General features: G+C 46.0%; 51 protein-coding genes (1 of these 51 only partly in view). 46 read left to right on the top strand and 5 right to left on the bottom strand.

The genetic code is table 11. The annotated features are described in order from the left end of the window. The first annotated feature begins 73 nt into the window (after positions 1-73). From ACIFSR_RS28640 to ACIFSR_RS28545, 20 genes are all read left to right on the top strand, one after another. Positions 74-1,033 carry an ABC transporter permease gene (locus ACIFSR_RS28640; protein ID WP_430061755.1) on the top strand — a complete coding sequence of 320 codons (960 nt, stop codon included), beginning with the start codon at positions 74-76 and terminating at the stop codon, positions 1,031-1,033. A gap of 12 nt (positions 1,034-1,045) precedes the next feature. Next, a complete protein-coding gene (locus ACIFSR_RS28635; RefSeq protein WP_430061753.1) occupies positions 1,046-1,939 on the top strand; it encodes a carbohydrate ABC transporter permease in 894 nt (297 codons plus the stop codon). 70 nt (positions 1,940-2,009) lie between these two features. Continuing rightward, the gene (locus ACIFSR_RS28630; RefSeq protein WP_430061751.1) at positions 2,010-3,734 is read left to right on the top strand and encodes an ABC transporter substrate-binding protein; all 1,725 of its coding nucleotides are present in this window, start codon (positions 2,010-2,012) and stop codon (positions 3,732-3,734) included. 92 nt (positions 3,735-3,826) lie between these two features. After that, complete coding sequence (locus tag ACIFSR_RS28625) at positions 3,827-5,851, top strand: beta-galactosidase (RefSeq protein WP_430061749.1); 2,025 nt, start codon at positions 3,827-3,829, stop codon at positions 5,849-5,851. A 67-nt stretch (positions 5,852-5,918) separates the two neighbouring features. Beyond that, positions 5,919-6,266, top strand: a complete 348-nt coding sequence (locus tag ACIFSR_RS28620) for a hypothetical protein (protein ID WP_339208539.1) — start codon at positions 5,919-5,921, stop codon at positions 6,264-6,266. 45 nt (positions 6,267-6,311) lie between these two features. Further along, on the top strand, positions 6,312-6,797 hold the full coding sequence (spoVAC, locus tag ACIFSR_RS28615; RefSeq protein WP_076270077.1) for a stage V sporulation protein AC: 486 nt from the start codon (positions 6,312-6,314) through the stop codon (positions 6,795-6,797). A 1-nt stretch (position 6,798) separates the two neighbouring features. After that, positions 6,799-7,821 carry a stage V sporulation protein AD gene (gene spoVAD, locus ACIFSR_RS28610; protein WP_076270076.1) on the top strand — a complete coding sequence of 341 codons (1,023 nt, stop codon included), beginning with the start codon at positions 6,799-6,801 and terminating at the stop codon, positions 7,819-7,821. Next, a complete protein-coding gene (gene spoVAE, locus ACIFSR_RS28605; RefSeq protein ID WP_076270075.1) occupies positions 7,818-8,168 on the top strand; it encodes a stage V sporulation protein AE in 351 nt (116 codons plus the stop codon). Before spoVAD ends, spoVAE begins: the two co-directional genes overlap by 4 nt. A gap of 140 nt (positions 8,169-8,308) precedes the next feature. Beyond that, a complete protein-coding gene (locus ACIFSR_RS28600) occupies positions 8,309-9,265 on the top strand; it encodes an AAA family ATPase (protein WP_076270074.1) in 957 nt (318 codons plus the stop codon). A 4-nt stretch (positions 9,266-9,269) separates the two neighbouring features. Further along, complete coding sequence (locus tag ACIFSR_RS28595; RefSeq protein ID WP_430061746.1) at positions 9,270-10,517, top strand: DUF58 domain-containing protein; 1,248 nt, start codon at positions 9,270-9,272, stop codon at positions 10,515-10,517. After that, positions 10,514-12,769: a DUF4129 domain-containing transglutaminase family protein gene (locus tag ACIFSR_RS28590; RefSeq protein WP_430061744.1), complete on the top strand. Its 2,256-nt coding sequence runs from the start codon at positions 10,514-10,516 to the stop codon at positions 12,767-12,769. The genes ACIFSR_RS28595 and ACIFSR_RS28590 overlap by 4 nt, the downstream gene beginning before the upstream one ends. Positions 12,770-12,885: 116 nt before the next feature. After that, a complete protein-coding gene (locus tag ACIFSR_RS28585; RefSeq protein ID WP_076270071.1) occupies positions 12,886-13,410 on the top strand; it encodes a YqeG family HAD IIIA-type phosphatase in 525 nt (174 codons plus the stop codon). Continuing rightward, positions 13,410-14,534: a ribosome biogenesis GTPase YqeH gene (gene yqeH / locus ACIFSR_RS28580; RefSeq protein ID WP_076270070.1), complete on the top strand. Its 1,125-nt coding sequence runs from the start codon at positions 13,410-13,412 to the stop codon at positions 14,532-14,534. The genes ACIFSR_RS28585 and yqeH overlap by 1 nt, the downstream gene beginning before the upstream one ends. Positions 14,535-14,572: 38 nt before the next feature. Further along, complete coding sequence (gene aroE, locus ACIFSR_RS28575) at positions 14,573-15,433, top strand: shikimate dehydrogenase (RefSeq protein ID WP_339209577.1); 861 nt, start codon at positions 14,573-14,575, stop codon at positions 15,431-15,433. A gap of 63 nt (positions 15,434-15,496) precedes the next feature. Next, a complete protein-coding gene (yhbY, locus tag ACIFSR_RS28570; protein WP_076270069.1) occupies positions 15,497-15,802 on the top strand; it encodes a ribosome assembly RNA-binding protein YhbY in 306 nt (101 codons plus the stop codon). A 110-nt stretch (positions 15,803-15,912) separates the two neighbouring features. After that, positions 15,913-16,503: a nicotinate-nucleotide adenylyltransferase gene (nadD, locus tag ACIFSR_RS28565; protein WP_430061741.1), complete on the top strand. Its 591-nt coding sequence runs from the start codon at positions 15,913-15,915 to the stop codon at positions 16,501-16,503. Then, complete coding sequence (gene yqeK, locus ACIFSR_RS28560; RefSeq protein ID WP_430061739.1) at positions 16,493-17,047, top strand: bis(5'-nucleosyl)-tetraphosphatase (symmetrical) YqeK; 555 nt, start codon at positions 16,493-16,495, stop codon at positions 17,045-17,047. Before nadD ends, yqeK begins: the two co-directional genes overlap by 11 nt. Positions 17,048-17,068: 21 nt before the next feature. Continuing rightward, positions 17,069-17,416 carry a ribosome silencing factor gene (gene rsfS / locus ACIFSR_RS28555; RefSeq protein WP_054027809.1) on the top strand — a complete coding sequence of 116 codons (348 nt, stop codon included), beginning with the start codon at positions 17,069-17,071 and terminating at the stop codon, positions 17,414-17,416. Beyond that, positions 17,413-18,369 (top strand): CvfB family protein, encoded by a 957-nt coding sequence (locus ACIFSR_RS28550; protein ID WP_339208547.1) that lies wholly within the window; start codon positions 17,413-17,415, stop codon positions 18,367-18,369. The genes rsfS and ACIFSR_RS28550 overlap by 4 nt, the downstream gene beginning before the upstream one ends. Continuing rightward, positions 18,366-19,133: a class I SAM-dependent DNA methyltransferase gene (locus ACIFSR_RS28545; protein ID WP_076270065.1), complete on the top strand. Its 768-nt coding sequence runs from the start codon at positions 18,366-18,368 to the stop codon at positions 19,131-19,133. The genes ACIFSR_RS28550 and ACIFSR_RS28545 overlap by 4 nt, the downstream gene beginning before the upstream one ends. A 1,269-nt stretch (positions 19,134-20,402) precedes the next feature. Here the strand turns inward: ACIFSR_RS28545 and ACIFSR_RS28540 are convergent. Then, complete coding sequence (locus tag ACIFSR_RS28540) at positions 20,403-20,588, bottom strand: hypothetical protein (RefSeq protein WP_430061736.1); 186 nt, start codon at positions 20,586-20,588, stop codon at positions 20,403-20,405. A 313-nt stretch (positions 20,589-20,901) separates the two neighbouring features. On the opposite strand from ACIFSR_RS28540, the gene nrdI reads away from it, so the two are divergent. The 11 genes from nrdI to ACIFSR_RS28485 all read left to right on the top strand — a co-directional run bounded on the left by nrdI (position 20,902) and on the right by ACIFSR_RS28485 (position 30,348). Continuing rightward, positions 20,902-21,261 carry a class Ib ribonucleoside-diphosphate reductase assembly flavoprotein NrdI gene (nrdI, locus tag ACIFSR_RS28535; RefSeq protein WP_076270063.1) on the top strand — a complete coding sequence of 120 codons (360 nt, stop codon included), beginning with the start codon at positions 20,902-20,904 and terminating at the stop codon, positions 21,259-21,261. After that, complete coding sequence (gene nrdE / locus ACIFSR_RS28530) at positions 21,248-23,332, top strand: class 1b ribonucleoside-diphosphate reductase subunit alpha (RefSeq protein ID WP_076270062.1); 2,085 nt, start codon at positions 21,248-21,250, stop codon at positions 23,330-23,332. The genes nrdI and nrdE overlap by 14 nt, the downstream gene beginning before the upstream one ends. Positions 23,333-23,471: 139 nt before the next feature. After that, positions 23,472-24,428 (top strand): class 1b ribonucleoside-diphosphate reductase subunit beta, encoded by a 957-nt coding sequence (nrdF, locus tag ACIFSR_RS28525; protein WP_076270061.1) that lies wholly within the window; start codon positions 23,472-23,474, stop codon positions 24,426-24,428. Between the two features lie 156 nt (positions 24,429-24,584). After that, positions 24,585-25,562, top strand: a complete 978-nt coding sequence (locus ACIFSR_RS28520) for an ABC transporter ATP-binding protein (protein ID WP_430061733.1) — start codon at positions 24,585-24,587, stop codon at positions 25,560-25,562. Continuing rightward, the gene (locus ACIFSR_RS28515) at positions 25,562-26,365 is read left to right on the top strand and encodes an ABC transporter permease (protein ID WP_339208552.1); all 804 of its coding nucleotides are present in this window, start codon (positions 25,562-25,564) and stop codon (positions 26,363-26,365) included. Before ACIFSR_RS28520 ends, ACIFSR_RS28515 begins: the two co-directional genes overlap by 1 nt. Positions 26,366-26,370: 5 nt before the next feature. Beyond that, a complete protein-coding gene (locus ACIFSR_RS28510; protein WP_076270058.1) occupies positions 26,371-27,153 on the top strand; it encodes an ABC transporter permease in 783 nt (260 codons plus the stop codon). A gap of 42 nt (positions 27,154-27,195) precedes the next feature. After that, positions 27,196-28,104, top strand: coding sequence for an HPr(Ser) kinase/phosphatase (gene hprK / locus ACIFSR_RS28505; RefSeq protein ID WP_076270057.1), 909 nt, complete (start codon positions 27,196-27,198; stop codon positions 28,102-28,104). Between the two features lie 134 nt (positions 28,105-28,238). Next, positions 28,239-28,691 carry a GyrI-like domain-containing protein gene (locus ACIFSR_RS28500; protein WP_076270056.1) on the top strand — a complete coding sequence of 151 codons (453 nt, stop codon included), beginning with the start codon at positions 28,239-28,241 and terminating at the stop codon, positions 28,689-28,691. A 127-nt stretch (positions 28,692-28,818) separates the two neighbouring features. Continuing rightward, positions 28,819-29,301, top strand: a complete 483-nt coding sequence (locus ACIFSR_RS28495) for a hypothetical protein (protein WP_430061730.1) — start codon at positions 28,819-28,821, stop codon at positions 29,299-29,301. Further along, positions 29,298-30,089, top strand: a complete 792-nt coding sequence (locus tag ACIFSR_RS28490) for a PhzF family phenazine biosynthesis protein (RefSeq protein ID WP_430061728.1) — start codon at positions 29,298-29,300, stop codon at positions 30,087-30,089. The genes ACIFSR_RS28495 and ACIFSR_RS28490 overlap by 4 nt, the downstream gene beginning before the upstream one ends. 4 nt (positions 30,090-30,093) lie before the next feature. Next, positions 30,094-30,348 carry a DUF2164 domain-containing protein gene (locus tag ACIFSR_RS28485; protein WP_339208559.1) on the top strand — a complete coding sequence of 85 codons (255 nt, stop codon included), beginning with the start codon at positions 30,094-30,096 and terminating at the stop codon, positions 30,346-30,348. A 164-nt stretch (positions 30,349-30,512) separates the two neighbouring features. Here the strand turns inward: ACIFSR_RS28485 and ACIFSR_RS28480 are convergent, their stop codons facing one another. Next, positions 30,513-31,685, bottom strand: coding sequence for a diguanylate cyclase (locus ACIFSR_RS28480; RefSeq protein WP_430061726.1), 1,173 nt, complete (start codon positions 31,683-31,685; stop codon positions 30,513-30,515). A gap of 123 nt (positions 31,686-31,808) precedes the next feature. Here ACIFSR_RS28480 and ACIFSR_RS28475 point away from each other — a divergent pair, with 123 nt between their 5' ends. Genes ACIFSR_RS28475 through ACIFSR_RS28465 form a run of 3 tightly spaced genes read left to right on the top strand, consistent with a single transcriptional unit; the run spans position 31,809 to position 37,631 of the window. Next, the gene (locus ACIFSR_RS28475) at positions 31,809-32,936 is read left to right on the top strand and encodes a glycosyltransferase family 4 protein (protein WP_339208561.1); all 1,128 of its coding nucleotides are present in this window, start codon (positions 31,809-31,811) and stop codon (positions 32,934-32,936) included. A 32-nt stretch (positions 32,937-32,968) separates the two neighbouring features. Beyond that, entirely contained in the window at positions 32,969-34,255 is a 1,287-nt protein-coding gene (locus ACIFSR_RS28470; protein ID WP_339208562.1) for a metallophosphoesterase family protein, read from the top strand. A gap of 55 nt (positions 34,256-34,310) precedes the next feature. Further along, the gene (locus tag ACIFSR_RS28465) at positions 34,311-37,631 is read left to right on the top strand and encodes an AAA family ATPase (protein WP_430061724.1); all 3,321 of its coding nucleotides are present in this window, start codon (positions 34,311-34,313) and stop codon (positions 37,629-37,631) included. Between the two features lie 24 nt (positions 37,632-37,655). On the opposite strand, the gene ACIFSR_RS28460 is transcribed toward ACIFSR_RS28465, so the two are convergent. Continuing rightward, positions 37,656-38,696 (bottom strand): YkvI family membrane protein, encoded by a 1,041-nt coding sequence (locus ACIFSR_RS28460; protein ID WP_339208565.1) that lies wholly within the window; start codon positions 38,694-38,696, stop codon positions 37,656-37,658. 213 nt (positions 38,697-38,909) lie between these two features. After that, on the bottom strand, positions 38,910-39,623 hold the full coding sequence (locus tag ACIFSR_RS28455; protein ID WP_430061722.1) for a hypothetical protein: 714 nt from the start codon (positions 39,621-39,623) through the stop codon (positions 38,910-38,912). A 266-nt stretch (positions 39,624-39,889) separates the two neighbouring features. Here ACIFSR_RS28455 and ACIFSR_RS28450 point away from each other — a divergent pair, with 266 nt between their 5' ends. The 3 genes from ACIFSR_RS28450 (at position 39,890) to ACIFSR_RS28440 (ending at position 41,223) form a co-directional block, all read left to right on the top strand. Continuing rightward, complete coding sequence (locus tag ACIFSR_RS28450) at positions 39,890-40,459, top strand: xanthine phosphoribosyltransferase (protein ID WP_076270047.1); 570 nt, start codon at positions 39,890-39,892, stop codon at positions 40,457-40,459. An 82-nt stretch (positions 40,460-40,541) separates the two neighbouring features. Next, positions 40,542-40,862, top strand: a complete 321-nt coding sequence (locus tag ACIFSR_RS28445) for a hypothetical protein (RefSeq protein WP_076270046.1) — start codon at positions 40,542-40,544, stop codon at positions 40,860-40,862. A gap of 136 nt (positions 40,863-40,998) precedes the next feature. After that, positions 40,999-41,223 (top strand): hypothetical protein, encoded by a 225-nt coding sequence (locus ACIFSR_RS28440; RefSeq protein WP_339208569.1) that lies wholly within the window; start codon positions 40,999-41,001, stop codon positions 41,221-41,223. On the opposite strand, the gene ACIFSR_RS28435 is transcribed toward ACIFSR_RS28440, so the two are convergent. Beyond that, positions 41,198-43,795 (bottom strand): transglutaminase domain-containing protein, encoded by a 2,598-nt coding sequence (locus tag ACIFSR_RS28435; RefSeq protein WP_430061720.1) that lies wholly within the window; start codon positions 43,793-43,795, stop codon positions 41,198-41,200. The genes ACIFSR_RS28440 and ACIFSR_RS28435 overlap by 26 nt on opposite strands. Positions 43,796-43,930: 135 nt before the next feature. On the opposite strand from ACIFSR_RS28435, the gene ACIFSR_RS28430 reads away from it, so the two are divergent. From ACIFSR_RS28430 to ACIFSR_RS28390, 9 genes are all read left to right on the top strand, one after another. Then, positions 43,931-45,073, top strand: a complete 1,143-nt coding sequence (locus ACIFSR_RS28430) for a GntR family transcriptional regulator (protein WP_430061718.1) — start codon at positions 43,931-43,933, stop codon at positions 45,071-45,073. A 407-nt stretch (positions 45,074-45,480) separates the two neighbouring features. Continuing rightward, a complete protein-coding gene (locus ACIFSR_RS28425; RefSeq protein ID WP_430061716.1) occupies positions 45,481-46,887 on the top strand; it encodes an ABC transporter substrate-binding protein in 1,407 nt (468 codons plus the stop codon). Positions 46,888-46,955: 68 nt separating this feature from the next. Beyond that, complete coding sequence (locus tag ACIFSR_RS28420; RefSeq protein WP_430061714.1) at positions 46,956-49,907, top strand: extracellular solute-binding protein; 2,952 nt, start codon at positions 46,956-46,958, stop codon at positions 49,905-49,907. Positions 49,908-50,018: 111 nt separating this feature from the next. Continuing rightward, entirely contained in the window at positions 50,019-50,903 is an 885-nt protein-coding gene (locus ACIFSR_RS28415) for a carbohydrate ABC transporter permease (RefSeq protein WP_256711010.1), read from the top strand. A 4-nt stretch (positions 50,904-50,907) separates the two neighbouring features. Beyond that, complete coding sequence (locus tag ACIFSR_RS28410) at positions 50,908-51,780, top strand: carbohydrate ABC transporter permease (RefSeq protein WP_076270040.1); 873 nt, start codon at positions 50,908-50,910, stop codon at positions 51,778-51,780. Positions 51,781-51,797: 17 nt separating this feature from the next. Continuing rightward, positions 51,798-53,855: a YIP1 family protein gene (locus ACIFSR_RS28405; protein ID WP_430061712.1), complete on the top strand. Its 2,058-nt coding sequence runs from the start codon at positions 51,798-51,800 to the stop codon at positions 53,853-53,855. Between the two features lie 22 nt (positions 53,856-53,877). Continuing rightward, complete coding sequence (locus ACIFSR_RS28400; protein ID WP_430061710.1) at positions 53,878-56,469, top strand: DUF5696 domain-containing protein; 2,592 nt, start codon at positions 53,878-53,880, stop codon at positions 56,467-56,469. Further along, positions 56,459-57,343 (top strand): carbohydrate ABC transporter permease, encoded by an 885-nt coding sequence (locus ACIFSR_RS28395; RefSeq protein WP_076270038.1) that lies wholly within the window; start codon positions 56,459-56,461, stop codon positions 57,341-57,343. The genes ACIFSR_RS28400 and ACIFSR_RS28395 overlap by 11 nt, the downstream gene beginning before the upstream one ends. 15 nt (positions 57,344-57,358) lie before the next feature. Further along, on the top strand, positions 57,359-57,671 hold the 5' portion of the coding sequence (locus ACIFSR_RS28390) for a carbohydrate ABC transporter permease (protein ID WP_076270037.1). The gene runs 641 nt beyond the window's last position; 313 of the gene's 954 nt are visible here — the first part of the coding sequence; it begins with the start codon at positions 57,359-57,361; its stop codon lies off the right edge, out of view.

Below are 57,671 nucleotides of genomic sequence, written 5' to 3'. Positions count from 1 at the left end.
GTAAGCTACTCACCACATAAGGTAGCTTGCGAAGACGTTTTTGCACGAAGCAGAAACAGTAGGAGGAGCAGCTATGAAACCGCTAACAGATAGTCCTAAGCAGTTAAGGGCGACAAACAAAAGGAATCGATTTTGGTTCAAAGCCATTCAGCAGCGTTACTTGTACATGATGTCGCTGCCGTTCGTCATCTGGATCTTCCTATTCAGCTATGTGCCGGTATGGGGCTGGTTGACCGCATTTCAGAATTATAAGCCGAAAAACGGGATATTGAATCAAAAATGGGTAGGCCTTGAAAATTTCGTAGAGCTGTTTCAAGACGAAAGATTTTATATCGTTTTACGAAACACGCTGGCAATGAGTACGATGGGGCTTATCGTAGGGTTTACGATTCCAGTTATTTTTGCTCTATTGCTTAATGAAATAAGAGGGCAGTTCTTTAAGCGCTCTGTACAAACCATTTCATATTTGCCGCACTTTGTATCTTGGGTAGTTGTTGCGGGGCTTGTAACGAAGATACTCTCAACAGACGGCGGTGCGATTAATCAATTATTGATGTACCTTAACATCATTGATACGCCGATTCAGTTTATGGCCAAGGGCGAATGGTTCTGGAGCGTCGTAACTTTATCGGATTTGTGGAAGGAAATGGGCTGGAATTCCATCATCTTTTTAGCTGCGATGGCGGGAATAGATCCTGAGCTTTATGAAGCATCGACTGTCGATGGGGCAGGCAGATTCCGCAAAATGTGGCATATTACATTACCGGGAATTAGAACAACCTTTATGGTGCTATTCATTTTATCGATCGGTCATTTAATCAGCATAGGCTTCGAGAAACAGTTTTTGTTAGGAAATCCTCTTGTATCCGATTTTTCAGAAGTGCTCGATCTGTATGCGCTGAAGTACGGTATTCAAATGAGCCGATATTCGTACGGTACGGCAATCGGTATCTTTAACTCCGTAGTCAGCATCCTATTAGTGTTTATCGCGAACGGAATTTACAAACGAGTCACCAAAGAATCAATCATATAGGAGGTGCGGTACATGCAAGGAGCTATGCGAAGAAGTACAGGCGATAAAGTTTTTGACACATGCATTTATGTTTTCATGATCATCGTTGCTATCGTAACGTTGTATCCGTTCCTGAATGTACTAGCGATATCATTTAATGATTCGGTAGATACGGTAAGAGGCGGTTTAACTATATACCCTCGCGAATTTACACTCAAAAATTACGAGACGATTTTCGGCTTTGAGGGATTGCTTGTAGGCTTCAAAAACTCGGTTATTCGTACCGTTTTGGGAACGCTCATTGGGGTGTTGTCGGCATCGATGATGGCTTACACCTTAAGCCGTCCAGACTTCCAAGCAAGAAGGTGGATGTCCGTCGTATTCGCACTCACGATGTATTTCTCAGGCGGTCTCATTCCAGGGTTTCTGCTTATGAAAAACTTAGGTTTGATTGGTACGTTTTCGGTTTACATCATTCCAGCTATTTTGAGCGTTTGGAACGTGTTCATCGTCCGCTCTTATATTGACGGGCTTCCGTATGCACTCCAAGAATCAGCCAAAATTGATGGGGCAAATGATTGGACTATATTTTGGAAGGTTATCCTTCCGCTTTGTCAGCCTGTACTCGCTACAATTGCTTTGTATATTGCTGTTGGACACTGGAACGCTTGGTTTGATACTTACTTGTTCAATAATAGGAGTCCAGAGAATACGACACTGCAGTATGAGCTGATGAAGGTGCTGCTATCCACGCAAACGGGCAGTAATTATCGTGATCCTAATGCGCAGCAAACGCTGGCGTCGGTTTCACCGGAGTCTATCAAGATGGCGATTACGATCGTCGTTACGGTACCGATTTTGCTAGTTTATCCTTTCCTTCAGAAGTATTTTGTCAAAGGCATGACGCTTGGCGCAGTAAAAAGTTAATATTGGTAATAGCAGGTTTCCTGTTATATACACGAGCATGATGAACGAGAAAAAGGGAGGCTTTCAAGCAATGAAAAGAAAAATGCAAATGGCTTTAAGCTTGGTATTGGCACTAATATTCGTATTTGTCACGGCATGCGGCAATTCGAATAATGAAGGCGGCAAAAATAAAGAAACGAACGCGCCAGGCAATTCCACGAATTCACCTACAAATGCAGCAGAGCCTGAGAAGGGTGATCCGATTACGATTCGTATCGCTTCTGGCGACGCTAACCCGAGCTGGGATGATATGAAGTCAGATGTAGGGCAATTTATTGTAGATAAAACAGGCATTACGATTAAACAAGAATTCCCTGTCGGCGGCAGCGACACAGATATGTTTGCCCTTATGGTAGCAAGCGACGAGTTTCCCGATATGGTTATGCCAAAAGGCAGTGCAGGCAAATTGGTTGATGCTGGCGCACTGATCGATCTTCGTCCTTTGATTGAGGAGCACGCACCGAACTTGAAAAAGATTTACGGCGAATACTTTAATCGTCTTCGTTGGAGCAAAGATGACGACGCGATTTATGTGCTCCCCCAAGACGGCGTAGGACAAACCTACTTCGAAGCTGGCGGCGGTTTCCAATTGCAGCATCAAGTGCTTGAAGCGGCAGGTTATCCAGAAATCAAAACGGTACAAGATTATGAAGCTGCAATCAAAGCTTATATTGAGAAGAACTCTAAAACAGCTGATGGCCAGCCGACAATCGGCATGTCGCTTAACGGCGGTGAATGGCAAATTCTAATTTCAGTTACAAACCCGGCTTTCTATGCAACAGGTGCTCCAGATGATGGCGAGTTTTTCGTTAATCAAGACACACATGAAGCGATCATGCATTACCAGCGCCCTGAGGAAAGAGAGTATTTCCGTTGGTTGAACCATATGAACGATATCGGGCTGCTAGATAAAGAAAGCTTCGTTCAAAAATATGATCAATATAAATCAAAAATTGCTTCTGGCCGTGTGCTTGGACTGATTGACCAAAACTGGGATTATGGCGAAGCAGAAAACGCTTTGAAAGCAGCCGGCAATTTTAAATCAACTTACGCTCGTTTTCCTGTAACGTTGAATGATACATTCCAAGATCACTCCTTCCAAGGCACAGGCTATCTATCTGGTTATGGAATTGGGATAACAAAGGATGCCAAAGATCCAGTACGCTTAATCAAATTCCTTGATTACCTTGCATCTGATGAAGGTCAGGTATTAGTTAACTGGGGTATTGAAGGCAAGCATTACAATGTGGAAGGCGGGAAACGCGTTATTCCTGCAGATGTTCAAGCTCAAAAATCAAATGACGGCAATACATTCAAGAAAACAACAGGTATTGGCAACTACTTGATTTCTGCTCGCTATGGCGATGGCGTGAAGGATCCTTCTGGAAACTACTATACGACGACATTCCCTGAGCAAATTCAAACGGCTTATTCCGAAGAAGACAAGAAGACGCTTGCGAAATACAATGCAAAAACGTACAGAGACCTATGGCCTGCTGACGATGCATTCCCTGTTCGCAAATATGGCGCAGCATGGACACTTCCGTTCGAGACGGGCTCGCAAGCAAACGTTATTTTCCAAAAAACACAAGATATTATGAAAAAACGTATCCCTGAAGCGATTCTTGCTAAACCAGCAGACTTCGATAAAATCTATGATGCATTTCTAAAAGATCTTGATGATGCGGGTGTAGCAAAATTGAATGCTGAATTTACAAAAATGGTGCAGGATCGTGTGGAACTTTGGTCGAAATAAGACTCAAAGTGAACTGGTAGGGAGAGGGCTCATCTAATGAGCTCTCTCCCTTGCTGTTAATTAACATAAACTGAAGGGAGATTGAAATAAAAATGATAAACGAGAAACTTCCGAAAATATGGTACGGCGGAGACTACAACCCTGAGCAGTGGGATGATGAGACGATGACGGAGGATCTTCGCATGTTCAAGCTTGCGAACATTGATGTTGCTACGGTTAACGTTTTTTCTTGGGCGCGCATTCAACCAAGTGAAGAAACCTATGATTTCACTGAGCTGGATAACATAATTGACAGACTTCATGGCGATCAAATCGCCATTTGCCTTGCTACAAGTACGGGTGCTCATCCGGCATGGATGGCCAAGAGATACCCGGATGTCACTCGTGTCGATTATGAGGGCCGCAAACGTAAATTTGGAGGACGCCACAATTCCTGTCCGAGCAGCCAAACCTACCGGCAGCATTCGGGACGCATCGCTGGGAAGCTGGCTGAGCGTTATAAGGATCACCCTGCGATTGTCGCTTGGCATATTTCGAATGAATATGGCGGCTACTGTTATTGCGACAACTGTGCCGACGCTTTCCGAGTATGGCTGCAAAAGCGTTATCACACGATTGAACAATTGAATAAGGTTTGGTATACAAATTTCTGGGGCCATACCTTTTATGACTGGGATGAAATTGAACCGCCTAATGCGCTTAGCGAGGAATGGGGCGGCAATCGAACCAACTTCCAAAGCATATCGCTTGATTATCGCAGATTTCAATCGGATGCTCTGCTTGATTGTTATTTAATTGAACACGAAGAAATTCGCAAGCACTCGCCCAACATTCAAATTACGACAAATATGATGGGTACTTACCCTGAGCTTGATTATTTCAAGTGGGCAAAACATTTGGATGTCATCTCGTGGGACAATTACCCGTCGATCGACACTCCTGTAAGCTATACAGCAATGACGCACTCGCTTATGCGCGGTTTGAAAAGTGGACAGCCCTTTATGCTGATGGAGCAAACGCCGAGCCAGCAGAACTGGCAAGCCTACAACGCTTTGAAGCGCCCTGGCGTCATGCGGCTTTGGAGCTATCAGGCAGTAGCGCATGGCGCGGATACCGTCATGTTCTTCCAGCTGCGCCGCTCGATCGGAGCATGCGAGAAATATCATGGCGCTGTCATTGAGCATGTGGGCCATGAGCATACGCGCGTGTTTCGTGAGTGCGCGGAGCTTGGCCATGAACTGACGAAGCTTTCAGATAAGCTGCTTGATTCGCGAATTGATGCAAAGGCAGCCATCGTATTTGACTGGGAAAACCGCTGGGCAGTCGAGCTGTCCAGCGGACCGAGCGTTGCTTTAAAATACGTGGACGAGGTTCATAAGTATTACGATGCTTTGTTTGAATTGAATGTTCAAACCGATATGATCAGCATTGAAGAAAACTTCGAGCAATATGATCTCGTTATTGCACCGGTCATGTATATGATTAAACCGGGTTTTGCGGAGAAGGTTGAAGCGTTCGTGGAACGCGGCGGCACCTTCATTACGACTTTTTTCAGCGGTATCGTTAATGAGAATGATCTCGTAACTACGGGCGGCTATCCAGGCAAGCTGCGCAAGGTTCTCGGCATTTGGGCGGAGGAGATCGACGCGCTGCTGCCAGGACAACACAACCAAATGGTGATGAAAAAAGTTGATGGGGCTCTCAGCGGCACTTATACATGCAGTCTGCTATGTGATTTGATCCATTCTGAAGGCGCTGAGGTTGTTGCTGAGTACGGCTCGGATTTCTACAAAGGCATGCCAGCGGTTACCGTCAATAAATTTGGCAGCGGGGAAGCTTGGTATATAGCTTCCAGTCCTGATAAAGAGTTTCTGCAGGCGCTGCTCACGAACTTATGCAAGGACAAAAGGATTGAGCCAATCTTGTCCGTGCCTACAGGGGTCGAAGTAACACGCAGAAATAAAGATGGGAAATCCTTTACTTTTATTTTGAACCATAACTCCGAGCCTTCCGAGCTTCAGCTTGGCGCTCAGCAGCGAACAGAGCTTCTCACGGGTGAGATTGTCAGCGGCGCTTATAGCTTATCTGCTAAAGGCGTTATGATTATTGAACAATAAAACATCTGCCTATTGAAATCGTTTTTGAAATCGCCCTGGATAAGCTCCGCAGCTGGGTGTTTGGCATATGCTGTTGATAAAAGCCCGGTGTGAGGGGAGCTGCACTTTTGTCTACGAAGCGGCAACGTCATTTATTGAGCTTGCTCGTGCTCATAATGTATGTTTTACTCGTTCTTTTGTTATTAGCCATATTTATTTAAATAAAGGGTTGCCTGCGACTAAATCATTAGTCGGGGGCAATCCTTTTTTTAATGTAATAAAGAATATTATTTGCTCCAGATTATCTTGTATATCTCCGTCAAAGCTGATGCAGCATCCAGAGGACATTGATGGCGTTTTTGTTTTTGTTGGAATATTGCAACCTGCTATTACAAATAATGAACCAGAAGAAAGCAAAGCGGTTACGGAACTTTAGCTTCAGGCATAGAGAAAAACCGTAGCGGAAAAGGAGGATGGTTTTGTGGCGACCAAAAGCAAAAGTCATTACAAAAAAATGTCCATGTCACCAAAAGAATATCAATCGTTCGCAAAAACGATGGAGCCGCCTCGATCTGTACTTGGAAATTGTTTGAAAGCATTCGTTTTTGGCGGGGCAGTATGTGTATTTGGACAGGTTATACAGGAGCTTTATGTCCATTTGATGGGAATGAGCGAAGAAGCGGCAAGCAATCCTACAGTTGCAACGCTTATTTTGATATCGGTTATTCTAACGAGCCTAGGCGTGTACGATAAAATTGCGCAATGGGCTGGTGCTGGCTCAGCAGTGCCTGTAACCGGATTTGCCAATTCCATGTGTTCAGCTGCTTTGGAGCATCGGAGTGAAGGTCTAGTTCTTGGTGTTGGCGGCAATATGTTTAAGCTGGCTGGTTCAGTTATTGTTTTCGGTACAGTCGCAGCTTTCTTCGTCGGTATCGCTCATCTTATTCTCGGAACTGGGGGTCAGTAATATGCTGCGAGGGAAACAATCATGGTGGTTTGAGAAACGCCCGGTAATAATCGGCGAAGCGACCGTGGTCGGTCCTGATGAGGGAGATGGTCCGCTTGCAGCCGATTTTGATCTCGTCCATCCTGAGCTGGACATGCAGCAAAAAAGCTGGGAGAAGGCAGAGCGGCTGCTGCTGGAGCAAGCCTCGGAGTTTGCAATTCAAAATGCCGGCATCGAACGCGACCAGCTTCAGTTTTTTGTCGGCGGAGATCTCATGAATCAAATTATTAGCAATAGCTTTGCTGCTCGATCACTTGGAGTACCCTACATTGGAGTATTTGGTGCATGCTCCACCTCAATGGAGTCATTGGCACTTGCATCGCTTTTTGTGAACTCAGGCTCAGCCACTCATGTGCTGGCAGGCACTTGCAGTCACAATTGCACGGCTGAGAAGCAATTTCGTTATCCAACGGAATATGGCTCACAGAAGCCGCCTACCGCACAATTTACGGTTACGGGCTCTGGCGCAGCTGTTGTCGCTGCAGAAGGTGACGGCCCAGTCGTGGAATGTGCAACCATCGGGAAAGTCATAGATCTTGGTATCACAGATCCATTTAATATGGGAGCTGCAATGGCACCCGCGGCTGTAGATACAATACAAGCTCATTTTAACGATACAGGCCGATCTCCTCGTGATTATGATTTAATTGTAACGGGTGATTTGGCTGGAGTAGGGCATCCCATTGCAAAGGAATTGCTTATGAAAAACGGCGTTCCGATGAACGAAACAGTGTTTGGCGATTGCGGCCTTATGGTATATGACGTTCAGAAGCAGAAGGTACAGGCAGGGGGCAGTGGATGTGGTTGTTCAGCCGTCGTTACTTACGGACATCTGCTCAAACGAATCAAGAAAGGCGAATTAAACCGAATTTTAGTCGTGGCGACGGGCGCATTATTATCGCCGCTCTCGTTCCAGCAAGGCGAGAGTATTCCATGTATAGCACATGCTGTTGCCATTAGCGCAGGAGGGAGCAAGCATATATGATCTTTTTGTGGGCTTTTTTAGTTGGTGGAGGAATTTGTGTCATCGGTCAGCTGATGTTTGATGTTCTCAAGCTGACTCCTGCTCATACGATGTCGACCTTAGTGGTCATTGGCGCTATCGTTGATGGTTTTGACTTATATGAACCGCTTGTCAAGTTTGCTGGAGCGGGAGCTACGGTTCCGATAACAAGCTTTGGTAATGCCCTCGTACATGGTGCATTAACCGAATTGCATACGCAAGGCTGGATTGGCGTTATATCGGGTATCTTTAAAGTAACTAGTGCCGGCATTTCGGCAGCGATTATATTTTCCTTCTTGGCAGCACTTGTCGTCAGGCCAAAAGGATAACCATTTATGCACTTAAGTTGGAGGGTCCTGTGGGATCTTCCAATTTTTTTTGTAGCGAAAAAATTTGTGCACTGTAAAGGAAGTACTGTAAAATAGTAGTATTGAATACTAACTCATGCGTTATTTCGGGAGGTTATGAAATGGATATTCGTCCTGCAGACATGCAATTATGTTCTACTATTCTCCGAAACTTAGAATCTTGTATCCTCGGCAAACAGGAAGAGATCCAAAGATTGTTAATTGCCGTCGTTGCAGGTGGACATGTTCTGCTTGAAGATGTGCCAGGCACGGGAAAAACACAATTAGTGAAAGCGTTGGCAAAGTCAATAGGCGGCCAGTTCCGCCGGATACAATGCAATCCCGACTTGCTGCCAACTGACATAACAGGCGTTTCCATTTATCATCCCAAACAAGAAACCTTTTTATTTCGTCCGGGTCCAATTATGGCTAATATATTGCTAGCCGATGAAATCAATCGCGCGACAACGAAGACACAATCTGCTTTGCTTGAGGCGATGGAAGAAGGACATGTAACGGTTGATGGCGATACATATGAGCTGCCTCGTCCGTTCGTTTTGCTCGCTACCCAAAATCCAATAGAATTTGAAGGCACTTATACGCTTCCGGAGGCGCAGCTGGATCGGTTCATGATGAAGCTGTCGCTCGGTTATCCAAGTGAAACAGATGAGCAGCAAATGGTGCTCTCTAATGAAGGAATACATCCATCTGATCGCATTCAGCAAATGATTAATATATCCGATATGATCCAAATTCAAGACCAAGCTCTTAAGGTGCATATTGATGACGCCGTAGGCAAATATTTAGTTTCATTAATAAGAGGAACGAGGGAAAACGCGAATGTAATGCTAGGAGCAAGTCCTCGTGCAGCGCTAGCGCTGGCAAGAGCGGCTAAAGCGAGCGCTTATATTCAGCAGAGACAGTTTGTAACGCCTGATGATGTGAAGGAACTTGCTCCTTATGTGCTTTCGCACAGGCTTCTTCTGAGAATGGAAGCTAGAATGAACGGTCTTAAAGCGGAGGATATCATCGAGCAGGTGATTCAGTCCACGAAAGTACCGGTTCGGCTAGAGCGTTAGTCGTATGACAGCGGCCAAATCTTCGAAGCTGCGGATGCAGCTTGTCGCAGTCATTTATTTGACCAGTCTGTTCTACTTTTTATTTCAAGGCGGCAAAACCGCGATGATGCTCTTCATGATTTTGAATTTATTAATTATTTATTTAGTGCTTGGCAGGTGGAGCGGAATTAACAAGGTGACGGGCAGCAGAGTGTACGCGATGCCTGGAGCAACAACAATCGATCAATCTTTATCAGCAGGCAGCACGCTAGAAGTAAGCCTTTCCATGAAAATTCCTGGCTATTATCCTCTTCCATACGTCATTGTTAGAGATCAGCTGCATCGTCATAATGGACAAAGGCTGGCATTCGAGACTTCCTTCGTGCCGAATTGGAAGCGTGCAGGCCATGTCGTGTATCAAACGCCTCCACTGCAGCGCGGCGAGTACCGTTTTACTCATACAGAGTGCTTGTCTTATGATGTATTCGGTTTGTTCGAGCATTCTGGGAAATTCGGATCAGAGACAGTGCTTAATGTGCTGCCTCAGACAGTTCCACTTAGGCAGTGGAACGGCATTCAGCGGGGGATTCGCGGTCCTTACTCTCATGCCATTGCGTCACGCTCAGCGAAGGAAACGACACAAATTAACGGCGTTCGTGAATATTTATATGGAGACCGTTTATCACGTGTGCATTGGAATGCGACAGCGAAGACGGGCGAGTGGAAATCGAAAGCTTTCGAGCGTGAGTCATTGCCGCGTACGTTAGTCATCCTTGATCGACATTCGAGCAGCTACAAAGGTGAACTCACGACTCGCTTCGAATTAGCCGTATCCGTTGCTGCATCATTGCTCGAAAACGGTCTCAAAAGTGATACGGCAATGGGGCTGCTCTCCATTGGCGATTCCATGACATTCGTTACACCCAAATCAGGCATTGATCAACGAAATATGGTGATGAGGCATTTAACCTTTGTAGATGCAAATGCAGCGCGGCCTTTGTATCCGTCGCTTCAGCAAGCTGATTCTACGATTGAAGCCGGAAGTTTTGCAGTCCTAATTACTCCTGAGACTGGCGCGGATGTCATTCGAAGCATGGAGTGGCTCTCACGCAAAGGAATTACCCCTTGCTTGATCCATATCTCCTCGTCGGTTGATTTATTAAGCCATAATACTTCTTGGAAACGTGTCTTGCGCGAACGTGGCTGGCCGGTATTTGAAGTTCGTCAGCTGCAAGAGCTCCCAACAGTTTTAGAAGGGAGTGGAATTGCATGAAACAGCTGATGCGATCAATTGGCGTCTATTTAACAACGGACTGGTTTGAGAAGCTTAGATTCATATTTATTGCAATTATTCTAGCCAATGTAATTACTATATTTGAAGGTTATTGGTGGGACGAAACGTACGCCATTGCCTATTACACTCTATTTGCGGCAGCGGCAATTGATCTATTGCTTCCTATGCGCAGGAAATATCTGAAGCTTCTTCTTCAAGTAATAGCAGCTATTTTCATTACATCGCAATGGGCAAGAATGGAATGGATCGTTGCAAGTCCGCAGCGCTGGCAAGAGTGGCTGTGGTGGCTGCAAGTACATCTCGTTCAGCTCAATCCATTTATATGGATAAGTGGAGCAATGCTCATGCTCTACGTGCTTTTTGGAATATGGACGATTACAAGAGTTCGAATGTTCGGATTTGTAGGCGTAAGCATTTTGGTTTTAACCATCGCAGATTCCTTTACGCCGATCTGGCTGTGGGATGAAGTGGGGATGGTTGTCTTTATTGGGCTACTCTGGCTCGTCGCTGGCCATTTGTCGAGGCTGAAGCGAGAGCATCCGAACAGCTGGAAAGAGCTAATCGAGTATCCGCTGCGATTAATGGTGCCGATTGCACTCGTATTATCGATTCTCATGATTGTAGGATTGAATATGCCTTCAATTGCTCCTATTCTTCAGGATCCTTATACGATCTGGAAGGAAGCTAAAGGGGAGAGGGTTCAGGTGTTTTTAGGCGATAAGGGCACAGATGTCATATCGCCGAACCGATCAGGCAATGCAAGCTCCGGATATAGTCGAAGCGACGATAAGCTTGGCGGTGGATTCGAATTTGATTATTCACCGATGATGACCGTCACGACCTCGCATCGCAGCTACTGGCGCGGGGAGTCCAAAGCTTTTTACACGGGTGACGGATGGATTGATGTAAGTCCCAGGCTTGCTGGCGAAGAAATTGTTCCAGTTGTGAAGGGTGAAGCATTCCCTTCATTAGATGATCCGCCAAAAGCTGGGGTTAAGCAAGTCAATCAGATTGTTACGATGATTCGAAAGGATGTTTATCCGGTTCTTTTTGCTGCTGCACCACTTTCGAAGATCAACTGGATTGAAAATGAAGAGGCAGCTATTCCAACCAGCTTGAGATGGGAGCCTAGCTCAGGCGAGCTGCGGCTGCTGAACTGGTCCATGCAAAACCGCAAATACCCGCAAACGTATTCGGTTACGTCGTCTGTACCTGTTCTAGATGAAGCGCTGCTGAGGACATCCAAAGCTGGCTGGTCAGATAAGGAAGAGGCTTCACGCCATTCATTTTACTTGCAATTGCCTGAATCATTGCCTGATCGAGTCAAACAGCTTGCAGAGCAGGTCACCGCTGGAGCAGCTAATGATTATGATAAAGCTAGATTGTTGGAGTCGTATTTAAGGCTAAATTACAACTATAATAATTTGCCCGATGAATCAAAGCTCACAGGATCTACCAGCGATTTCGTTGATCAATTTCTGTTTGAGCTGAAAGAAGGCTATTGCGATTATTTTTCCACTTCAATGGCCGTTATGGCGCGTAGCTTAGGCTTTCCGACGAGATGGGTTAAAGGATTTGCTCCTGGTGCGCTTCCAGCTAGTGACTTCGGCCCTCCAGGCGGTTATAGGGAGGAAGAAGTAAATCCAAGCGGTGCAGGCACCTATACGGTTCGAAATTCAGATGCTCATTCTTGGGTAGAAATTTATTTTGAAGGTACAGGCTGGATACCGTTCGAAGCAACAGCGGGATTCTCATTCCCGTATACGCTGCCTGAAGAAGAGGTTGCTGCTTTGCCAGATCTAGATATAGGCGATAACGATGCTGCAGCAGCTGGAGATACAGAAGGTTCATCAAGCTCGCAGGTTTGGTTATGGAGCTCCATATCACTACTCATCGTTGCTGCAATTGCATGGCTCATTATTCGTCGTGACAAGCTTATCTTTTCTTGGAGAAAGCTCCGCCATGGATCATACACAACCAATGATCGAATCGTACTTGAGACGCAAAAGCTGCTGCGCATTTGCAAAAAGCGTGGAATGGAGCGCGAAGACCATGAGACGCTGCGCGAGGCCGTATTGCGCTGGTCGCAAAATCAGAAGCGGCTGCGTGAAGATTTTAAAATTGTGCTGAATGGGTTTGAGCAAGCAAAATACAGCCCCGTTATGGCGTCATCCGAAGAAGCGGATCGTTTCGTCGTTAAAGTACGTTCACTCATTGATCAATTAAGATAACATACGAACAAATACCGCTCGCCAGAGAAATTGGTAGCGGTATTTTTTTGCAACAAATTTAGTTTGTATGGTATAGTTTCGTAAGATAGCAAGCAGAAAGCAGAGGGATATCCATTATGTTTGAACGGCTGTTGCCGCATATGCGCGTCAATACAGTATATGAAATTAACTTAGATGAGCTGCATGCAAGAGGCGTTCGCGGCATCATTACGGATTTGGATAATACGCTTGTCGGTGCCAAGGAGGCGTTAGCTACGCCTGAGCTTGTGCAGTGGCTTGATTACGTACGTTCTCGGGGCTTTCAGGTTGTTATCGTATCCAATAACAACGAGACACGCGTCGGGAAGTTTGCTGCGCCGCTGAATATTCCATATATTCATGCTGCTCGCAAGCCAGCTGGCAAATCGTTCAAGAGAGCGCTTAGTGTACTCCGCCTTGCACCTGAGGAAACCGTCGTAATCGGAGATCAGATGCTGACGGATGTGCTTGGGGGTAACCGTATGGGGTTATACACCATCCTTGTCACGCCAATCGCTCCTGCTGATGAAGGTATAATGACACGAGTGAATCGTCGTATTGAACGAATAGCGTTAGTGCGTTTAAGGAAAAAAGGGTTATGGTATGAGGGGGAAACAAAGTGATGGAACAACAACTTAGTCAGGCATATGGATCATGTGCGGGCTGTGGAGTGGCGCTTCAGATTAAAAGTTCTGATTTGCCAGGTTATTTGCCGGAAGCGGCTGTCGGTCGCGAACCGGTTATTTGCCAGCGATGCTTCCGAATTCGCAATTATAATGAAGCTTCATCCGTAGCGGTTGATCAGGATGACTTCTTAAAGCTGCTTGGCAGCATCGGAAATACGGATAGCCTCGTTGTGCATATTGTCGATCTGTACGATTTTGAAGGAAGTTTGATTTCGGGCTTGCAGCGTTTTGTCGGAAACAATCCAGTGCTGCTTGTCGTGAACAAAATCGATTTGCTGCCAAAAGCGATGAATGTCAATCGACTTCGGAATTGGGTTCAGAAGCAAGCAAAGGAAGAGGGACTGCGCACAGTCGATGTGGTCCTATGCAGCGCGAAGCGGAATATGGGCTTCGAGCGGGTTATTGAAGCGCTTGAGCAGTACCGGAATGGCCGAGATGTCTATGTGGTTGGCGCGACGAATGTCGGCAAGTCGACCTTGATTAATCGTCTAATTAGAGATTACAGCGATATGGAACGTGAGCTGACTACTTCTCGTTATCCGGGAACAACGCTTGATGCCGTTCATATTCCGCTTGAGGATGGGAAAGCGATTATAGATACCCCAGGTATCGTCTATACGACACGTATGACAGAGGTTGTACCGCGGAGCTTCCTAGGCTCACTATTGCCGGACAAGCCAATTAAACCGCTCGTCTATCAATTGAACTCGGGTCAATCGCTGTTTATTGGCAGCCTTGTTCGATTCGATTTTGTTGAGGGTGATCGCCAATCCTTTACGTTCTATGTTTCAAATGCGCTCAACATGCATCGTACGAAGCTGGAGCGGGCGGATGAGTTGTATGCAGATCACCGTGGGCAATTGCTCGGAGGACCATCGCTTGAAGAACTAGAAACGATACCGGCTTGGACAAGGCATTCACTGCGCGTTAAGCGCGGCTTGAATAAGGACGTATTTATATCTGGTCTTGGCTGGATACAAGTGAACGGTACTGGTGGAGCTGTGATTGACATTTATGCGCCGAAGGGCGTTAAGGTCATGCTTCGCGACTCGATGATCTAAACACATGTCACTTGGAAGGGGAATTCACTGTGACGAATATGGGCGCAGGAAACCAGATTGACAGCAATACGCTTTTGTTCGGCGTCATCGGTGATCCGATAAGGCATTCGAAATCACCTATTATGATGAACCGTGCCTTTCGGGAAACGGGAATTAACGGTGTATACACTGCTTTTCATGTTACGAGTGATCGTATCGGAGATTTTGCCGCTGGTGTTCGTGCAATGGGCATTCGCGGTGTCAATGTTACGATCCCCCATAAGCTGGACATTATGTCCGTGCTTGATGAGATCGATGCAAGCGCGCAGGCGATTGGCGCGGTTAACACGATTGTCAACGACGCTGGCCGTCTAATCGGATATAACACCGATGGCATTGGTTATGTGCGTTCGTTGAAGGAAGAAGCGGAGCGTGAGCTTGCCGGCAAACGAATCGTCGTTATCGGCGCGGGCGGCGCAGCCCGCGGCATCATTTATGCTCTAGCAAACGAGAATCCTGCGCGAATTACGGTGGCCAACCGTTCCGTAGACCGGGCAAAAGAGCTTGCAGATTCATTGCAAAATAAAGTAGATATTGAAGCGATTTCGAATGATGAGCTGCAAACCGCATGCGAGCAAGCCGATATCGTGATTAACACGACATCAGTAGGCATGTTCCCTCATACGGAGGAGACGCCAATTGATGCAAGCTGGCTGAAGCTGGGCGCGGTTGCAAGTGATTTAATATACAATCCTTTAAAAACGAAATTTTTGCAGCAAGCAGAGCTGCGCGGCTGCCGCGTTCATGGCGGGCTTGGCATGTTTATTTATCAGGGCGCATATGCCTTTGAATATTGGACAGGCCAGCCAGCACCCGTCACAGCGATGCGCGAAACGGTACTTGCTTCATTGCAAGGCTAAACTTATTTATTGAATCAATCAATCAAACAGACGAATTATTGAGATGAAAGAAGGAACACTATTATGCTTACAGGCAAACAAAAACGATATTTAAGAGCGCTTGCTCATCATTTGACACCGATTTTCCAAGTCGGAAAGGGCGGCACTAACGATCACCTCGTTCGTCATATCGAGGAGGCGATTGAGTCGCGCGAGCTTATCAAAGTATCTGTTCTTAACAATTGTCTGGACGATCCTAAGGAAATCGGCGTTGAAGTTGCTAAATCAGCAGGCGCAGAGCTTGTACAAGTGATCGGCAAAACGATCGTTCTATACAAAGAATCCAAGGACAACAAACAAATCGAGCTTCCTACAGCTGCTCGCAAATAATATAGACCGAGACTTGCGCGGCGAATGCAGCTTTTTGTCATAAAGGGCATACTAGAAGACACGATAGCTGTTAACGCTTCGACTTTGCTTGATAGGGAGGCGTTCAACAAGTGAGTAAGATAGGAATTATGGGCGGCACCTTCGATCCCATCCATATCGGTCATTTGATTGCTGCAGAATCCGCACGAGAGCAGAGCGGCTTGGACGAGGTGTGGTTTATTCCTTCATACGGTCCACCGCTCAAGGCGAATGAGCCAGGTGTTAGCGGAGAGCGGCGCTACGAAATGGTATGCGATGCTATCGAGAGCAACAAGGCCTTTCGAGCGCTTGATATTGAATTGCAGCGTGGCGGTGTGAGCTATTCCTACGATACGATCGTAGAGCTGCAGGGACGTTATCCGAACCATTCTTTTTCCTATATTATCGGTTCAGATCGCATCAATGACCTGCCGAAGTGGCATGAAATCGAGCAGCTAGCTGCTCGAATATCATTTATTGGATTAGAGCGTCCAGGCAATCCGGTCGATATTTCCGCACTGCCGTTTTTTTTGCAGGAGCGGGTCAGCTTGGTTCAAATGCCTGCCATTGCAATTTCTTCAACAGCGATTAGGAGCAAGGTAAAAGCTGGGCAGTCTGTTCAATACTTAGTGCCTGATTCGGTGAATAGCTACATGAGGAGGTACAACCTGTATGAATCGTGAGCAAATGATCGAAAAAGTAAGAGCGGAAATGCCTGAGCGAAGATGGCTGCATACACAGGGAGTTATGGAAACCGCGGTCATATTAGCTAATAGGTTTGGCGAAGATGCTGTACGAGCTGAGCTTGCTGCCATTTTGCATGATGTTTCTAAGTACTGGAATGTCGATCGTATGCAGAAGGTCATTCGCGATCAAGCATTGCCAGCAGAGCTTTTGCTTTATGATAAAGAATTATGGCATGCTCCTGTTGGGGCATGGGTAGCCGAACATGAATTTGGTGTGGCGGACACCGAAGTGCTTGACGCTATTCGCTACCATACATCAGGTCGCCGCGGCATGTCGCAACTTGAGAAAATTGTTTGCCTTGCCGATTATATGGAACCAGGGCGAGAGTTTCCAGGAGTAGACAAAATTCGCGAGCTTAGCGAGCATTCATTGGATCAAGCATTGCTTGCTGGCTTTAACTCTACAATTTCCTTCTTATTAGAAAAAGGAAAACGAATATTTCCGCTAACAATAGAAGCAAGAAATAGTTTATTAGAATAATATTTAACAGGAGGCTGAGCTATGGCGTTACATTCGGATCAATTGCTTCAAATCACAGTCGCAGCAGCAGAAGACAAAAAAGCGGTGCGCGTTGTTGCTTTGAACTTAAAAGAAATTTCCTTGGTGGCGGATTACTTCGTCATTTGCAGCGGTAACTCGGATACTCAAGTACAAGCTATCGCAACAGAAATTCGTAAACAAGCTGAGAAAAATGGCAATCGCGTGCGCGGAATCGAAGGTATGGATTCGGCAAGATGGGTGCTGATTGACCTCGGCGACGTTATCGTTCACGTATTCCATCGCGATGAGCGTGAATATTACAACATTGAGCGGCTATGGTCCGATGCGAAGGTTGTGGAGTTTGCATGAGTTTTGTAGCCGGAACAACTTTGACTTTAAGGGTGGCACGCGAGGTGTCGCCCTACGGCTATTTTTTGAGCGATGAAGAATCGGATGTGCTCATGCATTATACCGAGCTTGTAGGCTCTAAGCCAAAAATCGGCGATGCAGTGGAAGTATTCATTTTTTACGATTCCGAGGATCGATTGGCTGCTACGATGAAGAAGCCGCTTCTCCAACTAGGTGAGCTTGCTCGCCTGAAAGTAGCGGACGTTCATCCAAGGCTTGGCTGCTTCCTAGAAATGGGGCTTGGCAGACAACTGCTGCTTCCGCTTTCGGAGCTGCCGGAGAGCATTGAATACAGGCCTCTTCCTGGCGATGAAGTATTTGTTGTGATGAAGCATGACAAAATAGGAAGACTCGTAGCGAAAATCGCTTTTGAAGAGGAACTCTCGGAGCTTGTCTTCCATGCACCTGAGAGCTGGAATAATCAATGGGTTGAAGGCTGGGTAACAAAAACGCTGCAGCTCGGCTCGTTCGTCATGATTGATGGCGGCGTTGTAGGGTTTGGCGTTTATGGGCTTATTCCAAGCGCAGAACGAATCCGTCCGCTTAGACTTGGTGAGCGTGTAAGCGCTCGTGTAACCTTCATTCGTGAAGATGGCAGAGCTAACCTCTCCATGGCGCAGCGTAAGGAAGTAGGACGTTTGGAGGATGCTGATCGACTGCTTGCCTTCATTAAAGAACGACCAGGCGGCGGAATGCCTTACTCTGATCAGACAGATGCCGACATTATTAAACAAAAATTCGGGATTAGCAAGGGCGCCTTCAAACGCGCTTTAGGCAAGCTGATGAGAGAAAGGCTTGTCACTCAGAAAGGCAGCTGGACATATTTGGCTGAACCGTCTGATGCGACGACGGAGCAAGCAGGAGAGCAAGCGAACGCTTCAGGCTCCTCAGCTGAAGGAGCTGACGGGCAATGACACGCTCTTATGGACAGTTCGCTACTGTCTATGATCAGCTGATGGAGGATATGCCCTATGCAGAATGGCTGGGCTTCGCAAGGGCCGGCTGGTCGCGCTATGGCATGCCTGCTACTGTGGTAGATCTTGGTTGCGGTACAGGGAGCATTTCGATTCCGTTAGCACGATCGGGTTTCCATGTGTATGGAATCGATTTGTCATCAGACATGCTTACCGTCGCACGCAGCAAGTGGGATGAGACGCCTCAGGCTGTTACGAGACCGCGCTCCGGTTCGATTCGGTGGCTGCAACAGGACATGCGTGAATGGGAGCTGCAAGAGCCCGTTGATGCGGTCATTTCGTTTTGTGATTGCTTGAACTACTTGACGGAGGAAGAGGATATTGAGGCGGCTTTCCGCGCTACCTATGCTGGCCTTCGCAGCGGCGGTTCCTTTTTATTCGATATGCATCCGCCAAAGCAGCTCATTCGTTATGCGGAAGAACAGCCCTTTGTGCTTGATGAGCGTGATGTAGCCTATATATGGACATGCGACTTTGAAGAGGAGCGCTGCGAGATTGAGCATAACCTAACGATATTCTCGCGTGACCGCGATTCAAAGTTTTATCGATTTGAAGAATCACATGTGCAGCGCGCTTACGATCCAGACTGGATCGAGTCAGCTCTGTACCGTGCGGGCTTTAAAACGGTTGACCGTTACGCAGATTTTGAGCTGAAGCCAGCTGACAGCGAGTCAGAGCGTTTGTTCTTCGCAGCAATCAAATAATATGATCCACTAGAGATGGGTGTCTCATAGAGTCTAACTAGACTTTATGGGAAACCCTTTTTTGATTTGTCCGGCTATTCGCATGAAAACGTCGCTTTATAAGAGACGACAATAGGAGACTGTGGTGCGTTAGTACCTATACGTGCTTACAGAGTGGAATCGTCATGAGAGTACGCTCGAAAGTGCGCTGTAAGAACACATATGCGCTTATAGAGGAAAAGCAACCATGGTTTGTGGTGGTTAAGCACACATATGTGCTTAATGAGTGGAATCGTCGTGAGATCACGCTCGAAAGTTCGCTGTAAGAACAAATATGCGCTTATAGGGGAAAAGTAACTCTGGTTTGTGGTCTGTAAGCACAGTTATGTGCTTAATGAGTGGAATTGTGGTGAGAGTACGCTCGAAAGTGCGCTGTAAGAACACATATGCGCTTATAGAGGAAAAGCAACCATGGTTTGTGGTGGTTAAGCACACATATGTGCTTAATGAGTGGAATCGTCATGAGAGTACGCTCGAAAGTTCGCTGTAAGAACAAATATGCGCTTATAGGGGAAAAGTAACTCTGGTTTGTGGTCTGTAAGCACACTTATGTGCTTAATGAGTGGAATCGTCGTGAGAGTATGCTCGAAAGTTCGCTGTAAGAACAAATATGCGCTTATAGGGGAAAAGTAACTCTGGTTTGTGGTCTGTAAGCACACTTATGTGCTTAATGAGTGGAATCGTCGTGAGAGTACGCTCGAAAGTTCGCTGTAAGAACACATATACGCTTATAGGGGAAAAGTAACTCTGGTTTGTGGTGTGGTTAAGCACACATATGTGCTTAATGAGTGGAATCGTCGTGAGAGTACGCTCGAAAGTTCGCTGTAAGAACAAATATGCGCTTATAGAGGAAAAGCAACCCTGGTTTGTGGTCTGTAAGAACACATACGTGCTTACAGAGTGGGATCGTGGTGAGAGTATGCTCGAAAGTTCACTGTAAGAACAAATATGCGCTTATAGAGGAAAAGCAACCCTGGTTTGTGGTGGTTGTGCACACATATGTGCTTAAAGAGTAGGATCGAAGTATGAGTTGGTCTGTATAGATGTCGATTGCAATGTCGAAGTAGAAACATTGCAATCGACATCTATATCTAGTGTGAGTGTCGAAATTTGACGAAAAGTATTCTGATTGTAAAATTTTATCAACAGCGTTTTGGTGAACGAGAAGTGCTATCGATTTCTTGAATTATTCGCTTGTATATATCTAGATCTTGTGACTCGTATATCCGATTATTCCCGAAGCGCATCTTTTAATCGGCTGTTCATGCCTGCGGAAGCAGATGCTTTTCGTATCGATTCAAGCTTCATTTTCTTGATCGTTTCGGCCATCAGATCTTGATCTTTTTCAAGTTTTTCGATGTATTCAAGCAGCTCCGGCACTGTATATCCGGCATCTTTGAACAGTTTTTCTAGCAATGCTCTTGTTTGTTCTGCAGTTGTGTTTACGATTTTCAGGACCCCCAAAATAGCAATAAAATGTCACTATCACATCATATCCTCATCTGTTAAAATAGTCGAGTGCGCCAAAAAAATAGATTAATATTTTCTCCATAATTTTCATTGACTACTCCTATATATTGATGTAGAATCAAAAACATCAACTACATATTGATGTGGATTGGTGCCTTCAACGATTACCAGCGGTATATCTTGAACAAGCGCAGCTGACGGAATTGCTAGTCAGAAGCGCTTTTTAATTGCTTGATTACAGTAAGGGAGCGAACGTGTTATGCTAGTCGTCTATGATTCCAAAACAGGCAACGTCAAGCGTTTCATCAAAAAATTGAATATGCGGGCGGTGCCGATTGATGAGAGGGAAGAAGTTGACGAGCCGTTCGTGCTAGTAACATACACAACAGGGTTCGGCCAAGTTCCAGAGAAGGTAACTTCGTTTCTAGAAAGCAACTCTGGCATGCTCCGCGGCGTTTCTGCGAGCGGCAACCGCAACTGGGGAACCGGGTTCGCTAAAAGCGCGGATACGATCTCACAAATGTACGATGTTCCAGTGATTTTGAAGTTTGAATTGTCAGGTACGAATCAAGATACGCAACATTTTGTCGAAAGGGTGCGAACCATTGAAGCATATTGAATTGAATAACGAATTGATGCAGCGCGGTGCAGACGGATTTTACCAGCTTGATAAAGATAAAGAGGCTGTCGCTGCATTTATGGAAGAAGTGGCTGAGAAGAGCGTGAAGTTCGACTCCCTCAAACATAAGCTAGAATACTTAATCGAAAACGATTATTACGATAATGTATACGAAAAGTATACATATGAGCAGGTTGAAGCTGTATTTACACTAACGGCAAACAGCGGCTTTGAATTCCAATCCTACATGGCAGCATCGAAGTTCTATAAGGACTACGCGATGAAGACCAACAACAAATCGCAATACTTGGAGCAATATTCCGATCGTGTAGCCATCGTTGCCTTGCATTTGGGCGAAGGCGATGCAGCTAGAGCACTTCGAATTGCGGAAGCGATGATTGACCAACGTTTGCAGCCAGCTACCCCTACCTTCCTCAACGCAGGCAAGAGCCGCCGCGGAGAAATGGTTTCCTGCTTCCTGCTTGAAATGGACGACTCTCTTAACTCCATCAACTATGTACTCGGCACATGTATGCAGCTCTCCAAAATCGGTGGTGGCGTAGCCGTCAACCTATCGAAGCTTCGTGGACGCGGTGAGCCTATTAAAGGCGTAGAAGGCGCAGCAAAAGGCATTATGCCGGTGTTGAAGCTTATGGAGGATGCTTTCTCCTACGCAGACCAAATGGGACAACGCAAAGGTTCTGGTGCAGGCTACTACAATATTTTCGGCTGGGATATTATCGAATTCCTTGATTGCAAAAAAATTAACGCAGACGAAAAAGCACGTATTAAAACTCTTTCGATCGGCCTAATTATTCCGAATAAATTTTATGAGCTAGCTGCTCAAAACAAACCGCTATTCGTGTTCGGTCCACATTCCGTTCAGAAGGCATACGGCAAGCATCTCGACGATATGGATATGGACGAGATGTACGAAGAGCTGCTGGCTAATGAGCTGGTAACGAAGAAAAAAGTAATGAACGCACGCGACATGTTGACAAAAATCGCTTCGATTCAACTAGAATCTGGCTACCCATATATTATGAACAAATCGAATGCTAACAGCGTTCACGCTTTGAAGGATATCGGCTCTATTAAAATGTCCAACCTGTGCACAGAAATATTCCAGCTTCAGGAGACATCGGAAATTAAGGATTACGGCTACGAGGATGTCATTAACCGTGATATTAGCTGCAACCTTGCTTCCCTTAATATTGTTAACGTAATGGAGCACAAAAAGGTGAAGGAATCGGTACATGTTGGTATCGAAGCTTTGACGACGGTTAGTGATTTGTCTAATATCGACAATGCACCAGGCGTTCGCAAAGCAAATGAGGAGCTTCACTCCGTAGGACTTGGCGCAATGAATCTGAATGGATACCTTGCCAAAAACAAAATCGCTTACGAAAGTGAAGAAGCGAAAGATTTTGCCGGCGTATTCTTTATGATGATGAACTACTACTCCATTGAGCAAAGCATGGAAATCGCCAAAGAGCGCGGGATTACTTTCAAAGACTTCGACCGTTCGGAGTATGCGAAGGGCACATACTTCACTCGTTATGTGGAAAATGATTACCGTCCAAAAACAGACCGCGTGAAGGAATTGTTCGACGGTATGGAAATTCCTTCACCTGAGGACTGGGCTGCACTTAAAGTAAAAGTTCAAGAACACGGTTTGTACCATGCTTATCGTCTGGCGATTGCGCCTACACAAAGCATTTCGTATATCCAAAATGCGACTTCAAGCGTAATGCCCATTGTTGAGCATATCGAGACACGTACGTATGCAAACTCAACTACTTATTATCCAATGCCTTATTTGGCGCAGGAAAATTACTTCTACTACAAATCGGCTTACAACATTGATCAGTTCAAGCTGATTGATCTTATTGCAGAGATCGGACAGCATATTGACCAAGGTATTTCGACTGTACTGCATGTTAACAGCAATGTGACGACTCGTGAGCTGGCGCGCTTCTATGTTTATGCTGCTCAAAAAGGTCTTAAATCGCTTTATTACACAAGAACGAAGCGGCTTTCCGTTGAGGAATGCACGAGCTGCGCAGTTTAAAATATAAGAAAGTATATGATTTTCATATACTTTCTTATATTTCTCCGCGAAACGAAAGCTATGCCTCTAAAAGACGGCATAGCTTTACGCTTGAGTACTATTTAAATGACGCTTACGTAGCAAAGAAGGAGCTCACCAAATGAAAGCAGTAAACTGGAACCGCCCAGATGACGATTTCACGTTAACATTCTGGCAGCAAAATGTAATGCAATTTTGGACGGATGAAGAAATTCCGTTATCAGATGATAAAATGGACTGGATGGAAATGACGGACGCGGAGCGCACGCTGTACAAAAACGTGCTCGGCGGTCTGACTTTGCTTGATACGATTCAAGGCGGCGTCGGCATGCCGAAGATTTTGGAGCATGTTGATGGCTTGCAGCGCAAAGCAGTATTGTCATTTATGTCGATGATGGAGCAAATCCATGCCAAATCGTACAGCAGCATCTTCACTACACTTGCTTCTGGCGAAGAGATCGACGAAATTTTCCTGTGGGTTGAGCAGAACGAACAGCTTCAGAAGAAAGCAAACTTGATTTCTTCTTGGTATTCGAACATCACTGGCCCGAAAGAGCTTTACAAAGCGATGGCTGCTTCGGTATTCCTGGAGAGCTACTTGTTCTATAGCGGATTCTTCTATCCGCTTTACTTGGCTGGACAAGGTAAAATGACGAGCAGCGGCGAAATTATCGATTTGATTTTGCGTGATGAGAGCATCCATGGCTTGTACGTTGGCGTTCTAGCACAAGAGCTGTTCCAAACGTTTAGCCCTGAGGAGCAAGCACAGCTGGAAATCGAAATTTATGCATTGCTTAACGAGCTGTACGAGAATGAGATTGTGTATACAGAGCATCTTTATGCGCCGCTTGGCCTTGCTGAGGAAGTAAATGTATACGTGCGCTACAATGCGAACAAAGCGCTTATGAATCTTGGTATGGAGCCGCATTTCCCTGAGGAAGCGGTAAACCCAATCGTGTTCAATGGTATCAGTACGCATACGAAGCAGCATGATTTCTTCTCCAAAAAAGGTAATGGCTACGTACGTACGATTCACGTTGAGCCGCTTAATGATGACGATTTTGTTTTCAACTTCTAATAAAACTTAATTTAAATGCAACATACGAGTCGCTCTTTATTCAGCCTTCTAGGCAGAAAAAGAGCGATTTTTGATTTTTTATTGAGGAAACAATTGACACAATATTCTTTCGATGTTAGTATTTCCCTCTCAAAACTTGCGCGGAGGTAAAAAATAGTGATTACAGTTCATGGGGTAAGTAAATCGTATCAGGTTGCTAAACGCTCTTCAGGTGTTAAGCAAGCAGTAAAGGCATTATTCAAAAGGGAATACAAAGTTGTGGAAGCGCTTAACGATATTTCTTTCACGATTGAGCCGGGTGAGATTGTAGGGTACATCGGACCTAACGGGGCAGGCAAGTCAACGACCATTAAAGTGATGAGCGGCATTCTTGTGCCAGACAGCGGTACATGTACGGTCATGGGTTATACGCCGTGGAAGGATCGGGTCGCGTATGTGAAGCATATCGGTGTTGTTTTCGGTCAGCGGTCTCAGCTGTGGTGGGACGTGCCAGTCATCGATTCCTTTGATCTGCTGCGGGATATTTATAAGGTGCCAGAGCAGGAGTATCAAAGCACATTAGCATTGCTTACAGAAACGCTTGAGCTGCAGGAAATTATTCAGATACCAGTAAGACAGCTTAGTCTTGGACAAAGGATGCGCTGCGAAATTGCGGCTTCCCTGCTGCACAGCCCAAGTGTACTATTTCTGGATGAGCCCACAATTGGCCTCGATGCCGTATCCAAAATCGCTGTGCGCCGCTTCATTAAGACGATAAATGAAGAGAAGGGCGTTACGATCATTTTGACCACTCATGACATGAATGATATTGAAGCGCTGGCGAACCGGATTATTCTTATTGGCAAAGGAAAGCTGCTTTATGATGGCAGCCTAAGTGCGATACGCAGCCAGTTCGGAACACAAAAAACGATTACAGTCGTATACAGCCACCGCGCTGAGCCGCTTGAGATTGCTGGTGCCGTCGTTGAAGAATGGTCGCCTGAGCGTGCTGTGCTAAGCGTCGATACAGCTCAGGTTGTCATAAGTGAAGTGCTCATCCGTCTGTCTGAGCAGGTGGAGCTTCTCGATGTCACGATTGATACCTTGCCTATTGAAGATATGATCGTTCAGCTGTATAAGGAGCATCAAATATAATGAAAGCGTATATTTCGGTATTTAAGCTGCGTCTCACATACGGATTGCAATACCGTACCGCAGCGCTGGCGGGAGTTGCGACTCAATTTTTTTGGGGTTTCATTATCATTATGGTGTTTGAGGCGTTTTATAGCGGGACAACGACTCCGCCTCCGATTTCATTGAAGCAGCTTATCACATATGTATGGCTGCAGCAGGCTTTTCTTTCGTTTGTTATGTTGTGGTTCCGTGACAATGAGCTATTCGGACTTATAACGACAGGCAATATTGCTTATGAGCTTTGCAGACCTAGCGGCATATACGGATTATGGTATGCCAAGCTTATTGCACAGCGGCTCTCGAGTGCCATTCTAAAAAGTATCCCTGTTTTGATAGTAGCTTTTTTTCTGCCTGAGCCTTACCGGATGCCGCTGCCAGAAGATCCAGCAGCCTTTGTTTTGTTTATCGTTGCATTATTGCTTGGGCTGCTTATGATTGTTGCCCTTTCTATGTTGATGTACATATCCGTGTTCGTTACGCTTTCACCGGCTGGCTCGCTGCTCATGTTTGGTGTAATCGGCGAATTTCTGGCAGGCATGGTTATACCCGTGCCTCTTATGCCCTCATGGCTGCAAAATATTGTATATGTGCTGCCGTTTCGATGGACAGCGGATTTCCCATTTCGGGTTTACTCGGGACATATTGCTAAGGAAGAAGCGCTCATCGGCATCGGTGTTCAACTGGTTTGGTTTGTTGTACTAGTGGGCTTAGGCAGGCTGGCAATGGCAAAAGCATTACGTAGAGTTGTGGTGAATGGAGGGTAACCCATATGAGATTGTTCGGTAAATATATTTTGATCATGTTTAAGTCGCAAACGCAGTACCTTACCTCATTTTGGCTGCTCTCCTTAGGTCAATTTTTTGTGCCATTTTCTGTTTTTGCAGGATTGTATTTTATGTTTGAGCGATTTGGCCAAATTGAGGGTTGGAATTTTCAAGAAGTAGCGTTATGCTTTTCTATTATTCATATGTCATTTGCGATTAGTGAATGTTTTGCACGCGGTTTCGATTCGTTCTCTACGTTGGTCGTTAATGGAGATTTTGACCGTCTGCTGGTTCGGCCGCGCAGTACCGTGCTTCAGGTGCTCGGCTCGAAATTCGAATTTTCACGTGTGGGACGGCTGCTGCAAAGCGTAATCATCTTGACGTGGGCTTTAAGTGAGCTTACGATCGAGTGGACATTGCTTAAAACAATAACTCTTATTTTTATGATTTTGAGCGGTGTCTTTGTTTTCTCTGGTATCTTTATACTGGCTGCAACGATGTGTTTTTGGACGGTTCAAGGTCTTGAGATTGCAAATATATTTACGGACGGAGGGCGAGAGATGGCCCAGTATCCGTTAAGCATTTATAAGAAATGGGTGACTCGTTTTTTTACGTTCGTCATCCCTTTCGGAAGTGTCAATTATTTGCCTTTGCTCTACTTGTTAGACAGAACCTCTGGGAATGAACTGCTCTATATGATTTCTCCAATAGCTGGCATCCTCTTTATTTTGCCTTGTCTGCTTGTATGGAACATCGGTGTTCGTCATTATCGCTCGACAGGCTCTTAATATGAACAGCACTTTATGATAACAGCAAAGGAGCGTAATGTTATGAAATCAATAGCGGTACGGGAATTAGCAGCGCAATTATCATTAGAAATATTAGCAGGAGCCGATAAGCTCGATCGACAGATTGTTAAAGCAAGAGCTTATCGACCAGGACTTGAATTTGTTGGATATTACGATTTTTTCCCACAGGAGCATGTTCAAATTTTGGGCAGGAAGGAAATTACATACCTGCACTCCTTAAGTGAAGAAGAACGAAATCATCATATTGGCAATATTGTTAAATATCATCCGCCTTGCTTTGTAGTCACTGCGGGTCAGGAAGGTCTAAAATATTTGACCAAATATTGCGATCAAGAAGGCATTCCTTTGCTGCGAACGAAGCTTCCAACGGTGCAATTGCTTGGCATGCTGGATGCTTATTTGCTCAAAACGCTTGCTCCGGAAATATCGATTCATGGGATTTGCTTAAATGTGCTTGGCATTGGCGTGCTGCTGCGCGGCAAGTCAGGCATTGGCAAAAGCGAAACAGCCCATACGCTCATCAAACGGGGCTCTAGGTTAGTTGCTGATGATATCGTTGTACTAAAAAAGCTTAGCTCCCAAACGCTGCTTGGCACGCATAATGAGAAAACAAAGGAGTTTTTAGCTTTGCGCAGCATTGGTCTTATTAATGTTGTTAGATTATATGGCAGACAGGCGTTTCAAGACGAGACGAGAATTGTACTCGATATTGAATTAACGAAGTGGCGTGATAATGAACTCAATAATGATTTAGAGCTGGAAACCAAATTTACAGATTATATGGGTGTGAAAATTCCTCATATTGAAATTCAAGTGCAGCCGGGCAGAGACGTTGCAGGTTTAATTGAGGCAGCCGCGAATAATTGGTACTTAAAGCAGCAAGGCTATAGTGCGGTAGAAGAATTTATGAAACGACTGGAGCAAGGCTAGCGGCTATGTCAATAATCCCGATAAAGGATTAACATGTAAACGACTATCCAAATACTTGCAAATCATGTTACACTATGGGCAGAGAAAGCTCATCCTAGCGCACAAGTCCTGACAGATTCGAAGGAGGAAATCGCGTGGAAAACTGCTCAATCGTAACAAAACCTGCGCTTCATTTGGCGGGTATCAGCTACTGCGGTCCATATTCATCCTTTCCGGATGAAGCGATTCGGCTGCAGACCGAGTTTTTGACACGCAAGCACGAGTTGAATGATGCAACAAAATCGACCGTATTGTACAGTCCGTACTTCGGCAATGAAGTGTTTGCTACCTACTGGGCTTGTTATGAAGTCCAGCATCTGGAGGAATTGCCTCCTGGTATGGTACAATTCACGATTCCTGAACATCGTTATGCGATGGTCGCTTGCTCCAATAAAAGAATCGGCGAAGGGTACGAGCAGCTTCATGCTTGGATAAATGAGCTGCGGCTAGAGAAGCAAGAAAATGCCGTATCGCTGGAGTTGTTTTATATTGACGAGCATCATTTGGAGGAAGAGCCGGTAGAGCTGCTTATTCCGCTCAAAGGATAACCTATATGAAGTGCTTGCACGCAAACGAATCGGAGTATGGAATGGATAACATTCAAGCCGGATCATTTTGTGACAGCAAGCACTTTTTTGTTTGTGATTGAAACAGTTTCAGAGAAGAGGATTTCAAATGTCAGCTATGAGAGATGGGAATAAGCGCTTGTATCGGCAGGATGCCAGAAAGCTAGTTATTGCTGGTATTGCGGCTGGTGCTGTGAGTGGAATCGTGTTAGGCTTTACGATGAAGCTGCTTGAGCACCTTACCGGATCAGCGGTATATGTATTGCTTCTTAATGTTGATTTCATAGAATGGCTGCCTTATAAACGAACGGAGACGCTTGAATTTATCCTTCATATGGTTGTTGCACTTCCACTAGGTATTATTTATTTATCCCTGTTGTCGCTTTGGAGAGCTCCGATAGGACTAAGCCTTGGCATGAGTATAGCAGTCGCATGCTGTACGTGGATTCCACTTACACAGCTCTCAGAGCGTACTCCAGCGACTAGCGATGTACAAGCACTGATTTGGTGGTTGCTTGGTCATCTCTTATTTGGCGCTGTACTATCGTTGTTTGGCGTGACATGGATTAAGAAAGGAATGTTGGAAAAATGAATTATCCGTTATATATTGTAGATGCATTTACGAATGAAAAATTCAAAGGCAATCCTGCCGCCGTTTGCATTGTAGACGAGCCTCAGTCTGAACGCTGGATGCAGCAGGTGGCAGCGGAAATGAATCTCTCAGAGACGGCATTTATTGAGCAGGGAGCAGAGCATTATGAGTTAAGATGGTTCACACCGATTGCTGAGATTGATTTATGTGGACATGCTACGCTTGCTACAGCACATATATTATGGGAAACAGGAAGACTGCCACAGCACGAAACGGCACGATTTATGACGAAAAGCGGGTTATTGACCGCTGTGCATAAAGGGGACTGGATGGAGATGAATTTCCCTTCCGAGCCGCCGGAAGCAGCTGTTGCACCTGAGGAGCTCATTCAGGGTCTGGGTCTCATTCCGAGATATGTTGGCCGCAATCGAATGGACTACTTTGTTGAGGTAGACAGTGAGGATACACTGCATACGCTGCGGCCTGACTTTGGGATGCTTGCCCGTCTGAGCGCCCGCGGAATTATCGTTACAAGCCGTTCAACAGATGCTGCGTATGACTTTGTATCTCGGGCTTTTTTTCCTGGTACAGGGATCGATGAAGACCCTGTAACGGGCTCGGCCCACTGCGCGCTCGCGCCATATTGGGCGAAGAGGCTCCGCAAGCAGGAGTTAACTGGCTATCAGGCATCGGAGCGCGGAGGGATTGTGAAGGTAAGACCGGAAGGCGAGCGAGTGTATTTGCAAGGACAAGCAGTGACCATTCTCAGAGGACAATTGGAGGGTTAATAATATGTTAATGTTGAAGCTGCCAAAAGAGCAGAAGGAGCAGTTGATTGCTAGCATTCAGCAGTATTTTGAGCTGGAGCGTTCGGAGACGCTTGGATCGATTGCGGCGGAGCAGCTGCTTGATTTTATGATACAAGCGGTTGGGCCGCATATTTATAATCATGCGATTAAAGATGCTCGCCAAACGGTGCTTGAGCGGATGCAAACACTGGAAGACGAGCTTTATTCATTAGAGAAGCCAACTGCGGCAAAGCGATAACAATAGGGCTTGGCAGCTGTTAGGTACAGCGAGAAGGCAGGACAGCTATTGAAAATTGTAAGCATATGACGAATATTGAGTACTTACGCTATTCTCAGAAGCAAACAAAAAAAAGGCACTGACCATCAAGGCTTTAAGCCGTATGATCAGTGCCTTTTCATTGTTTATGCTTTTGATTTTTTGGAAGCAGCTGATGATTTGAATGGGGTTACTTTATTTTTGCCTGTCGTTTTGGAATAGTACATCGCTTCGTCAGCCTGCTTAATCATTTCTTGAACAGCCTTGCTTTCTTTGGAGGTGCTGAAGCCGACACTTATTGTAACCATCGTTTCTTGCTCGACTCTGCGCCGAATGGATTCAGCTACAATTTCAGGTTTTACGCGTTCCGTGCTAATGCAGCTTAGCAGCTCTTCTCCGCCATAACGGCCCGCTGATCCGATGCCGCTCGATTCTTCCTTAATAATCTCGGAAACCTGCTTCAGTACGCCATCGGCTTTATGGTGGCCATGGGTATCATTCAATTTCTTAAAGTTGTCGATATCGCAAAAAATAATAGCCATCGGCTTGTTGCTCTGGAGCAGCTGCTCCGCCTTCGAAGAGAAATGGCGCCGATTATACAATCCAGTCAAGCCATCCATAATAGACGATTGATAGGTAAACATCAACCTCTCGATTACCCACTCGAACAAGAGGATAAACAAAAGGGTATAATACACAATCGGCAGCAGCTGGCTAATCGTCAGCAACCAAGTCAATGAGCCATGAAATACATAGGCATTCGACAGCCTAGCAAGCTCGCTTGCAAAAAACACGATTAAGCTCGCGTAATATTTGGAGCTCATGTGGGCGCTTCTCGTATCAAGCATAATCATGAAAATAACGATTAATCCATAGAAATCGAGTGCCGGGTATGTAAAAGCTTGCGCATGAACGACCGTGTCCATCGAATTGGGCATAATCGCAAATTGTATGCCTGCAATAACGAATGTCATCATACTCATAATGATAAAGGGAATGACTTTAAGCTGTGCCGTTCGATGAGTATATAATTTCATGAAAACAAAGTTTATAATAATAAAAGATAGGATTTGAAGTATGGTAAAGGCTAAATGTAGAAATGGTGATAATGACCAGCCTGGATAAGCGAGCACGACGAGCAGGCATTGCTTAATAATAATGATTGGGATGGCTGTAATGAGCAAGCGATAAATTCGTTTGTTGCGGTAGCTTACATAAAGCCGAACCGACATGAAGAGCATTAAGATCAGAATGACGATGACCGCCGATGAAGAGAGCAGTTGTCCATTTGGGCCTGAAAGCCATTGTGTAAGAGTCATGAGTTACCCACCGTTATCTAGTATTAGTTTCAATAGCTTTACAGAAACATATGTTCTAATATATCATGTTTTACGGTGAACGAATAGTTGGAATACATGTTTTACGTTGAAAGGATGGGACACATGAATATTTTACAAGCGTTATTTTTTCCACCGGAGCAGCCGGGCGGAGTTTCTTCCATGATCCCGTATATTCAAGATAGATTCATTAAGTTTGGTTGGCAAATGGAATTGTTCTCTCTGCCTAAGCGAGTAAGAAGCAAAGGGCAGGAAGAAGTGACATTCGAAACCTTTGATCATACGATCTACAGCGGAAATGTAATGGTCGATAAATATATTCAAACTTATAAAGATTACGTATGGTGGACAAAGATGCGGATCAAAAAGCCATACGATATTATACATGCGCATCATCCGATTGCTGGACTTGTCATGAAGCAGCTATTTCCAGATACTCCGCTTGCGATGACAATCCATTCCAGCTATGAACGGGAGCTTATTCTAAACGGCAAGATTAAAGAGGGCGGACCTGAACACCGATTTCTAATGAGTCTTTATGGCGAGCTGGAGGCGAAGGCGGATCAATTGCTGACCGTTTCCGAGTCCTTCCGTACCTATATCGCTCCTCATATCAAGCATCCAGAGAAAATAAAGGTTATTCCAAATGGCTTTGACGAGAAACGATTTAAACCGATATCCCATGAGAATGCGGTAACGCAGCTCATTACGGTGTGCAGGCTCGTCCCTGCCAAAGGACTTGATGTACTGCTGCGCGCATGCGCAGAGCTTAAGCAGAAGGGTCATCCGTTTGTTCTTCATATCATTGGCGATGGACCGATTCGCGAGGAGCTTGAAGCATTAGCAGTTGAGCTTGATTTGTATGATGATATTATCTTTTACGGCTATATGCTGCATCCGGAAGAGTTTATGCCGTTTTTTGATGTATTTGTATTGCCTTCTCGCGCTGAGGCCTTTGGCTCCGTGTTCGCAGAAGCTGCTTTATGCTCGCTTGCACTTGTCGGCACGAATGTAGGAGGCATCGCCGAGCAAATCGAAGATGGCGTTAATGGATTGTTAGTACCGCCTGAAGATGCGACAGCTCTTGCTGATGCGCTGGAGAAGGTCGTAACCGATCCCACTTATCGTTATCATCTGGCAAGGTCTGGTTCAGATAAAGCCAAAAAGGTATATTCACTTCAACGAGTGATTGCACAGCTGAAAAAAGTTTATATTCATATGAAGCCGGAATAACGGCTCATTCTATCGGAATAGGCGGTTATAAAATGTCGGTACCTTTTCGATTTATCCATGCAGCAGATTTGCATTTAGACAGCCCTTTCCGAGGGCTTGCCAAGGCTCCGGATCAGGTGCGAGAGGTGCTGAGCGAATCCACCTTTGCAGCGCTGCGTCAGCTAACGCAGACCGCCATTCGCGAGCAGGTGGATTTTATCGTGCTGGCTGGCGATTTGTTCGATGAAGCAGACCGTTCGCTCAGGGCACAGCTAATGCTCGTACGGGAGTGGCAAAAGCTGCAGGAGCATGGAATATCCGTATATGTGATCCATGGAAATCACGACCCGTTAAATGGCGAGCGAGCAGACTTAGAACTGCCGGCAAACGTGCATATATTTGGAGCGGATCAAATGGAATATCGGCCGGCTTACCGTACTAACGGTGAGCTGGCTGCATTTGTTTACGGCAGGTCATACGGAAAACGCGTCGTCTCGGAAAATATAGCTGCGGCTTATCAAATACAGCAGGAAGCGCCCTTTCATATCGCGCTGCTGCACGGAAATGTTGATGGCGATGGAACGCATGACCCGTATGCGCCATGCTCGCTGGGCGAGCTTATCGGGGGCAAGGGCTTCGATTATTGGGCGCTAGGCCATATCCATAAACGAAGGGTGCTGCATGAATACCCTCATGTCGTATACGCAGGCAACACACAAGGAAGAAATCCGCGTGAAGTAGGAGCAAAGGGCTGTTACTTGGTGGAGGTAACCGCTGCAAGAGCGGTAGAGCTGACCTTTATGCCGCTGGATGAAGTCAGGTGGCACGAGTATGACTGCTCCATCTCTGAGCTGAGTACAGAACAGGAGCTTTTGCAGCAATTGGAAGGTTTAATTGACAGAATATTAGCTGAAGCGGAAGGCCGCTCGGTTATGCTTCGACTTTGTTTGACAGGTCGCGGGCTGCTGCATCAGAAGCTCTCGGAGCCAGCGATTGTTCGAACGCTGCTTGAGCAATTGCAGGAGGGCAGGGCGATATCGTCAGTTGAACCATGGATCTTCGTGCATGGGCTAGAGGTGAACACAGGGGCTGCGATCAACTGGGAGGAGCTGGCGTTGGAAGACAGCTTTACCGGAGAGCTCGTTCGATTTAGCGCAGCATTAACGGAGGATGAGAAGTTATGGCAGGATTTTGCCAAAAATGCTGTGAGCCCGGCAGCAGGGCATGCGAAGCTTGGCAGACTTATGTTTAACCAATGGGACGAGCCTCCCGAGCGCTGGCTAGAGCAAGCGCGCGAGCTGACGCTTGGCTTACTTCATGATCATGAACGTGGCGGATGATGATAGGGCGAGTGCAGCTTGTATCTGCAAAAGCCAATAGGAGATGACAGGTAGCATGAAGCTTTTGAAGGCTGAAATTGACGGTTTCGGACAGCTATATAGGAAGCAAATACCGCTCGATGCGGCGGTCATTATCGTATATGGCCCAAATGAAGCGGGAAAAAGCACGATGTTCGGCTTTATCCGATCGATGCTTTTTGGTTTTGCCAAACGCGGACAGTTGAATGAGCGGCAAGAACCGGTGAATGGCGGCAAGCATGGCGGTCGGATGTTTTTTCAAAGTGCAGAAGATGAAGCATACGTTGTTGAGCGGTATGCGGCTGACGGATTAGGCAAGCTTAAGCTGCGCGCTCTAAGCTATGCAGCTGGCAATGACGAATTGTTAAATGATCCTTTCATTAGCGTCATTGCTGCAGCAGATAAATCTCTCGAAGAAGCAGCACTCACACAAACGGAATGGGAACGGCAGTTTTTAGGAGGCATTAGTGAAAAATTGTATCGACAGTTGTTCGCTATTACGCTGACTGAACTGCAAGAAATCGGTGCGTTGTCGGGAGAAGAGCTTGGACAATATTTGTATCATGCAGGGTGGGACAACGGAAAATCGATAGCAGCAGCTGAGAAACGTTTAGCACAGGAGATGGACCTTCTCTTTAAGCCTCGCGGAGCTAATCAACAAATTAATCAACATTTGAAAACGCTTGAGCAAATAGATGCTCAGCTTCGGAAGCGCGCAGATGCCATTGTCTCCTATAATCAGTTGACGCAGCAGACGGGCCAGCTGGATGCATCCTTGCAACAGCTGGAATTGGAGCTGCCAGCAAAAGAAGCAAGGCAAATGCTGCTTCATAAAGCTTGCACGACTAGGCCATTGTGGATTCGCAAGCAGCAGCTGATGATTGAGCGCGAGCAAGTCGCTTACGCTGCAGAGCTCTCGCTGCATGCGGAGAAGGAATGGGACGAGCTGCAAAGACAAAGAGCTGAGCTGCGCGAAGAAGCTGAGAAGCAAAGGCAGAAAGCGCTGCTGCTGGAGCTGCAGCTTGAAGCAATAAGTTATGATGAGCAGTTTCTCCGTATTGGAGATGAGACGGAAGCTCTGCTTCAGGCAGCTGAGAGTATGCGCCAGCTGAAGCAGGACAGCATAGAGCTGGAATCAGAGCTGCGCGAGCATGATGAGATGATTGCGAGGCTCGTTACCAGCATCGCGCCGGAATGGACAGAGCGTCAGCTGAGGGAGCTTCACGTTACGATAGCCGATCGTGACTTTGTGCGCAGCGCCAGGCAGCAGGAGCTGGAGCACGGGCGAGGAGAGGAGCGATTCGCGGCTGAGCTTGAGACGCTAAAGCAGCAGGAGCAGGAAGCGTCTATCGCTTTGGAGGAGGCGAGGTCTGCCGCCGCACGGGAGAAAGAGCGCAACGAGCAGGAGGGCGGCACCGGATTTGAGGTGCTGCCGCGAACGCGAGATGCGCTGAAAGGGGCGTGGAACGCCCTCGATAGCGCGCTGCGCGAGTGGGAGCTCGAGCGGGCGCGCTCTGCCGGAGCCGCTGCAGCCGCAAGCGATAGCGAGTCGGCTGGCCGCGGCGCGGCAGCTTCGGGCCGAGGCGGAGCCGGCCCTTGGTGGGCTGCGGCGGCAGGAGCGGGCGGAGCCGCGCTGGCGCTTGGAGCAGCCGCGCTTGGCGGAGCAGGGCGCGGTGCAGGTATTGCTGCGCTGGCGCTGGCGGGAGCGGCGCTTGCGTTTGTTGTTGTGGCGCTGCTGCGGAGTCGCGGTGCTGGGAATGCAGCAGCAGGCGAGAGCAGCGATCAGCTGCGTGGACGCGGGCGTTCGCGAGGGCGCGGCGGGGCAGCCGTGCTCACCGGCACGGAACTTAATGAACGAGAAAAACGAGTGCATCAAGCTTTAGAGATGATTGTACATCATCCGCAAGAGGCAGCGGCTGCCCTGCTTGCGGCAAAGCATTACAGCTCGCCAGAGCATCTGCTCGCTGCGGAACAAGCGCGCACACAGCTGCGCGCTGCAGTCGAAGCACGTCTCGAGGCGCTGCAGCGCAGCGAGCGCCTCATCGACCATAGCAGCGAGCTCGCCCGCCGCCTAGAGCGGCTGCGCGCGCACGCTGCAGGACGCAGCGAGGCTGCCGCCGCTGCTGCACAAGCAAGGCAAGCCATCGCCCATCAGTGGGCTGACTGGCTTGCAGCTCGCTCACTGCCGGCGGGAATGTCGCCGGCCGCTGCGCTCGAAGCATTCGAGCTTGCCGAGCAAGCTTTGCAGCGGCTGCAGCATTATGACCGGCTGTCGGCGAAGCAAGCCGCCGCAAGCAAACAGCTGGCTGCTTTCGCTGCGCAAGCAGCTGAACTGTGCGGGCATTTCAAGGAAGCTGCCGCAGCGGCGGCTGCTGACCCAGCCCTCGCGCTGCGCCTGCTGCATGCCGAAATTCGCCGCCATGCTGCAGCCAAACAAGAAGCGCGCGCTATTATTGTGCGCCGCGATGAGCTGCGCATGGCGCAGCAGGCTGCTGAATCCCGGCAGCTTGAGCTAGAGAGCCAAGTGTTGAAAGCAGTGGAAGCGGCTGGTCTCTCAAGTGAACCCCAATATGAGCTTGCTATTTCGCATCATAGAATATGGACGGTGCTTGAGCTTGAGTTGTCGAAGCTTGCGTTGGAAATAACGGCTGGCATGTCAGCGGAGAGAATTTCCGAGCTCGAGCATTTGTTTGGCAGCTATGATGAAGAGCAGCTGCAGCAGCTGCATTTGGAGTCGCAGACGGAGCTGAAAGAGCTGGAGCGGCAAAAGCAGGAGCAGCTTGAAAAACGGGGGAGAGTGCGGCAGTCGCTAGACCATCTTCTGCAGGAAGAGGAGCATCAAAGGCTGCTTTCTGATAAAGCGATGACGGTTGCCCAGATCGAGAAGGATGCAGAGCGGTATGCGGTCCTTTCTATTAGTGCAGCATTAATTAGCCGAACTAAACGTGTTTATGAAGAAGAGCGTCAGCCTGTCGTGCTTCGCAATGCGTCGCGCTTTATGATGGAGCTGACAGGTGGCAAATATATTCGGGTACTTACAACGCCAGGCGAACCGGGAATCAGGCTGGAAACAGCGGAGCACCGTCTCATCGACAGCGGAATGTTAAGCAGAGGAGCCGCGGAGCAGGTTTATTTGGCGATGCGCCTTGCTTTGGCGGAGGAAGCAACAAGTGGAGCGAAGCTTCCTCTTATGCTGGATGATGTGTTTGTTAATTTCGACAAAGGCAGGCTGCATGCAGTAACCAAGCTGCTCGCATCATTATCGAGTGAAAGGCAAATTATAGTTATGACTTGTCATGAGCATGTTCGAGACGCAATGCTTGAGCATTGCGAGGGTGCGTTACTCGTACAAATATGATGATTTATAGCAGCCAGCTGCTCTCTAATGAGTAATAACACGTTTGCGGATAATTAAGATGAGCCAGCCCAAGCTGACCAAGCCGAATAACGGATAAAGAGTGGACAGCAGCGGACCAAATCCGATTTGGCTGGCGACATAACATATCGCGAGGATAAGTAGAACAATCAAGCTCCGAGCCCATTTCAAACGCTCATGAAGCTGAAGGGTGAGGCCGTAAATGTCTGCAATGAGTGTCGTGAAGATTTCAGCGAAAATAATGAAAACGTAAATAAACTGTACGCTAGGCCCTAGCTGCCTAGCAATCCCGCCCATCGGAATTGCGAATTGTTGAATGCCTGGCATATGAACAGAAAGCGCGATGTGACCAGCCAGCAGCATGAATCCGATACCGATTCCTCCGACCCATGAGCCAGCAATAATGACCTTGCGGTCACGAATTTCTGCTCCCAGCGGTACAAGCACAGCTTGCGACATCGAGAGGTTGAAGGCGGTATATAAAAAAGGTGAAGCCCAAGCGGCCCAGATGGAATGGTCGCTTGATAAAGTAATGAACTTGTCTGCACCTGGCGTTTGAAATGTATTGATTATGATGAGTACAGTGAACAGAAGCATAACAGGGACGACGATCGCATTGACCGTCAGAATAGCATTCATTCCTTTGCGCAGCAAAAAATAACAAGCGGCAATCGTAATAAGCAAACCTGATTGATAAGAAATATTCCAATGCTCATAAAAGATAGTGCCGGCACCTGCGAGCATAACAGCGGTTACGCCAAGGAGTACGACTAACATGAAGTGGCTGATAAGTCGTCCATATTTGTCGCCGAACAATGCTTTATTTAAGTCTTCGTACGACTTTGCTCTAATTTCACTTGCAATGAGCATCATCTTGGTGCCTAGCCAAATGAACAAAACGGTAGATATTACAATCGTGACCGTACCCCAGTAACCAAAGCGGGTAAAAAACTGAAGTATTTCTTGGCCGGTGGCAAAACCGGCCCCCACGATTGTCCCCATGTAAGTTGAAGCGATTTGTAATACTTTTCCAGTACGTTTCCACATCGTCTACCGTCCTCCGTTCGAAAACCCTCTATAATTAGAAGGTATGTCCAAACGGGGACAGGCATGACTTTTTTCAAAATATTACGATTTTCTACGGGATATTTAGAAGCAGAGAGGGCCTTCATTCTAGTAGCGGCGGTAGTGCTGTGGTATATTTCCTTCAATGGCAGCCTTGGTTTGCTCTATACATTAGTTTCGCATGCTAAATTCTGTCTAGCTGATAGCGAGAAGCTTAATGGAAATGATTTCGTTATGCTCGGGATCAAGATCCAGCTTAAGCAGCGCTTTGTTTGCTTTGTAAGTGAGCAAATATGCGGTTTGCTTCTCAGGCTTGCCGAGCGCAAGCAGTGCAGCTTCCGGATTGTCGCCAATTTGTAGGCCGCTTAGGCCAGCTTGAATGTTTTTTTCAAAAAGCTCTATAAATTGTGTTTTTTTCTTAGCATTGATTCCAATTGCAAATCCGTCATACTCAAGCACGGTAACAGGATCCGTCTCTTCCTCAAGCTTGTAGCTGTCTTGCGGATTGCCAAACTGCTTAACAACAGAAGCATGGGTATCGCCAATTGCTACACCATGGAGAAGAGGCGCGTCTGCTTGCCATAATGCATCCTCACTTTCGGTTTTTACCGGCGCTTTGGGATTCTCTGACTTGCTGACTGCTGAGGTTTCTGCGTTTGTATTGCTGCTCGTATCCACCTTGTTCACATGAGGCTCGTCCATTTGAATCTCATTTTCCGTTAGCTCAGAGTAAGAGTTCTGAGGGCTGTTAGGCTTGCTCGTCTGCTTGGTCAGAAGAGGAGCTGTGTCATCCGTGTAAGTATCAGGCGTGGTTGTCGATGCGCTCTGGCAGCTGGCAAGCAATAAGGCAAGCGTTGAAGTTGCCGCGAGCATAGCCGCTTTTTTCGTAAATAATCGATTGGTTTTCAAGGTTTTCACTCCTTTCCCTATAGGAAATATCATCGGTATAATGAACCATATTTATAAATGTGCTGCTAAATTCGTTCAAAAGTTATGTTATTAAATTAGACGTGTAAAATGTGGTAAAAGTTTCTCTATTTTACTGTTGATATGAAATTACTCGCTCGAATTCGCTAGATTTTTTTTGGATTAATAACGATCCTTTCAATAGGGTTGCACTTTTTGCCTGACCTATGGTACGTTATCAAAAAGGATTTTGGTGGAGGTAATGAAAGATGGAAAGTTTAAAACAACGTATTTTAGCAGAATCATCCGTATTGTCTAGCAATGTACTGCGGATGGATGCTTTGATCAACCACCAGGTCGACCCAGCATTGACAATGGAAATGGGACAAGAGTTTGCAAGGCGCTTCGCGGAGGAGCAAATTACGAAGGTGATAACGGTGGAGTCGTCGGGAATACCCGCTGCCTTTGCAACCGCATATACTCTAGGCGTACCGCTCGTTTTCGCTCGCCGCAAGAAGACATTAATTGCTGATCCGGATGCTTATGTGGAACGTGTTCCTTCCTTTACAAAGGGAATGGTGACTGATATTATGGTGTCCAAACAGTTTCTAACGGCTGAAGATCGGGTACTCTTTATTGATGACATTATTGCCAACGGCGATGCAGCGCGTGGATTGATAAAAATTATTCAGCGCTCGGGAGCAGCTTTAGTTGGACTTGGCGTCGTTGTCGAGAAGTCATTCCAAGCTGGAGGAAGAACATTACGGGAACAAGGAATTCGTGTGGAGCCGCTCGTTCGCATTTCATCGCTTGATAACGGTGAAATTAAATTTGAGTAATAAGTTCCAGTACAAATGTTCTTTTCGCATCCGGCATTATCGCTTATAATGGTACAGAAGTGATCGAGGGGAGGCACATACTATGGGGGAAATGTCTGCAGAGTTTATGTATACAAAGCTAAGCGATGCTAAAGTCCACTTTGAGCGTGCACTAGATTGTAAACATACGGAATTTGATGATTTATATCCTTATATGATTGAGCATCCGCAATTTTTCTGGTACAAACGTTATGTAGCATGGTCAGAGCTGCTCACTATCGTGAAGCTTTGCGACGAATTGTCTATTGAATGGCGGGAGCAATTCACTGACCGTCAAGGCGAATATATCGGCAAACGAGTGATGTCATCACGCGTGCTGGATGAGTGGTATGAAACGAATGACGCGAAAGAGCATGCAGGTTAACTTAAAGAATGATATAAATATAAGTTAAACCTTATTATTATTTTATATTTTGAAGTAAACCTCAATGTGATGCGTAAGCATCCATTGAGGTTTTTCAATAATCATACGGGTTAGAATAGAAGCAGGAGGAATTGCAATGATAAGTGAAGAGCAATTGGATCAATATCGCGTAAGCGGTGAGACGATAAGAGTTGTAAGAGATGCAATCGAAGCAAATGACGTTAAAGGTATCGTTGTAGCATGGGACGAGTCCTCTGTCGTTATTCGCAGACCAAATCGCCGAGTAGTGAAGCTAAGCCGTACATATAGCTATACACCAGCATCCGAGGATCGGCTTAATCTTTTTCCTGAAGAGAATTAGCAATTGCATGAATGGCATCAAGCGCTTCTTTGCCGGTTCCAAGCTTGTATCCCTCTGACATGTAACGGATTCGTCCTACATTATCCAAAACAAACAGGATGGGAAACTGTTCCATCCTCTTCGGCACGATCAAGGGCTGAAAGAGGTTAAGGCCAGCGTATGACTGGTCAAGGTGGAAAGAAGCGTTTCGGGGCAAGGCAGCATCTTGTTCTAATGAGAAGGATGCGGTCAGCTTATCTTTACCCGCTGTCAATATGATTTGGCCATTCCATGCCTCAAATGCAGGAGCCAGCTCTCGAAGCTCTCTCAGCAGATGTTTTGAAGGCTCACGGTCTGGCTCAATCCAAGCGATGACTGCGCCGCGCGGCTGAACGGCTGCCTTCATGCTAACCTGTGGATTGAATAACTCCTTATCCATGGCATCAGCGGAGAGTGAGGCTAGAATTGGAATTTCCATATCCTTGCTGCGGAAGCTCAATGTCAATTTTGTTGTAGCTGATGGAGAAATGTCGAAATAAGCAAGCCGGACCTTTACAGTACCATTTGGAAGTCTTATTCCGGTTATTAACCGATATTGTCCGCATACCAATTCGATTGGCGCGTCGAATACGTCCTTTTTGCCAAAGGGGAGCATTTGTGTATGATACATGCCCTTCGTAAAGCGCGCAATCGTGAAGTTATTGAAATAGGCGGCTTCTTCTACATCTCCTGCTATGTCTTTGATGAAATGAACAAAACCTAGTGCTGGCGCTGAGGTGCCCTCCGAACAAAAGTCAGTCCAATGGCTTAGCATAAAGTATTGCGGCCTTAAATCAGTTGGTTCAAGGCGAGCTGGTATTCCTATGCTTCTTGCTGTTGCGATTAGAAGAATGTGGAAGCAAAGCCGATCGCCTTTTTGTAATTCAAAGCTGCCTAGCGGCGTGGCAGAGCCGTTATAATGATTCATGCCTTCGATAATATCAAATTCACCTGCAAGCCGTTCGTACATGGCCTCAGGTTGACCGCGATACAGCTCCTTTTCTGCCTCAGAGTAATGCTCTTGGAAACGATGCTTGTAGGGTGCAATCATCTCATAATGTATACGCGGACAAAGAAGATACTTGCTGGTAAAAGATTTATCTAAATCGGTATCCTGACTTCCAATCAGAGGCAAAGAACCAAGTAGATGATCATCTAACGAGATTTGAAACGTATCTGTCAAATCCTTTTCATGAAGTGATTCCAGCAGCAAAAGCGGCCATTCTCCATATAAAGGCGATTGATTTTGTAAGAAAGCATAAATCTCATGGCTGTTGCCTCTAGCTTTTTGAAGGACGTTCCATACCCGATCTCCATTTAGGGATAGCTGATCAGCTAGCTGAGAAGACTGCTCCAAGCTAACAAATGTTGCTTCATATGCAGCACGAATTTGGGAACCCTCTTGAATTCGCTCACTATTTTTCTGCTTCTCCTGCTCGGTGGCGGCTGAAGTCAGCTTGCTGTCCACAGATGGCGGGGGGATCATATCAATATCCGAAATGCCGCCTCGAACTTCCTCTTTGCTCATAACCATTGTAAATTCGTTCGCGTCTCCCGTATGGATAAGTATAGAGCCCCAGCCTTCTTCGCCAACAGCATGTATATATAAGCTGCCAAGTCCAGTTGTAAGGGTAACTTGCCCGGCTTGATCTGTCGTCTTTGTCACAATAGTAGAAAACTCGGCGTAATTATACAGCTGGAAGTGTACCTTAGCACTAGATGGGGAACCAGCTTGATTAAGTACTTTGATCGTAATGGTCTTGTTTACGGCATAGTTGTCTAGTAAATTAATTTCGGTATACCAAGGATGCTGCAGCGTAATTTCCTCGGGGCCTGCATAGTTGGAGGGAACTCTCGTATTAACGAGCATAGCTCTTTGGGCAGGGGCGCTAAACCAGCCTTGGTCTAGCCTTGCTTCTGGCTCGCAAGCACCGAGAAAATGCCAACGACCGTCAGCCCAAGCTTCAACCCAAGCATGATTGGAATCACAATGGGCCCAGCGTGGTGTATAGCACTGCCTTGCAGGAATTCCGATGCTGCGGAGTGCAGCAACTGCAAGTGTGGACTGCTCTCCGCAGCGTCCGAGAGTGGTACGGATAATCGTTAAAGGAGATACGGTGCGCTGGTCGTTTCCTATGTAGGTAGCTTTTTCATGGCACCAGTAGTTAGTCTCCAAAATGGCATCTTCCATGGACAGTCCTCGAACGCGCTCGAACAATTCATTAAACAACAAGCTTCGAATATCTTCGATGTTCTCGTTATTGACCCGATATGGGAGAACAAAGTGGTAAAATAAATGATCGGACACTGTGCTGCCCCATGGCACTTTATTCCGAATAGCAAGGGAAGCCCGTACATGGCTAAGAAAAAGTTCACCATTATAATCAGCTAAGTCATTAAGAGGCATGTAGGCATATAAAAATTGCAGCGCAAACTGCTCATCCGCGCTTAAGGGCTGCTGAAAAACGCTGAATAGCTGCTCTTCACGCAAGCTGGCTAGGCTCCTTTTGTAGGCGAATTTTTCTAGAACCTGTGTTGTCCAGTCTGAATTCATAATTATGATCATCCCTCTCCTAAATACTGCAGGTATACTCGAATGAAGTTGGTATATTTAATTTGCATTATAAAGAATTGATTTGGTATAATCAATACAAGAAATGCATTACGGATAGACTGGAAGTGAATGAGCATGCAGTCCGATAACAAACCTTTGTATATGGTCATTCTTGAGGATCTCAAGGAAAAGATAAAATCGGGAGAATATTTGCCTGATCAACAACTTCCAACAGAAGTGGAATTGGCGGAGAAGTCAGGGGTTAGCCGCATTACATCGAAGCGAGCATTAATCGAGCTGGAACGTGAAGGCCTAATATACAGGAAGCGCGGAAGCGGGAGCTTTGTCAAAAAACAAGAGATTTATATCGAATCCGATACAGGCACATCAAATGCCAATCGGATTATTTCAATGATTCTTCCTTATATGGCGACACATGAATCGGACTATATAACCGGAGCATCGGACTATTTGGACGATAAAGGTTATTATTTAAGCATTCATAACAGCAATTGGAGCAGGGACAAAGAGAAGGAGCTGCTCGTTCGAATTCCTAAGAACGGTTCAAGCGGCATCATATTGTATCCCATCAGCACCATTAGCAATATCGATTTGATCAATGCTATTTATTGGAACGACTACCCGATTGTGACGATTGATCAGTACTTTGAAGGCATTCCGATTACGAGCGTTACTTCAAATAACTTTGAAGGCGGTTATGAGATCGCGAAGCAGCTCCTTGAGTTTGGCCATGAGCGAATTGCTTTTGTTTCCAGCATCAGCATCGAATTTCGCAGTTCGGTGCGGGACCGGTATCAAGGCTACTGCAATGCGCTGAAGGATTACAAAATTCCGATTGATCCTGACTTAATCGTTTCGGATTTCTATAGACAAGTAGATGAAACAAACAGCAAAACCTTCTATAAATCAATGATTGCTTCGCTGATTCAGGCTGGAGTAACAGCGATTCAAGTTGAGCATGATCACCTTGCCGTCGATCTTCTTAAAAACGCGATTGAAATGGGCTTGCAAGTACCAGGACAGCTTTCAATTGCCGGCTTCGACGATCATATCATTGCGCAGCATGTAGAGGTTCCGCTTACGACCGTAGCCCAAGATTATAACGAAATAGGCCGTAAAGCGGCTGAATTAATCGTTAATCGAATTGAACGAGCTGATTTTTCACCGCAAAAATTACAAGTTCCCGTTCGTGTGGTAGAAAGAGAGTCCATTGGCATGCAGACGGTAGATGATCAAGCCTCGGTCAAATCGGTATAGGCAATCTATTATTCTGCGTCATTCATTATAGTGTAAAAAGCTGGCCATAATGGCCAGCTTTTTTATTTGGTATAATCAATAATGTATTTTACTATATTAAGTATATTCATTGTTTACAAAAAATAGTATTGCGATTATAATAACTTTTGTAAGCAGGCTAAAAGGTATATCTAATTACATAGCCAAGTCGGTTTGTAATTGAAGTGATGCACCTTGAGAACGAACCGATTGTACAACAATGGATATATCGGTTATTTTTGCTTGCGAAGAATGTAAGCGCTTTATAACTGGTTTTATTATACCGTTAAGGAGGGCTGTTCGGTATTTCTGTCTAGAGCTTGGTTAAAGCGTTTCGTAATCATGTCTTTTTAAAATTTCAATCCAATATGAATGATGGGGGATTTTAAATGAAAAAGCTAAAATTACGCTCGTTTGCAGTCATTGCATTAATACTCATGGTTTCAATTGTAGGATGCTCCGGTAAAAATGGTGCTAACAGCAATCAAGGGAAAGAAACGAATGCAGTTTCTCCGACAAATGCTGAACCAACAACAGAAGCGACTGTGGCGCCGGAAGAGAACAAATACGATTTAAAAGGTCAGACGATTAAAATCGGCGTTTGGTACGACGGAGCAGATCCAAGATTAGTAGAAGAAAAAGGTCCCGCAGAAGAAGCGCAAATCAAATTGATTGAAGCTGCGGAGAAAAAATATAACGGCAAAATTGAATTTGTAAAGTTCGGCGACTATGGAAAGTATATTGAAAATTTTACGACGACCTCTCTCTCAGGCACACCGTTTGCGGATATCGTTCGGATCGAGCTTTTCTGGGCGTTTCCACAACTTGTGAACAAACAGTTCATTCAGCCAGTTGATGAATTTTTGGATTTGAATGATCCGAAATATATTAGCTGGATGAAGGTTGGAGGAAGTTATGACGGCAAGCAATACGGAATGACGGATTCAGCTCCTTCTCCGTACGGCATGTTTTATAACAAAACGCTCGTTCAGAAGCTTGGCCTAGAGGATCCATACGAGCTTCAACAAAAAGGCGAATGGACATGGGATAAATTCCGTGAATTTGCAAAAACAGCAACGAAGGATACAGACGGCGATGGAAAAACAGATGTATTTGGCGTAACCGGCGCTTACGGTAAAGTTAAAGCATTTGCAGAGCAGATGGTCTACACGAACAACGGGGCTCTGGACAAGGATGCAAGTGGAGAATATAAATTCGCAATGAACAGTGAAAATGCGATTGAGTCCTTGCAGTTCATTTCTGATCTCTACAACACAGATAAATCGATCATGCAGCCGGTTCCTGAGGATGCAGCGAAAGAATTCATTGCTGGCAAAGGCGTTATCTATGCAGGATTTAGCTGGGAGCTTGGCACGTTTGTCGATAGTATGAAGGATCAACAACTTGGTTATGTTTTCTTCCCGAAAGGCCCTAAGGCTGATCGCTATATTTCCTACACACCGTTTGGCAATATGTTCATGGTAGCTAAATATTCGAAAAATGCTGAGGTTGCTGTGAAAATTCTTGATGAGATTAGTCTTCATGAAGAGGGCAGAAAGCTAGCCAATGAGTCATGGGAAACTTCTTACCCAAGTAAAGAGTCGCTCGATACTCGGAAACAGATGGCCGACAACATTGAGTATATCTCCTACTATGGCATTCCAGATGGCGAGAAGCTGTTTGAAGGTGTCGTCAAAGAAATTACAGAAGGCAAAGTATCACCTTCCACTGCAGTTGACAAAATCAAACCGCAGTTTGAAGCGAACATGAACAAATTGCTTCAAGACAACAAATAAAATTTTGTCAAAAACTCTCGGCAGGCTCCTATTTTAATAGAGAGCCTGCTAGGGAGGAGGGGGAAACGATGCGGCGACCAAGCGTTAAAGTCATTTCGTTATTGCTTCTGTCACTAGCTGTTTGTGTCTCCTTGTTTTTTCAGGAGTCCGCACTAAACGGCACGGTTACTGCTGAAGGAACATCGGCAAGCAATCGGAATACCCATTCGACGGCTTTAGATACGCCATATGAAAAGGGTGGTTATGACGAATACTTGTCTAAATATGATCCTATTCAACTGGCGGCTAACGATACGATTGTAATCGAAGGGGAGAGCTACAGCGAAGTTAAGGGAATGGAAGTTTCTATCGTTGAGAATAGAGCGGGCAACGAGGGGCAAGCGGTTCTCACGGAAGATTCAGGTGCGATTTCCTGGGCATTCGAGGTTAAGCAAGAAGGGCTATACAATCTCGGTATACATTTTTATAGCGAGCCGGGCAAGGATTCAGATATTGAACGGGAGCTGTTAGTGGATGGGCAATCGCCATTTAATGAAGCTAGAAGCATAACCTTCAATCGAATATGGAAAAACGAGAAGCAAAGCTTCGATCGCGATGCAAGGGGAAATGATCTGCTGCCAAACCAAATCGAAGAGCATATGTGGCAGGAAAGCTTAATTAAAGATAACACGGGCTTTTATGAAGAGCCTTTTTTATTTTATTTCTCGAGAGGCCAGCATACACTGACGCTGACTTCGGTTAAAGAGCCGCTCGTCATCGATTGGTTGAAGCTGTCTGCACCGGAAATTGCTCCTACATATGCAGAGGTTGCCAGCAAGTATAAAGAAGATGGGCTAAAGCAGGCTGCAGACGTTTCGATCAAGCTTCAAGCAGAGCAAGCTTTATATAAGTCTACGCCAAGCTTGCTGCCTTATAATGATCGTTCTTCTCCCGCGGTCGAACCTTATCATGTATCAAAGCTTCGCAATAATGCAATGGGTGGATGGGCATGGAGAATGCCGGGACAATGGATTGAATGGGAAATTGAAGTAGAGCAAGAAGGGCTCTATCAAATTGCTTTGAAAAACCGTCAAAACTATTTGAATGGCATGTCTGCGCTGCGCTCCATTTATATAGATGGGAAGCTGCCCTTTAAGGAGTTGAAAGAGGTTCAGTTTCCATATAACCATTCTTGGCAAATGAATGTTTTGGGAACGAGCAAAGATGAGCCTTATTTATTCCATCTCACTAAAGGCAAGCATCGGTTGCGGATGGAAGTGACTTTGGGCGAGCTGGCACCAATTCTGCGATCGGTGGAAACGAGCATTCTTGAGCTAAATGCCATGTATCGCCAAATCATCAGCTATACAGGTACCGTTCCGGATACCTTTCGTGATTACAATCTGGAACAGCGTATCCCTGAAATGATTGAAGTGTTTGAGAAACAAAGCAAGCTGCTTTATAGCATTGCGAGCAGTATGGAAGGACCATCTGAGAGTGGAAATGACCGTACAGCGATTATTAATAGACTAGCGTATCAGCTTAAGGACATGGCGGGCCGCCCGGAATCCGTGCCATCACGGATCGAAGCATTTAAGACGAATGTTGGCGCGCTTGGCTCATGGATGCTTACGATCAATGAACAGCCGCTTGCTTTGGATTATTTGATCGTTAGCTCGCCAGAAGCAAAGCTGCCGAAGCCCGAAGCAACCAGATGGGCAAAGATGTTAACTGGGATCAAATCGTTCGCAGCATCCTTTAGTGAAAACTACGATGATTTCTCGGATGAAGAAGAGACGAAGCAGAGCGTTACAGTATGGGTAACATCGGCTCGTGACCAAGCACAAGTCATTAAACGATTGATAGATGATCGTTTTACGAGTACGACGGGCATACATGTGAATTTAAAACTCGTAAGCGCGGATGTGCTTCTACCGTCAACCGTCTCGGGGAAAGGGCCGGATGTTGCTTTGCAGGTTGGCAACGACTTGCCGATGAATTACGCGAGCCGCAGCGCTCTTCAGGATTTATCTGCGTTTCCAGATTATCCGGAAGTACAGCAGCAGTTTCTAGCAAGCGCCATGGTGCCTTATGAATATAAAGGAAGCTATTACGCATTGCCTGAGCAGCAAACGTTTCCAATGATGTTTTTCCGAAAAGATATATTGGAGGATGAGCTGCATTTGGAAGTGCCGGAAACGTGGCAGGATGTCTATGATATGCTGCCTACGCTCCAGAAGCATAACTTGCAGTTTGGTTTACCGCAAAAACCGCTTGATTCCATTGGCAATGAGCTTGCAACGACGAATATTATGACGCTTCCGCCAAATCCTGCATTTGCGATGTTTCTGCTTCAGCAAGGCGGCCAGTTTTATAAGGACGGTGGTAAATCGAGTGATTTGGATTCAGAGACATCAATTTCGGAGTTCAAGAAGTGGACCGATTTTTATGTCAATTATAAAATTCCAATCGCAGCTGATTTCGCAAACCGCTTCCGAACAGGAGAAATGCCAATTGGTATCGTCGATTATACGATGTATAACAAGCTGACTGTTTTTGCGCCTGAGATCAAAGGGCTGTGGTCATTTGCGCCTGTTCCAGGCGTTGCTGCTGCCGATGGTTCCTTCCACCGCGAGGTAGGCAGCGGAGGCTCGGCATCGATTATGTTCAAGCAAGCGAAAAACAAAGAAGAGGCGTGGACCTTCTTGAAATGGTGGACAGGCAAAGATACGCAGGTTGCTTTTGGCAGACAAATGGAAATTCGAATGGGTGCTGCTGCTAGATACCCAACGGCAAATATGGAAGCGTTAGCTTCACTTCCTTGGCCAACGAAGGATTTTCAAATGCTGCAGGAGCAAATGAAATGGGTTAAGGGCATACCAGAGGTTCCGGGTGGATATTTGACAGGCAGAAATATCGATAATGCATTCCGCCGTGTTGTCGTTCAAGGAGAAGATCCGCGTGAAACGATGGACAAATATGTAAGGGCGATGAATGAGGAAATTACATTAAAGCGCAAGGAATTTAATCTTCCTTATTAGAAACGAGGGGCTTAAATGAAACAGCAGTTAGCAGCCCGCCCCGTAACGAGGGGGAAAGGCGATTCACGTATTCTAGCTCACGGGAAAGAGCTGAAGCCAAAATTAACGCGCATGTTTGTTGAAATGAAAAAAAGTAAACACGCTTATGTGCTGCTGGCACCATACTTTATTATTTTCTGCACATTTACTGTACTCCCTGTGCTATTATCGCTGCTGCTCAGCTTTACGAATTTTAATTTTCTTGAGAAGCCTAGGTGGATTGGTTGGCAAAACTATTCAAGATTACTCGTTCAAGACGATATTTTTCTGATTGCGGTAAAAAATACGTTTTTGTTCGCGGCCATTACGGGGCCGATTAGTTACTTGGCATGCTTCTTATTTGCATGGCTTATTAACGAGCTAAGGCCAAAGATAAGAGCGTTCCTAACGCTCGTCTTGTATGCGCCATCGATTGCGGGCAATACCTATTTGATTTGGCAGCTATTGTTCGCAAGCGACTCTTATGGTTATGCGAATTCCTTTCTAATGAAGTGGGGCTTCATTATGGAGCCGATTCAGTGGCTGCAAGATACGAGGTATGTGCTGGGTATTCTTATTCTCGTTCAGCTATGGCTAAGTCTCGGCACATCCTTTCTAGCCTTTATCGCAGGGCTGCAAAATGTAGATCGCACCCTGTACGAAGCGGGAAGCATTGACGGCATTCGCAACCGCTGGCAGGAATTATGGTTCATAACACTGCCTGCTATGCGTCCACAGCTGATGTTTGGTGCGGTTATTCAAATTACGTTGGCGTTCTCCATCGCAGAGATCTCCATCTATATGATCGGTTTCCCAAGTGTGGATTACGCAGCACACACCATTGTTACACATTTGGTTGATTACGGCTCCATTCGGTATGAGATGGGCTATGCGTCGGCGATTGCCACAGTATTGTTCAGTATCATGCTCCTTACAAATCTCTTAACGCAGAAGCTGCTGGGAAAAGTGGGTGAGTAGAGGGATGAAACGATCTTTTAAAGTGTCAAAGAGGCTGAATCGTTCCTTGTCAGTCGATATACTGCTGTTTCTGCTGCTTGGCGGGGTCGCTTGTTTTATGGCATTGCCGCTTGTGTTCACGATCAGCAATGCATTTAAGCCGTTGGATGAAATTTTCTCCTTTCCTCCAAAGCTGTTCGTGCGAAATCCTACTTTCAAAAATTTCAGAGATTTGCTTGGTATATTCAGTGATTCGTGGGTGCCCTTCTCAAGATACGTATTCAATACTTTTTTCATTGCTATCGTGGGCACCGTGGGGCATGTCATATTTGCTTCGGCAGCGGCTTACCCGCTTGCCAAGCTTAAATTTCCGGGGAAACGAGTGTTGTTCTCGCTCGTTGTACTCTCCCTTATGTTTACCGCCTACGTTACACAAGTGCCGAACTACATGATCATATCGTGGCTTGGTCTGATTAATACGTATTGGGCGATATTGCTGCCTGCTTTCGGCATGACTCTAGGATTGTATCTCATGAAGCAATTCATGGAGCAAATCCCGGATGCTCTGCTAGAAGCAGCCAAAATTGACGGAGCGAGTGAATACCGAATTTATTGGCAAATTATTATGCCGATCGTTAAGCCAGCTTGGCTGACGTTAATCATTTTCTCCTTGCAAAGCTTATGGACAAATGGCTCAGTAACGAGCCACAAATATATTTACAGCGAGCAATTAAAAACGGTAGATTACGTTTTTGGCCAAATCGCAAGCGGGGGACTTGTTAGAACAGGACCGGTAGCTGCGGTAACACTGCTGATGATGCTTGTACCGATCACCGTATTTATCGTAACGCAGAGCAATATTATTCAAACCATGTCTACATCAGGCTTGAAGGAATAACAGGAGGGAAGCAACGGATGAAGAGAATCATCGCCGCGTTATTTATCGCATCGCTCATGATCGGTGCGGCCGCTCCTGTTGCAGAAGCCGCAATAGATACCTATCAGTATTCCTATTGGGGAGATGCTGTGCCCTCGCCGAATGCATACAAAATGGAGCAAGTCATTTACGGTGACAACTGGAGCAGTGGACGTCTTGCTTCGCCAATGGATATGTTCGTTGGCAAGGATGAGCGAATATTCATTGCGGATACGGGCAATAACCGAATCATTATATTGAACAAGGAATTTCAAGAAGAACTGGTCATTTCCAAATTTGAGAATGAAGGAAAAGAAGATGCGCTGAATAAGCCGGAGGGGGTATTTGGCACAAACGATGGTCTCATCTATGTGGCAGATACACTCAACCGAAGACTTGTCGTATTTGATACTGCGGGTAAGTTCATACGAGCAATAGGCGAGCCTAAATCAACGCTGCTGCGGCCAGGGTTTCAGTACGCGCCAATTAAGGTAGCTGTTGATAAAGCGAAGCGAATATTAGTCGTTAGCCGCGGGTCTTACGAAGGAATGATGGAGTTTGACGATGAAGGGCAGTTTATCGGCTTTATTGGAACGAACCGCGTAAAGTTCAGCCCGATTGATCTGTTCTGGAAACGGATATCGACCAAAGCACAGAGACAGCAAATGGAGCAGTTCATACCGCTTGAATTTAACAATCTCGATCTTGACGAGGACGGGTTCATCTACACCTCAACCTCAGAAGAGGATTCGAACCGGCCGATCAAACGGCTGAATCCATCGGGAGCTGATATTTTGCGGAGCAAGGGTTATTTTCCGCCCAAGGGTGATATTGGCACTTTGAAGACGGGGACCAATCCGGGCAGCTCCATATTCATCGATGTGGCTGCGGATCAAGCTGGCATGTATTCCGCACTCGATTCTAAGCGGGGACGGATATTTACTTACGACAAGGATGGAAATCTGCTGTACGTGTTTGGAGGATTAGGAAGCAAGCAGGAGAATTTCCGTACCCCCTCTGCCATTGAAATTATGGATGATCATATACTTGTGCTGGATAAAGATAACGGACGGTTGACCGCATTTGAGCCAACCCGCTATGGCAGCTTGATTAGGGAAGCCGTTATTTCGCTTTATCATGGCAAAACAGAGCAATCCACAGCCGCTTGGGAGAAGGTGCTTCAGCTAAACGGAAATGTGGAGGTGGCCTATTTAGGAATCGGCAAATCTCTGCTCAAAAAAGGCGAATATCATGAGGCGATGTCTTATTTTAAGCTTGGGAACAACAGGGAGTATTACTCCGAAGCCTTTAAGGGTTATCGAAAAAGCATCGTGCTGGCGCATTTTGGCACTATTGTTCTCGTAGTTGCACTAGCTGTTGTACTTGGTTTTGCCCTCATGAAGTGGAATCGGAGAAAGGTGAATGGTCAGCACTTTCAGGAGTTCGGCATTATCAAAAATCCTTTCTACACGATGATGCATCCCTTTAATGGCTTCTGGGAAATGAAGTACGAGCAAAAGGGCAGGCTAAAGCTCGCTTTCGGCATTGTGTTTCTGCTTGTCATCTTCACCATTATTAAACGGCAATACAGCGGCTTCGTCGTCAATTTCAACAACCCAAGCCAATTGAACAGCTTGAACGAATTAACTTTTATCGTATTGCCTTTTGTTCTGTGGTGTGTTGCGAACTGGTCCTTAACGACCTTGATGGATGGTGAAGGTAAATTCAAGGAAATTGTGATGGCGACAGCTTATGCGATGATGCCATTGGTTATCATTTATTTGCCTCAAACGCTGTACAGCAATTTAATTACAGGCAGCGAAAGCTCGTTCTATTATTTGCTTGATGGAGTTGCCTTGATCTGGTCAGCATGGCTGCTGTTCACAGGTACGATGACGGTGCATCAATATTCAGCTGGGAAAACGGTTATGACGATGCTGCTTACACTTGTTGTCATCGGAATTATTGTTTTTATCGGGGTATTATTATTCAGCATGCTTCAGCAGATGATCAGCTTCGCCATTTCTGTCTATAAGGAATTATCGTTCAGATTGTAGCGTGCGGGAAGGAGAGATGGTCGTGACAGGTAAGAGGAAGATGTCCAGCATCCTGTTCGCGGCACTGCTTGCGAGCGTTGTTGCTGCAAGTGCGGCAGGCTGCAGCAAGAAGGAAGAAGCTGGAGCGCAGATAAACCTCGGTACAAAAGAAGCTGAGGCCGTCTCTGATCAGCAGGAAGACCGTGTGATTGGAGCAGGACGTAAATCAACTGCGGTCAACACGGATAAGGAGCTGCAAGCGTTGTCGGCGATGGAATTAGTGAAAGATAATGACGCGCTTCAGCTCTATATCAACCGTGAAACGGCAGAAATTGCCCTAAAGGACAAACGCGACAGCTACGTCTGGTTTTCAAACCCGGTAGAGAGAAGCGAGGATCAGAAAGCTTCGCCTTTGTACCATTCAGAGCTATCCTCACAGGTGCTGCTTACTTACTACAATGAAAAAGGGCAGGTCAATGCTTTCAACAGTTATGATGATAGCGTCGCAAAGCAGCAATTTGAAATAACGGACGAAGAGAACGGGATCAAAGTCGTTTATCGAATAGGCAATATTGCCAAAGGATTCGCTAATATTCCAAAGGTAATAAGCAAAAAAAGATTTCAAGAGCAAATCTTGGATCAGATTGCCGATGAAGAGCTGAGGAAAAGTGTTGAATACAAATTCAGCTTCGATGAGGCAAAACAAATTTATGTCGTCCGGAAGCTGCAGGATTACGTAGCGGAGGAAATATCTGCGGCACTCGAAGCTGCGGGCTACACAGCGGAAGATGCGCAGCAGGATAACGAAGAAAACGGTGCAGCCGACGCTGCATCAGCCGCAAGGGCAGAATTTACGATTCCAATTCAGTATACGCTGGATAATGAGCAGCTTGTCGTAACGATTCCGGGCAAGGAGCTGCAATTCAATGCGGAATATCCAATTGCCAGCGTACAGGTGCTTAAACATTTTGGCGCTGCTGGTGTGAAGGAATCGGGATACTTGTTCGTGCCTGACGGCGCAGGCGCTCTAATTGAGCTGAACAGCGGAAAGCACCAAGCGGAACCCTACAATTTGCCTGTGTACGGCAATGACGGTACGTACAATGTGAAAGAGAAAATACAGACTAATGAGATGACGAGGCTGCCGGTATTTGGGCTTAAGCGATCCGACCATGCTTTGTTTGGGATCATTGAAAATGGTGATGCGATGGCAAGCATCACAGCAGATGTAAGCGGACGGAACGACTCCTATAATACCGTTAGCAGCAAGTTTCAAATTTCATCAATGGACTTTTACACGCTTACGTCGGGGACAAAAACGAGCTCCGTGCCGATGTTCCAAAAGAAAAGGTATGACGGCGACTTATCCATAAGATATTCCTTCCTTAGCGGTGAAGCATCCGATTATGTAGGAATGGCTGCTGAATATCGCAATTACTTAATCAATAAATTCAATATACAAAAGCTGGATAAAGTCGAGGATTCGCCGTTTGTGATGGAGCTGGTAGGAGCATTCCGGGTAGATAAATCATTCCTCGGAATACCGTATGAAGCAACACAATCGCTAACCAGCTTTGCTGAAGCGAAAAACTTGCTGCAAGAGCTGATGGATACGGATATCCACCATATCGATTTACGTTATGTCGGGTGGTTTAATGATGGTATTCGGCACAGCTCGCCAGCAAGTATCAAAGTCGTGAATAAGCTGGGAGGCAAAGAAGGGCTTCGTGAGCTAGCTGATTTTGCACAGAAAAACGGGATCGGCTTCTACCCGGATACAGCCTTTTTGGAAAAATACAAAGGTTCCAGCGGATCGGCTACATGGCTTGATCGCGGAGAAGCAAAGGTTTATCAATATAATCCGGTTATGTACGATCAGGATACTTCAAAATTTTCCCACTATATTTTATCGCCTGCTGCGCTGCCGAAGCAAATAAACGGTTTTTTGGCGGATTACAAAGCGCTCGGCCTGCAGGGATTATCGCTAAGAGATATGGGAAATCAGGTCAATTCCGATTACAACCCGGATAAAACGATAACCCGTCAGGAAGCGTTGGAAATGATTAAGACACAGACAAATAAGCTGAGCCTTCAGGCGCAAACGATCATGGTGAATGGCGGCAACGCATACAGCTTGCCTTATGCAGATGTAATCGTAAACGCACCGACCAAGAGCAGTCTGATGAATATTACAGATCAGGATATTCCGTTTTATCAAATTGCATTACATGGCTATTATGATTTGGCTGGCTCACCTTACAACATGGATGATAAACAAAATCCTCGTCTATCGATGCTGAAGGCGCTGGAAACGGGCTCGAGCTTATATTATCAATGGTATGCCAGTGACTCAACGAAAGTGAAGGACACCGATTACGATAACCTTTATGCTTTGAACTACAAAGATTGGCTTGATGAAGCGGTGCAGCTCTATAAGGAAGCGAATGGCGTATTGTCAAAGGTTCGGAATCAGGTCATTGTGAAGCATCGACAAATCTTGCCGGGCGTCGTGGAAACGACATTTCAGAACGGTTATGTCATTACGATCAACTACAATAATAAGGCGATAGCAGTAGAGGGCATGCAGCTTGCAGCTCAAAGTTATCAGGTAGGCGGTGAGGCAGATGTTCAATAAGCCATTGACCTTGGCGCAGAAAAAAGCATGGTGCGGCGTGTTGTTCGCCACGCCATTAATGCTGGGATTAGTCATGCTGTTTATCATGCCGCTCATTCAATCCTTACGATTCAGCTTAAGCTCAATAAGTTTGGTTGAAGGCGGCTTCGCAGTAAAGTATGAGGGTTTCGCAAACTTTCGTCATTTATTTCTGACAAATGCGGATTTTCCGCGCAGGCTGACTGAATCGGTTACAGATATGATCGTTAATGTGCCAATCATCATCGTATTCAGTCTCTTTGCAGCGGTGCTATTGAATCAGAAGTTCAGAGGAAGAGCGATGGCAAGGGCAGTCTTTTTTCTACCCGTTATTCTAGCATCTGCGGCTATAGCCAATATGGACATTAGCAGCTTTGTTGGAAGCTCTTCTTCATCTAGCGGAAGCGGAAACCTTATGCAGAGCTTCGAGCTGAAAAAGATGATGATGGAGTCCGGCTTGGCGCCTGTATTCGTAAATTATATTTCGGATGCGGTTGACCGAATCTATGAAATTATTAGCTCCTCTGGCGTCCAAATTCTTATCTTTCTTGCGGGCTTGCAATCCATTTCTCCCTCACTGTACGAATCTGCAAGAATTGAGGGGGCAACGGGCTATGAGATTTTCTGGAAAGTTACATTCCCAATGATGACGCCGCTTATTTTGACGAATTTAATTTATTCTATTATTGATTCATTCAATAACAATTCGGTTAACGCACTTATTTCAGAAACGGCATTCAAAACGTTTGAGTTCGGGCAGAGTGCAGCGATGTCTTGGGTGTATTTTATCGTTGTCGCAATAGTACTTAGCCTATCAGCGGGCATCATTTCGAGAAAAGTGTTTTACTACGATTGAGAAGGAGGAGAGGCCATGAAGCTGCCGGCCATTCACGCGGAAAGGTTTCACCGCCACTATAATCCGGTCGAGAGATCGAAGCGATTGTTATGGACGTTGCTAAGGTCAGTACTCGTTTCTGGTTTTTGTTTTATTATATTATTTCCGCTATTTCTTCGTTTCTCGGTCGCATTCCGCAACAAAATTGATATCTATGATCCGACGGTGCTGTGGATTCCTAGAAACTTCACGTTGGATAATTTTAAAATTGCGATGGAAGCGACCCACTATTGGGCTACTCTACTGAATACGTTTTTGATATCGGCGGGAACGACTGCCATTCAACTCG

Origin of the sequence: Paenibacillus sp. NRS-1760 (genome assembly GCF_050467785.1) — a bacterium.
In the GTDB taxonomy this organism is placed as follows: Bacteria; Bacillota; Bacilli; order Paenibacillales; family Paenibacillaceae; genus Pristimantibacillus.
Note: the sequence above shows the minus strand (reverse complement) of the source record. Positions and strands in the feature narration are given on the sequence as shown.

Bases quoted from the DNA above. Each gene is read 5' to 3' on its own strand.
- ACIFSR_RS28640 (WP_430061755.1), top strand. From the start codon at position 74: ATGAAACCGCTAACAGATAGTCCTAAGCAGTTAAGGGCGACAAACAAA.
- ACIFSR_RS28635 (WP_430061753.1), top strand. From the start codon at position 1,046: ATGCAAGGAGCTATGCGAAGAAGTACAGGCGATAAAGTTTTTGACACA.
- ACIFSR_RS28630 (WP_430061751.1), top strand. From the start codon at position 2,010: ATGAAAAGAAAAATGCAAATGGCTTTAAGCTTGGTATTGGCACTAATA.
- ACIFSR_RS28625 (WP_430061749.1), top strand. From the start codon at position 3,827: ATGATAAACGAGAAACTTCCGAAAATATGGTACGGCGGAGACTACAAC.
- ACIFSR_RS28620 (WP_339208539.1), top strand. From the start codon at position 5,919: ATGCTGTTGATAAAAGCCCGGTGTGAGGGGAGCTGCACTTTTGTCTAC.
- spoVAD (WP_076270076.1), top strand. From the start codon at position 6,799: ATGCTGCGAGGGAAACAATCATGGTGGTTTGAGAAACGCCCGGTAATA.
- spoVAE (WP_076270075.1), top strand. From the start codon at position 7,818: ATGATCTTTTTGTGGGCTTTTTTAGTTGGTGGAGGAATTTGTGTCATC.
- ACIFSR_RS28600 (WP_076270074.1), top strand. From the start codon at position 8,309: ATGGATATTCGTCCTGCAGACATGCAATTATGTTCTACTATTCTCCGA.
- ACIFSR_RS28595 (WP_430061746.1), top strand. From the start codon at position 9,270: ATGACAGCGGCCAAATCTTCGAAGCTGCGGATGCAGCTTGTCGCAGTC.
- ACIFSR_RS28590 (WP_430061744.1), top strand. From the start codon at position 10,514: ATGAAACAGCTGATGCGATCAATTGGCGTCTATTTAACAACGGACTGG.
- ACIFSR_RS28585 (WP_076270071.1), top strand. From the start codon at position 12,886: ATGTTTGAACGGCTGTTGCCGCATATGCGCGTCAATACAGTATATGAA.
- yqeH (WP_076270070.1), top strand. From the start codon at position 13,410: ATGGAACAACAACTTAGTCAGGCATATGGATCATGTGCGGGCTGTGGA.
- aroE (WP_339209577.1), top strand. From the start codon at position 14,573: ATGGGCGCAGGAAACCAGATTGACAGCAATACGCTTTTGTTCGGCGTC.
- yhbY (WP_076270069.1), top strand. From the start codon at position 15,497: ATGCTTACAGGCAAACAAAAACGATATTTAAGAGCGCTTGCTCATCAT.
- yqeK (WP_430061739.1), top strand. From the start codon at position 16,493: ATGAATCGTGAGCAAATGATCGAAAAAGTAAGAGCGGAAATGCCTGAG.
- rsfS (WP_054027809.1), top strand. From the start codon at position 17,069: ATGGCGTTACATTCGGATCAATTGCTTCAAATCACAGTCGCAGCAGCA.
- ACIFSR_RS28550 (WP_339208547.1), top strand. From the start codon at position 17,413: ATGAGTTTTGTAGCCGGAACAACTTTGACTTTAAGGGTGGCACGCGAG.
- ACIFSR_RS28545 (WP_076270065.1), top strand. From the start codon at position 18,366: ATGACACGCTCTTATGGACAGTTCGCTACTGTCTATGATCAGCTGATG.
- nrdI (WP_076270063.1), top strand. From the start codon at position 20,902: ATGCTAGTCGTCTATGATTCCAAAACAGGCAACGTCAAGCGTTTCATC.
- nrdF (WP_076270061.1), top strand. From the start codon at position 23,472: ATGAAAGCAGTAAACTGGAACCGCCCAGATGACGATTTCACGTTAACA.
- ACIFSR_RS28515 (WP_339208552.1), top strand. From the start codon at position 25,562: ATGAAAGCGTATATTTCGGTATTTAAGCTGCGTCTCACATACGGATTG.
- ACIFSR_RS28510 (WP_076270058.1), top strand. From the start codon at position 26,371: ATGAGATTGTTCGGTAAATATATTTTGATCATGTTTAAGTCGCAAACG.
- hprK (WP_076270057.1), top strand. From the start codon at position 27,196: ATGAAATCAATAGCGGTACGGGAATTAGCAGCGCAATTATCATTAGAA.
- ACIFSR_RS28495 (WP_430061730.1), top strand. From the start codon at position 28,819: ATGTCAGCTATGAGAGATGGGAATAAGCGCTTGTATCGGCAGGATGCC.
- ACIFSR_RS28490 (WP_430061728.1), top strand. From the start codon at position 29,298: ATGAATTATCCGTTATATATTGTAGATGCATTTACGAATGAAAAATTC.
- ACIFSR_RS28485 (WP_339208559.1), top strand. From the start codon at position 30,094: ATGTTAATGTTGAAGCTGCCAAAAGAGCAGAAGGAGCAGTTGATTGCT.
- ACIFSR_RS28480 (WP_430061726.1), bottom strand. From the start codon at position 31,685: ATGACTCTTACACAATGGCTTTCAGGCCCAAATGGACAACTGCTCTCT.
- ACIFSR_RS28475 (WP_339208561.1), top strand. From the start codon at position 31,809: ATGAATATTTTACAAGCGTTATTTTTTCCACCGGAGCAGCCGGGCGGA.
- ACIFSR_RS28470 (WP_339208562.1), top strand. From the start codon at position 32,969: ATGTCGGTACCTTTTCGATTTATCCATGCAGCAGATTTGCATTTAGAC.
- ACIFSR_RS28465 (WP_430061724.1), top strand. From the start codon at position 34,311: ATGAAGCTTTTGAAGGCTGAAATTGACGGTTTCGGACAGCTATATAGG.
- ACIFSR_RS28460 (WP_339208565.1), bottom strand. From the start codon at position 38,696: ATGTGGAAACGTACTGGAAAAGTATTACAAATCGCTTCAACTTACATG.
- ACIFSR_RS28450 (WP_076270047.1), top strand. From the start codon at position 39,890: ATGGAAAGTTTAAAACAACGTATTTTAGCAGAATCATCCGTATTGTCT.
- ACIFSR_RS28445 (WP_076270046.1), top strand. From the start codon at position 40,542: ATGGGGGAAATGTCTGCAGAGTTTATGTATACAAAGCTAAGCGATGCT.
- ACIFSR_RS28440 (WP_339208569.1), top strand. From the start codon at position 40,999: ATGATAAGTGAAGAGCAATTGGATCAATATCGCGTAAGCGGTGAGACG.
- ACIFSR_RS28435 (WP_430061720.1), bottom strand. From the start codon at position 43,795: ATGAATTCAGACTGGACAACACAGGTTCTAGAAAAATTCGCCTACAAA.
- ACIFSR_RS28430 (WP_430061718.1), top strand. From the start codon at position 43,931: ATGCAGTCCGATAACAAACCTTTGTATATGGTCATTCTTGAGGATCTC.
- ACIFSR_RS28425 (WP_430061716.1), top strand. From the start codon at position 45,481: ATGAAAAAGCTAAAATTACGCTCGTTTGCAGTCATTGCATTAATACTC.
- ACIFSR_RS28420 (WP_430061714.1), top strand. From the start codon at position 46,956: ATGCGGCGACCAAGCGTTAAAGTCATTTCGTTATTGCTTCTGTCACTA.
- ACIFSR_RS28415 (WP_256711010.1), top strand. From the start codon at position 50,019: ATGTTTGTTGAAATGAAAAAAAGTAAACACGCTTATGTGCTGCTGGCA.
- ACIFSR_RS28410 (WP_076270040.1), top strand. From the start codon at position 50,908: ATGAAACGATCTTTTAAAGTGTCAAAGAGGCTGAATCGTTCCTTGTCA.
- ACIFSR_RS28405 (WP_430061712.1), top strand. From the start codon at position 51,798: ATGAAGAGAATCATCGCCGCGTTATTTATCGCATCGCTCATGATCGGT.
- ACIFSR_RS28395 (WP_076270038.1), top strand. From the start codon at position 56,459: ATGTTCAATAAGCCATTGACCTTGGCGCAGAAAAAAGCATGGTGCGGC.